The sequence below is a fragment of the Streptomyces sp. SID13031 genome (assembly GCF_010548305.1).
GTDB lineage: Bacteria > Actinomycetota > Actinomycetes > Propionibacteriales > Kribbellaceae > Kribbella.
The window spans coordinates 52,912-108,153 of the sequence record NZ_JAAGLV010000020.1 but is presented as its reverse complement, the minus strand read 5'-3'; the positions used below and the strand labels follow the sequence as shown (position 1 = coordinate 108,153).

Here is a 55,242-nt window from a genome sequence, read left to right as displayed (position 1 = left end):
CGAAGGTCGCGCCGAGCAGGGCGACGATCACCAGCGACAGCAGCACCCCGCCCCACGGTGCGCGCAGGCCCAGTGGCAGCGCGGCGAGCAGCAAGAGCACTGTCTGCACGACGAGCACCACGACGTCTCGCAGGACCCGGCCGGCCATCAGCGCGATCCGGGAGGCCGGGGTGACCCGGTCGGCCTCGATCACGCCGGCCCGGTACTCCGCGATCAGGCCGAAGCCGACGAACATCGCCCCGAACATGCCGAGCTGGACGATCAGGCCGGGGATGAACACCTGGTAGGCGTTCGTGGTCGCGCCCTGGCTGATCTGCGCGGTGATCGGCTTGAGCAGCGGGCCGAACAGGAACAGGTACATCAGCGGCTGGCTGAGCATCAGGATGGACCACATCGGGTTGCGCAGCGACAGCCGCATCGCCCGGTTGAAGACGATCCAGGTCTCGGTCAGGACTCTCATACGACGGCCTCCTTCTCTTCGGTCACGGGGGCGTCCTCGTCGCGCAGCGAGCGCCCGGTCATCGTCAGGAAGACATCGTCCAGCGTCGGCCGGTGCACCTCGACGCCGTTCAGCTCGATGCCCTGGGCATCGATCGATCGGAGCAGCGACGGTAGTACCGAACCGCCCTTGGGGATCCGGAAGGCGACCACGTCGCCGTCGGTCTCGATGGCGTCCGCGCCCGGCAGCTCCGCGACCACCTTGCTCACCGCGGGCGCCTGCGAGCCGTCGGCCAGACTCAGCCGAACGGCGTCGCCGGAGACCTGCTGCTTGAGCTCGTCGGGCTTGCCGGCGCCGACGATCTTGCCGTGGTCGATGACCAGGATCCGGTCGCAGAGCGCGTCCGCCTCGTCCAGGTAGTGGGTGGTGAGGAAGATCGTCGCGCCCCTGTCGCGCAGGCCGCGGATGTGCTCCCACAGGTTCGCCCGCGCCTGCGGGTCGAGGCCGGTGGTCGGTTCGTCCAGGAAGATCAGCTTGGGGTCGTGGATCAGCCCCATCACGATGTCGAGCCGGCGCCGCTGGCCGCCCGACAGGGTCTTGCACTGCCGCCGCCACAGGCCGGGCAGGTCCAGCTGGTCGAAGAGGGCCTGGCCGTCGGCGGCCGCCTTCTTCTTGCTCACGCCGTACAGCCGCGCGTGGTCGACGACCTCGTCGCCGGCGATCGCCTCAGGCAGCGTGGAGCCGCTCTGCGGGACGTACCCGATCCGTCGGCGGACGCCGACGGGATCCTTGGCCAGGTCGCAACCGGCGACCGTCGCGGTGCCGCTGGTCGGCGTGATCAGTGTCGCCAGCATTCGCATGGTGGTGGTCTTGCCGGCCCCGTTCGGGCCGAGGAAGCCGACGATCTCCCCGTCGGCGACATCCAGGTCTACCCCCTGCACGGCCTGAACCGGCCCGCGCTTGGTCTTGAAGGTGCGGACGAGTCCGCGAGCTTCGATCATCATCCGGACAGTCTCGACTAATCAACATTGAATAGTCAATGTTGATTAAATCTGGACCTGCTGCGCGGAGGTGTCAGCCGGGCGGCTCCGGGATGACGCCCCAGTGCGTTGTCGTCCCCGGTTTCGGCTGCCAGCTCGGCGCTTCACCGGCGAAGGAGTAGTCCCCGTCGGTAACCCGCTGCCGGAACGCCTTGGTCCACTCCAGCTCGCCGCGGTCGCGCGCACTGGAGATCCGGAACATCTCCACCACATGATCCGGTGTGGCGGGGTCTTCCTGGATCTGCCGCTCGGCGAAAGGCTCGAACTTGGCGAGCTGCTCCAGCTGGACGATCCGGGACTCCAGTGCCGCCAGCACCTCGTCGCGGCGCAGCGACCACAGGAAGCTCAGCGCGGCCTGCATCCGGTCCGGCTGGAAGCCGTCGACGCTCCACAGGGCCGCCCGCAGTAGCGAGAAGTACTCCATCTCGCCGTCCGACGTCAGCTTGTACGACGTCCGGCCGGGCTTGTTGCCGGCGCCTTCCTCCAGCTCCAGCAGGTAACCGTGCTTGGCCAGGGTGCGCAGACCGGTGTAGATCGAGCCAGGGTTGATGTTCGCCCAGTGCTCCACCTTCCAGGTCATCAGCTCGCGCCGCAGCTGGTAGCCGTACGCGGGCTGGAAGATCCGGACGACCCCGAGCAGGAGCAATCGCGTGGTGGACATGCTCGCAGTGTAAATTCACCTGCCTCGATCGCGATGCTGCCCGTAGGGTGACTCGCCATGAGCGTGCGAGTCACCAGTGACCCAAAGGACTTCCAGGCGACCACCTTCTCGTTCCTGGAGGCGGACCCGGTCCTGCACACGGTCATCCTGGGCAACGTCGCCGAGCGCGCCGCTGGAGGGCGCTCGGCCGAGTCCGAGCCCTCGTACTTCGTCTCGGTGCACGACGACGCCGGTGCGGTGATCGGCGCTGCGATGAGGACTCCTGGCCGGCCCGTCCATCTCGGCGCGCTGCGTGCGGACCTGGCCGGCGAGATCGCCGAGGCGTTCGCCGAGCTGGTGCCTGAGGTCGGTGGTGTGGCGGGCGACCGGGCCGCGGTCCGAGCCTTCGGTGAACGGTGGGCCGAACTGCGCGAGGTCACCGGGGTGGAGTCCAGGGGGAGTCGCCTGCACAAACTGGAGGCGCTCGTTGCGCTGACGGCGCCCGGGAATCCGCGGCCGATGCGCGAGGACGACGTACAGCTGGCTGCCGAGTGGGTGTCCGACGGCTTCCGGGGAGAGTTCGCCACGATCGATCTGGCGTGGGCGGAGCACCACCTGGAGCGAGGCACGCTGTGGATCTGGGAGGACGGCGGCGAGCCGGTGAGCATGGCCGGCTCCCACCTCCCGCTCTTCGGCGTCAGCCGGGTCGGGCCGGTCTACACCCCACCGGAGCACCGCCGGCACGGATACGCGGGCGCCCTCACCGGCGAGGTCACCGCGAAAATCCTTGCCAAGGGCAACCAGGCTTGTCTCTACACCGACCTGGCCAATCGGACCTCGAACAAGATCTACGCACAGCTCGGCTACGTCCCGGTCGCGGACTTCGTCGACCTGATCTTCGTGCCGTGAAGGTCCGGGCGACAAGTGACCCCGCAGAGTTCAAGGCGATCGCCTTCCCTTTTCTGCAAAGGGATCCGGTGCTGCACTCGGTCCTGCTGAGTAACACCGAGGACCGCATCAACGGCATCATCCACGACCCCACGCCGCCGCTGTTCCTGTCGATCCACGACGAAGCGGGCGACGTCAACGGAGCCGTCCTGTGCAGCGCCCACCGCGGCATCAACCTCGGTGCCTTACCTGACGCCCTGGTCCCGGCGATCGCCGACGTCTGCGCCGACCAGGCCCCGAACCCCGACTCCATCGCCGGTACCGCGAGCGCCGCGCGGCTGCTGGCCGAGTTGCTTGCCGCGCGCAACGGCAAGACCTTCCGGCAGACCGTCGGCCTGCGGCTCCACAAACTCGCCGACTTCACCGACCAGCACGCAGCCGGCGCCGCGCGCCAGGCCCTCCCCGCCGCCAGCGGCCGCCGCTCTGAGCCCGAAAAGTGGCTGCTTAGCGGTTTGGGGAGAGTTCTGTCCGCATCCGGGGAGGGGTGGGTGGCTGTGGCGTCTGGGTGGAAAGAAGTTTGCAGATAGCGACGAGAAGTTTCCCGCTTAGCCGTAACGCCGGGGCCGGGTCTGCGGTGCGGATCCGGGCGGCCCCCATGCGTCAACGCCGGATCGCAGGCTAGATCCAGCCGTGCATGCGGGCGACCTGGACTGATTCGTAGCGGTTCGCTGTGTTGAGTTTGGTGGCGGCTGAGGAGAGGTAGTTGCGGACTGTGCCGGGGGCGAGGGAGGCGCGGCGGGCGATCTGTTCGATCGGGGCGCCGTCGGCGGCGTGTTCCAGAACCTCGGCCTCACGTGGGGTCAGCGGGTTGTCGCCGGCGCTGATGGCTTCGGCGGCCAGTTCGGGGTCGACGTACCGGCCGCCGGTGTGGATCGTGCGGATGACGTCGGCGAGGACGTGGGCCGAGACGGTCTTCGGGAGGAATCCGCGGACGCCGGCGGCCAGGGCCTGCTTCAGGTGGCCGGGGCGGCCGTGGCCGGTGACGATCAGGCAGCTGCAGGTGGGGAGTTCGGCGCGGAGGGTCTCGACGACGCCGATGCCGCCGATCGCCGAGGAGCCGGTGGCGCCGGGCATCTGCAGATCCAGTACTGCGACGTCAGGCCGGTGCCGGCGGGCCATTGCGAGCGCCTCGTCCGCGGAGGCGGCCTGGCCGACCACCTCGAGGTCTTCTTCCAGGGACAGCAGCGCGGCGAGGGCGGTCCGGATCAGGTTCTCGTCGTCGGCGAGCAGGAGCCGGATCATCGCGGCACCGGGAGTTGGACGACCAGGATGAAGCCGCCGGGCGGGGCGGCGACGGTCAGCGTTCCGCCGAGAGAGCCGAGGCGTTCGCGCAGCCCGGCGATCCCGGTCCCGCCCTCGGAGGTCTTCGGCTGGTCCGAGGTTGCCGAAACGCCGTCGTTCTCCATCCGCAGGAAGATGACGTCACCCATGCTGAGGTCGAGCTCGATCTTGCACACGGTCGCGTTGCTGTGCTGGATGACGTTCGTGGTGCCCTCCCGCACGACCCAGCCGAGCGCCGCCTGGGTCGCGGGCGGCAGCGCGGTGCCGTCGCCGATGACGCGACAGTTGACGCCTGCGGACCGGAGTACCGATTGGGCGCCGGCCAGCTCGGAGGCGAGGTCGGTGGCGCGGTAGCCGCTGACGACGGCCCGCATCTCGCGGAGCGAGTCGTGGGCGATCTGCCGGACGTCGAGCATCTGGTCGGCAGCTGACGCGTCGCCCCGCGTCGCGAGTGCTGCAGCCAGCTCACTCCGTACTGCGACCAGCGACAGGTTGTGCCCGAGAGTGTCGTGCAGATCACGAGCGAACCGCAGCCGCTCCTCGGCGATCGCGAGCTGAGCGCTGACCGCGCGGGACCGGTCGATCTCCCAGCCGAGGCTGAGCGTCCACACCGAGACTCGGCAGGTGAAGACGATGAGAACAGCCCAGGAGACATAGGCGATCGCCGGACCCAGCTGGAGCGACCACGCGCCAGTCACAGCCGCTCCGGCGAGGATCACGCCCAGCAGCGGCGCCCACCGCAGCATCGGCGTCAGAGCGAAGGTCAAGGCGCCGATCAGCATAACGCTCACGGGGATGTGGAGTTCTGCCTCGCCGCTACCCCAGCCGAACTTGGGGAAGGCCAGGTCCGCAGCAAGGAAGCCAGCAAGAGTCAAGGCAGTGGGAACTGCAATCAGACGGCTGGGGACCGGGGCTCCGGTCAGATACCTGCTGATGGCCGCGCGGAGCAGGAGCAGGTTGGCCGTGGTGTGCGCGGCGACGACGACAAGGAACAGCACGGCACCCGCGATGTGAAGATCCCGCTGCCCGACGGTGATCAGTGCGGCGAGGAGCAACTCCCCGCAGGACAGGGAGTACAGCGGCCAGCGCAGGGTGATGTCGAAGCGCTCGGCTCTGCTGCGCTCGAGCCACCAGCGCGGGACGGGAACCATGGTGCTCAGCCTGTCACGTCGCTCAACGCCGGGGCTCCCAGCGGAACCAGCGGCGCGTTGCCAGCCCGCCGACGACCACCCAGGCCAGCAGGACGAGCACCGGCTGTACTGCGGGTGCGAACGACCCCGCCAAGCTCACTGTGCTCCCGTCCGGCGTGGTGCCCGACAGGCCGAGTCGCAGCAACTCCACCACCGGCGTGAGCGGCAGCAGCCGCGCCAACTGGTCCAGGCCCTCCGGTAGCTCGGAGAGCGGGAAGTAGAGGCCACTGAAGTTCAGCGGAATGAGCAGGAAGGGCAACGTCGTCAGCTGTGCCATCTCCACGCTGCGGGTCAGCGCGGTGGTAGCAGCCGCAAGCAGGGCGAATACAGCCGCGCCGAGCAACAAGGCGAGCACCACCAGCAGGAGGTTCACCGGTAGGGGCAACCCGACCAGCAGCGCGCTGGCGATAGCGGCGAGCGCCGCCTGACCCCAGGCGATGACCACTGCGGGGATCGCGGCACCAGCCAGGATCTGCAGGTCAGTGGCTTCGCCGGTGCGCAGTCGTTTGAGGACGAGTTCCTCGCGGCGGGCGACCAGCGAGCTGACGAGGTTGTAGTAGACGAAGAGGTTCAGCGACACGGCCGCGATCATGGTGAGGATCGCCGAGCCTGGGTCCGGGCCGACGACGGCCATCAGTTCCGCCGACGACTGCAGTCCCAGCACGACGAAGATCGGCAGACCGATGGCGACCAGCACAGCCAGCGGATTGCGGCGGAGCAGCAGAGCCTCCGACCAGGCGAGTGAGGTCATGCGACTGCTCCTTCGGTGGAGTCGGAGATCGGGTCCGACTCGGCGATCGCGAGAAAGGCTTCCTCCAGCGATGCCGGGCGGGCGGTGAGGTCTGTCAGCTGGATCCCGGCCGGTGCCGCCCAGGCCAGCAGCGCAGTGAGGGTGACCTGGAGATCCTCGGTGTCGAGCACGACCTTGTCGCTGCCGTTGACGGTGGCAACAGCTTGGGGGAGGTCCGGGAGGGTGGCGCCGGCAGGCAGGTGGAAGGAGATCCGGGCCGGCTGGATGCCGGCGATCTCGGCCGGAGTGCCGAGTCCGACGATCCGGCCGCGGTGCATGATCGCCAACCGGTCGGCGAGCTCGGCGGCTTCGGCCAGGTAGTGGGTGGTCAGCAGGACCGTCGTACCCGACTCCAGCATCCTAGAGATCAGCCGCCAGGTGTTCTGCCGGTTCTCCGGGTCGAGGCCGGCCGTCGGCTCGTCCAGGAACAACAGGTCCGGCCGGCCCGCGATCGCCAGGCCGAGGCTCAGTCGTTGCCGCTCACCACCGGACAGTTGGCGGACCCGGACGTTGGCCCTGCTGGTCAGCTCGACGAGCTCGAGGACCTCGCCGACCGGGCGCGGTCTGCTGAGCGTGCCGGTCCACATCTTGGTGGTCTCGGCCACGGTCAGATCGGCGGCGAAACCCCTGTCCTGCAACATGATCCCGATCCGCGGCCGGACTGTCCGCCGGTCGTGGAACGGGTCCTTGCCGAGCACCCGGACGGTTCCCGACGTCGGCTGGGCGAGACCTTCGAGGATCTCCAGGGTGGAGGTCTTGCCGGCGCCGTTGGTGCCGAGCAGCGCGAAGAGCTCACCCCGCCGGACCGAGAAGTCGACACCGCGTACGGCGTCGTAGCCGGGCCTGCCGGCGTACCGGCGGGTGAGCCGCTCGACCTGGATGACCGCTGATTCGTCCATACGGATCAGCCTGGCGGCCGAGCGGCCCCGTACTGCGTGCAGCTGTCACCAGTAGTGGTGACAAATGTCAGTTGACCTCGACCGTGGTGCCCGGGGACAGCTGCTGGTACGGCCGGTCCTCGGAGTCGAGGAAGCGCTGCATCATGCCCTGGCCGATCGGGCTGAGCAGGGCGTCGTGGATGCCGATGGTCTGCACCGCGTCGACGGCGCGGGCGTAGTCGACGGCCGGCGGCAGCGCGAACCACGGGCCCGAGATCGGCACCAGGTTGGTGTGCACCTTGCGGTCGGGCTGGGTGAACGAGTCGCCCGGGTGGTAGACGGCATCCTCGATCAGGTAGCCGACGTTCTGGCACGGAACGCCCAGCTCCGGCAGGATGATCGCGTGATCCTTGCCATAGGCACGGACCGCGAAACCGGCCGCCTCGAAAACGTCGCCGTCGGCAACGATCTGGACCCGCTCGCCCAGCTCACCGAGCTGCCCGGCCACCCCGGCGTTGGTCCAGATCGGGGCGTCGATCCCCTTCACCCGGTCGACGTCGAGGTGGTCCTGGTGCTCGTGCGTGACCAGGATCGCGTCCACGCCCTCGAAGGCGGCGTCCTCGGTGAAGCTGCCCGGATCGACCAGCAGCACCTTGCCGTCCTTCTCCAACCGGACACAAGCATGCGTGTACTTCGTGAGCTTCATCAATCTCCCAGAGCGTCTCGCATCGGAACCAATTTTGCGTTCGTCTCGGCCAGCTCGGCCTCTGGGTCGGAGCCGGCGACGATGCCGGCGCCGGCGAACAGGCGCATCCTGGTCGGGTCGTGGGGGTCGGCCTGACCGCAGCGCAGTGCGATGCACCACTCGCCGTCGCCGGCCGCGTCCATCCAGCCGACCGGCCCGCTGAACCGGCCGCGCGGCATGCCCTCGATCTCGCCGATCACGTCGCGCGCGGCGTCGGTCGGCGTACCGCAGATCGCCGCGGACGGGTGCAGCGCGGCGGCCAGGCCGAGCGCGGAGGCTCCGTTGGCGGCGACCCCGGCGACGTCGGAGGCGAGATGCATCACGTTCGGCAGGTGCAGCACGAACGGCGTCTCGGGCACGTTCATCGACTTGCAGTGCGGCTTCAGCGCGTCCGCGACCGAGCGGACGGCGTACTCGTGCTCCTCGAGGTCCTTGCTCGAGCGCGCCAGCGAGGCGGCCAGCGCGAGATCGTGGGCGTCGTCGCCGGTACGCCGGATGGTGCCGGCCAGCACCCGCGAGGTGATCAGGCCCTTCTCGCGGCGGACCAGCAGCTCCGGGGTGGCGCCGATCAGGCCGTCGACGGAGAACGTCCAGCAGTTCGGGTACGCCGCGGCGAGCCGGCGCAGCGGCCAGCGCAAGTCGATCGGGTTGGGCGAGATCGCGATCAGGTCGCGGGCGAGCACCACCTTGTCGAGCTCGCCGCTGGTGATCCGCTTGACCGCGTCGGCCACGATGCCCGACCACTCGGTTCCGGACCGGGCGCCGTCGGCGAAGGCGACCGCGCCGACCGGCTCAGGCTCGTATGTCGTCAGCTCGGGTAGTGCGGCCAAGGAGCTCGCGCCGGAGATCGTCGTCACCCAGGTGATCCCGCCGCGGCGGCCGACGATCACCTCGGGCACCACCAGCTCACTGGCGTCGATGTCGGTGAAACCGAACGAACCGAAGCAGACCAGTCCCGATCCTGGTACGCCGACCTCGTCGCGGACGACGGCGCTCGCGGTGAGCTCCTGCCACCACTCCTGCGCCTCGGCGAACCGGTTGCTCCCGGCAACGTCCAGCCGGGCGGCGACGCCCCAGCCGACGTGCCCGTCGCCGCGGCGTACCCAGGCCAGACCGCCGGTCTCCGGCAGATGGTCCATCAGCGCGGCGGCGACACCGTCGACCCGCTGACTGCGGATCACCAGGTGCGGCGCCGGCTCGGCGCTGGCTGAAAGGCCGGGTCGGACCGGGTCAGACAAGGCCACGTTTGCACTCCTCGCTCGCTTCCCGGCCCCGGGTCTCGATGGCCGGCCGGCTCAATGGAGATTCGCTCACGAGAGGCAAGCGTAGGCCGCCCAGGTAACCGGCGAATTTCGGCGCCTGTCGCGACCGTGATCAACTAGACAGGTGACCAGGGCGGATCTCACCAAACAACCCGAGCAAGTGGCAGCCATGTTCGACAACGTCGCCGAGGGCTACGACCGGACCAACGCGGTCGCCACGATGGGGCTGGAGAAGGCCTACTGGCGGCCGCAGACGCTGGCGGAGATCGCGCCGCGGAAGGGGATGAAGATCCTCGACCTGGCGGCCGGCACCGGCGCGTCGAGCGTGAAGCTGCGCGAGGCGGGCGCCGAGGTGGTGTCCTGCGACTTCTCGGTCGGGATGCTCCGGGTCGGCAAACGCCGGTACCCCGAGCTGGACCTGATCGCCGGTGACGCGCTCCGGCTGCCGTTCGCCGACGAGACCTTCGACGTGGTCACCATCTCCTGGGCGCTGCGGAACGTGAACGACGTCACGGTGGCGCTCACCGAGATGCTCCGGGTGACCAAGCCGGGCGGCCGGCTGGTGGTGCTGGAGAACTCGCACCCGACCTGGAAACCGTTCCGGGTCGCCTACCTGGAGTACATGATGCGCGCGGTCCCGGTGGTCGCGAAGGCGGTCTCCACCAACCCCGACGCCTACGTCTACCTGGCCGAATCGGTCCGCGCCTGGCCTGGTCAGGCGCCTCTCGCCGACACCATCGCCGCCTCGGGCTGGACCCACGTCCAGTGGCGCAACCTGACAGGTGGTCTGGTCGCGATTCACCGGGCCGTCAAGCCGGTCTAATTACGCAACGAAACAGGCGCATAAATCGGTTGCAGGCAAGGGGTTCCGGGCCGGTTTCGTGTCCAAGTCAGGCAGTCCTAGACTGTCGGATGACCAGGCCTCGTGAATCCCTTCACGAGTGACACAGCCCTCCACCAGGCCGGGATGAGATGAGCCAGAGCGTGCCTAGCAGGCAGCAGGCCGAGACCGCTGATGTGATCGTCGTCGGCGCCGGGCCCGCAGGCTCGGCCGCCGCGTACCATCTGGCCAACGCGGGCCTCGACGTGCTGCTGCTGGAGAAGACCGCCTTCCCGCGCGAGAAGGTGTGCGGCGACGGCCTCACCCCGCGCGGGACCAAGCAGCTGATCAACATGGGCATCGACATCTCGCCCGAGGCCGGCTGGATCAAGAACTACGGCCTGCGGATCCAGGGCGCCGGGCACCAGTTGCAGCTCGACTGGCCAGACCTGGCCAGCCACCCGAACTACGGGCTGACCCGCAACCGGATGGACTTCGACGACATGCTGGCCCGCCAGGCCGTCAAGGCCGGCGCCCAGCTGCGCGAGCGGACCAACGTGACCGCGCCGATCCTGGACGACAAGGGCTTCATCGTCGGCGTCACCGCCAAGCCGGTCGACGACAACGGCCGCCGGGCCGGCGACGACCTCGAGTTCCGGGCGCCGCTGGTGATGGCGGCCGACGGCAACTCGTCGCGGCTGAGCGTCTCGATGGGTCTGCACAAGCGCGACGACCGCCCGATGGGGGTGGCCGTCCGGACGTACTTCACCAGCCCGCGCCACGACGACGACTACCTCGAGTCGTGGCTGGAGCTGTGGGCCGACGACCCGAAGAACCCGGGTCAGCGCAACCTGCTGCCGGGCTACGGCTGGATCTTCGGGATGGGCGACGGCACCGTCAACGTCGGTCTCGGCATCCTGAACACCTCCGATGCCTTCGGCAAGGTCGACTACGCCGACCTGCTCAAGCAGTGGCTGAAGAACACGCCGGAGGAGTGGCAGTTCCGCGACGAGTTCCAGACCATCCCGATCCGCGGGGCGGCGCTGCCGATGGGTTTCAACCGGCAGCCGCACTACACCCGCGGGCTGATGCTGCTGGGCGACGCGGGCGGGATGGTGAACCCGTTCAACGGCGAGGGCATCCCGTACGCGATGGAGTCCGGCGCCTTCGCCGCCGAGGTCGCCGCCCAGGCAATGCGCCGCCAGCCGAACCAGCGCGAGCGCGCCCTCTCGGCGTACCCGAAGGCGCTGAAGCAGGAGTACGGCGGCTACTACACGCTCGGCCGGGTGTTCGTGAAGCTGATCGGGAACCCGGAGGTGATGAAGCTGTGCACCAAGTACGGTCTGCCGCGCACCACCTTGATGAAATTCACCCTGAAACTGCTCGCCAACCTCACCGACCCGCGTGACGGCGACGTGATGGACAAGATCATCAACGGTCTCACCAAGGTCGTTCCCGCCGCCTGATCGGCGGGGCGCGTGACGTGAGACACAGCGGTACTGGTAACACAGTGCTGCACCGCAGTAGGCAGTGACCAGTACTACGCACACGACCGACCCACGTACCACCGGACGCAAGTAAGGAGGGAGCAGCCCAAGATGCACCCTTACGTACCGATCCTCATCCTCGGTGTGCTCGCGACGATCTTCGTGGCGGGCACCTTGGTGACGAGCGCGCTCGTCGGCCCGAAACGCTACAACCGGGCCAAGCTCGACTCGTACGAGTGCGGTATCGAGCCGACGCCGCAGCCGGTCGGTGGTGGGCGTTTCCCGGTGAAGTACTACATCACCGCGATGCTCTTCATCGTGTTCGACATCGAGATCATCTTCCTCTACCCCTGGGCCGTCGCCTTCGATCAGATGGCGCTGTTCGGGTTGGTCGAGATGGTCATCTTCATCGTTACCGTCTTCGTCGCGTACGCCTACGTCTGGCGCCGCGGCGGACTGGAGTGGGACTGACCTATGGGTGTTGAGGAACAACTTCCGGCCGGCGTACTGCTGACCACCGTCGAAGGCCTGTCGGGCTACATGCGCAAGGCCTCGTTGTGGCCGGCAACCTTCGGGCTGGCCTGCTGCGCGATCGAGATGATGACCACCGGCGCCCCGCGCTACGACGCGGCCCGGTTCGGCATGGAGGTCTTCCGGGCGTCGCCGCGCCAGGCCGACCTGATGATCGTGGCCGGCCGGGTGAGCCAGAAGATGGCCCCCGTCCTGCGCCAGATCTACGACCAGATGCCGAACCCGAAATGGGTCCTGGCGATGGGCGTCTGCGCGTCGTCCGGCGGCATGTTCAACAACTACGCCATCGTGCAGGGGGTCGACCACGTCGTCCCGGTCGACATGTACCTGCCCGGCTGCCCGCCGCGGCCGGAGATGCTGCTGGACGCGTTCCTCAAGCTGCACGAGGACATCCAGAACGGCAAGCTCGGCGCGAACAAGAAGGCGTTGCAGGCCGAGCAGGAGACCGCCGCCCTGTCCGCTTCCCCCACCCTTGAGCTGAAGGGTCTGCTCCGGTGAGTGACACCCAACCCGAAAACCTTCCGGCGACCGCGTCCGGTAGCGACGCGGCCACCCCGGGTCCGGCGGAGGTCGTCGACCACCGCGAGGGCATGTTCGGCGTCCGCGGTACCGGTGACACCTCGGGCTTCGGCGGTCTGCACCGCCAGGTCGCGCTGCCGGGCGGATCGGCCAAGCCGTACGGCGGCTGGTTCGACGGCGCCACCGAGAAGCTGGAGAGCCTGGTCGGCGACGCCGCGATCGAGAAGGTCGTGGTCGCCTACGGCGAGCTGACCCTGCACATCGCGCGCGAGCGGCTGCTCGAGGTCGCCCAGCACATCCGCGACGACGCGGACCTGCGGTTCGAGTTCTGCTCCGGCGTCTCCGGTGTGCACTACCCGCACGAGACCGGTCGGGAGCTGCACGCGGTCTACCACCTGCTCTCGATCACGCACAACCGCCGGATCCGGCTCGAGGTGTCCTGCCCCGACGCCGACCCGCACATCCCGTCCGTCGTCTCGGTCTACCCGGCCAACGACTGGCACGAGCGCGAGGCCTGGGACTTCTTCGGGATCATCTTCGACGGCCACCCGGCGCTGACCCGGATCCAGATGCCCGACGACTGGCCGGGCCACCCGCAACGCAAGGACTACCCGCTCGGCGGCATCGACGTCGAGTACAAGGGCGCCGTCATCCCGCCGCCCGACACGCGGAGGTCGTACAACTAATGACACAGAGTCAATCGACATCGGCAGACCCTTACGCCACCACTCGCGACACCACCGAGGGCAAGGTCTTCACCGTCACCGGTCAGGACTGGGACTCGGTCGTGTCCGGCCTCGGCGACGAGCCCGAAGAGCGCATCGTCGTCAACATGGGCCCGCAGCACCCGTCCACGCACGGGGTGCTCCGGCTCATCCTCGAGATCGAGGGCGAGAACGTGACCGAGGCCCGCTGCGGCATCGGCTACCTGCACACCGGTATCGAGAAGAACATGGAGTTCCGCTCCTGGACGCAGGGCGTCACGTTCTGCACCCGGATGGACTACCTGGCGCCGTTCTACAACGAGACGGCGTACTGCCTGGCGGTCGAGCGGCTGCTCGGCATCGAGGAGCAGATCCCGGAGAAGGCGAACGTGATGCGGGTGCTCCTGATGGAGCTGAACCGCATCAGCAGCCACCTGGTCTGCATCGCCACCGGTGGGATGGAGATCGGCGCGCTGACCGTGATGACGATCGGGTTCCGCGAGCGTGAGATGACGCTGGACCTGTTCGAGCTGATCACCGGCCTGCGGATGAACCACGCGTTCATCCGCCCGGGCGGCGTCTCGCAGGATCTGCCGGCCGGTGCGCTGGACAAGATCCGGGAGTACATCACCTGGATGAACAAGCACCTGCCCGAGTACGCCGAGCTGTGCAACGCGAACCCGATCTTCAAGGCCCGCCTGCAGGACGTCGGCTACCTGGACCTGACCGGGTGCATGGCGCTGGGCATCTCCGGCCCGCCGCTGCGCGCGACCGGGTACGGCCTGGACCTGCGCAAGACCCAGCCGTACTGCGGCTATGAGACCTACGACTTCGACGTACCGACCTGGGACACCGCCGACTCGTACGGCCGGTTCCGGGTGCGGCTGCAGGAGATGTGGGAATCGCTGAAGATCGTCGAGCAGTGCGCCGATCGCCTGGCCAAGATGGAGGGCGAGCCGGTGATGGTGGCCGACAAGAAGATCGGCTGGCCGAGCCAGCTGGCCGTCGGCAACGACGGGATGGGCAACTCGCTCGACCACATCAAGCACATCATGGGCGAGTCGATGGAAGCACTGATCCATCACTTCAAGCTGGTCACCGAGGGCTTCCGGGTACCGGCCGGGCAGGCGTACGTGGCGATCGAGTCGCCGCGCGGCGAGCTGGGCTGTCACCTGGTCTCCGACGGCGGCACCAAGCCGTACCGGGCGCACTTCCGCGACCCGTCGTTCGCAAACCTGCAGGCGATGCCGATCCTGTGCGAGGGCTCACAGGTCGCCGACGTGATCGTCGCCGTCGCCAGCCTTGACCCGGTGATGGGTGGAGTGGACCGATAGATGGCTGACACAACCGTTCCCTACAGCACGAACGACTCGAAGATCGTGGACGCCACGATCGCCGAGATGCGCGAGCTGGCCGCCCGGTACCCGCAGGGCCGGTCGGCCCTGCTGCCGATGCTGCACCTGGTCCAGTCGGTCGAGGGCCGGATCACCCCCGAGGGCATCGAGGCGTGCGCCGCGGTGCTCGGGCTGACCGGTGCCGAGGTCTCGGCGGTGGCGACCTTCTACACGATGTACAAGCGCCGCCCGGTCGGCGACTACCACGTCGGGGTCTGCACCAACACGCTCTGCGCGGTGATGGGCGGCGACCTGATCTTCGAGCGGCTCAAGTCGCACCTCGACGTCGGCAACGACGAGACCACCGAGGACGGCAAGATCACCCTCGAGCACCTCGAGTGCAACGCCGCCTGCGACTACGCGCCGGTGATGATGGTGAACTGGGAGTTCTTCGACGACATGACGCCGGAGTCGGCGGCCGAACTGGTCGACGACCTGCGTGACGACGCCAAAGAGGTCAAGTCCCCGCGTGGCGCGACGATCTGCACCTGGAAGGAAGCCGAGCGCGTACTGGCCGGCTTCCCAGACGGCCGCGCCGACGAAGGCCCGACCGGTGGCAAGGCCACGCTGGCCGGCCTCCGGCTGGCGCGCGAGCGCAACTGGACGGCGCCGGAAGGCACTCACTCGCGTAGCAGCAACGGGCACGCCGCCGAGCAGACGGTGTCCGCGGACGCCGCCGCCGGTCCGCGTCCGGAAGACCAGCCGGGCAAGGAATCAGGCACCGGATCCCCGGCGACTCCCGACAGCCGCAAGGAGGACTGACCATGCTCACTCCAGTGCTGTCCGACAACTGGGACCAGATCCGCGCCTGGCAGCTCGCGTCGTACCAGCGTTCCGGCGGGTATGACGCGTTGCGCACCGCGCTGCGGATGCAGCCGGCCGACGTGGTGACCGCGGTCAAGGACTCCGGCCTGCGTGGCCGTGGTGGCGCGGGCTTCCCGACCGGCTTGAAGTGGTCGTTCATCCCGCAGGACAACCCGAAGCCGAAGTACCTGGTGGTGAACGCCGACGAGTCCGAGCCGGGTACCTGCAAGGACATCCCGCTGATGCTCGCCTCGCCGCACACGCTGGTCGAGGGCGTCATCATCTCGGCGTACGCGATCAACGCGAACACCGCGTTCATCTACGTCCGCGGTGAGGTGCTGCACGTGGTCCGCCGGCTGCAGCAGGCGGTCGCCGAGGCGAAGGAAGCCGGTTTCATCGGCACCAACGTGCTCGGCACCGGCTACGACATCGACGTGATCGTGCACGCCGGCGCCGGCGCCTACATCTGTGGCGAGGAGACGGCGCTGCTCGACTCGCTGGAAGGTCGTCGTGGTCAACCCCGGCTGCGTCCTCCGTTCCCCGCGGTGGCCGGCCTGTACGGCTGCCCCACTGTCATCAACAACGTCGAGTCGATCGCGTCTGTTCCCTCGATCATCAACAACGGCGCCGACTGGTTCGCCTCGATGGGTACCGAGAAGTCCAAGGGCCCGACGATCTACTCGCTGTCCGGCCACGTCACCCGGCCCGGTCAGTACGAGGCGCCGATGGGGATCACGCTGCGGCAGCTGCTCGAGCTGGCCGGCGGGATCCGCGAGGGCCACGAGCTGAAGTTCTGGACCCCGGGCGGGTCCTCGACGCCGCTGCTGACCGCCGACCACCTCGACGTCCCGCTGGACTACGAGGGTGTCTCCGGGGCCGGCTCGCTGCTCGGCACCAAGGCCCTGCAGATCTTCGACGAGACCGTCTGCCCGGTCCGCGCGACGCTGCGCTGGACCGAGTTCTACAAGCACGAGTCCTGCGGCAAGTGCACCCCGTGCCGTGAGGGCACCTGGTGGCTGGTGCAGATCCTGGAGCGGCTGGAGGCCGGACAGGGTGGCGAGGAAGACCTCGAGACCCTGCTCGACCTGAGCGAGAACATCACCGGCCGGTCGTTCTGCGCACTGGCCGACGGTGCCACCGCGCCGATCACCAGCTCGATCCAGCACTTCAAGGACGACTACATCGCCCACTTCACCAACGGCGGCTGCCCGTTCGACCCGATGGCGTCCACCGTCTTCGCGACCGCTGGAGTTGTCACAGCATGACGATCGTCAACAACACAGCCAACCCGCCGGCCGGCTCCGCTGTGGAGAAGGTGGACCTGGTGACGGTCACCATCGACGACATCGAGGTGAAGGTCCCGAAGAACAGCCTGGCGATCCGGGCCGCGGAGCAGATCGGCGTCCAGATCCCGCGGTTCTGCGACCACCCGCTGCTCGACCCGGTCGCCGCCTGCCGTCAGTGCCTCGTCGAGGTCGTTGACGCAGGCAACGGTCGCGGGATGCCGAAGCCGCAGACCTCGTGCTCGCTGACCGTTGCCGACGGCATGGTCATCCGGACCCAGATCTCCTCGCCGGTGGCCGACAAGGCCCAGCAGGGGCAGATGGAGTTCCTGCTGATCAACCACCCGCTGGACTGCCCGGTCTGCGACAAGGGTGGCGAGTGCCCGCTGCAGAACCAGGCGATGACGAACGGCCGCGGCGAGAGCCGCTACGACGGGGTGAAGCGGACCTACCCCAAGCCGATCAACGTCTCCGCCCAGGTCCTGCTGGACCGCGAGCGCTGCGTTCTCTGCGCGCGCTGCACCCGGTTCTCCCAGCAGATCGCCGGCGATCCGTTCATCGAGCTGCTCGAGCGCGGCGCGCTGCAGCAGGTCGGCATCTACGAGAAGGAGCCCTTCGAGAGCTACTTCTCCGGCAACACGATCCAGATCTGCCCGGTCGGCGCGCTGACCAGCGCGGCGTACCGGTTCCGGTCCCGGCCGTTCGACCTCGTCTCGGTGCCGTCGGTGGCCGAGCACGACGCGTCCGGTTCGGCGATCCGGATCGACTACCGGCGCGGCAAGGTGATGCGCCGGCTGGCGGGCGACGACGCCGAGGTCAACGAGGAGTGGATCTCCGACCGGGACCGGTTCGCGTTCAACTACGCGAACACCGGCGACCGGCTGACCCACCCGCAGATCCGCGAGGACGGCGAGCTGCGGCCCGCTTCCTGGCCGGAGGCGCTGGACTTCGCGGCGAAGAAGCTCATCGCCGCGCGGGGCAACGCCGCCGTCCTGACCGGTGGCCGGCTCACGCTGGAGGACGCCTACGCGTACTCGAAGTTCGCGCGGGTCGCCCTCGGCACCAACGACATCGACTTCCGGGCCCGGCCGTACTCGCCGGAGGAGGCCGACTTCCTGGCCGCCGCGGTAGCCGGCACAGGACTCGGTACGACCTTCGCCGACCTGGAGAACGCCGGCTCGGTCCTGCTGGTGGGCTTCGAGCCCGAGGAGGAGTCGCCGGCGGTCTTCCTGCGGCTGCGCAAGGGCGTCCGCAAGAACGGCACCAAGGTCTTCACCGTCGCGCCGCTGGGATCGCGCGGGGTCGAGAAGCTGTCCGGTGTCGTCGTCCAGAGCACTCCGGGCACCGAGGCCGCAGTACTGAATGACCTGCGCGGCACCGGCGAGGCCGGGGCCGCGGCGCTGGACGCGCTCGGCGCCAACTCGATCATCATCGTGGGCGAGCGCCTCGCGTCCGTCCAAGGTGCGTACTCCGCCGCGCTGCGGCTCGCGCTGGACACCGGGGCCCAGCTGGTCTGGATCCCGCGTCGTGCGGGTGACCGTGGTGCGCTCGAGGCCGGCTGCCTGCCGGGTCTGCTGCCGGGCGGTCGCCTGGTGTCGGACGCGGCCGCACGGGTCGACCTGCAAGCTGCTTGGGGCGTCGAGGGCCTGCCCAGCACGGTCGGCAAGGACATCGGCGAGATCCTCGCCTCGGCAGGATCGCTGCAGGCGCTGGTTGTCGCGGGTGTCGAGATCGACGACCTGCCGGATCCGGCGGCGGCTCTGGCCGCGCTGGCTGCCGCGCCGTTCGTGGTCAGCTTCGAGGTTCGTACCTCGCAGGTGACCGAGCACGCCGACGTGGTCTTCCCGGTGGTACCGCCGGTCGAGAAGGACGGCACCTTCGTGAACTGGGAGGGTCGCGAGCGGCCGTTCCCGGTCGTCATCAAGGCGCCGACCGCGATGCCCGATGTCCGCGCGCTGGCCGCGCTGGCGCAGGAGATGGACTCGTCGCTCGGCTTCAGCACCCCCGCCGGGGCGAAGAAGGAGTTCGACGAGCTCGGCCGCTGGGACGGCGACCGGGCCGGCGAACCGACGTACCAGGCCGGTCCGCCGCTCGGCGCTTTCGACTCGACCCGGCTCGGGACCTGGCGGATGCTGATCGACGACAGCCGCGGTAACGACGGTGAGCCGCACCTGGTCGCGACTGCCCGCCGCCCGGTGGCGCGGATCTCGCAGACCACGGCGCACCGGGCCGGGGTGAACGACGGCGACGAGCTCGTGGTCAGCACCGACGCCGGCTCGATCCGGTTGCCGGTGGCGATCACCGCGATGACCGACAACGTCGTCTGGCTGCCGACCAACTCGGCCGACTCGCACATCAGACGCTCGCTGCACGCAGATCACGGTTCGATCGTGACCATCGCCGGAGGGAACGCATGAGTCTTCTCGCCCTGCCCCTGGCCGCCCCGCCGGACGCCGGCGTCGGTAACGACCCCTGGTGGGTGATCGGCCTCAAGGTGCTGCTGATCTTCGTCTTCCTGATCGTGCTGACGCTCTTCAACATCTGGCTGGAGCGCCGGGTCGTGGCCTACATGCAGAACCGGATCGGCCCGAACGTGCACGGCCCGTTCGGTCTGCTCCAGTCGCTGGCCGACGGTATGAAGCTGATGTTCAAGGAAGACCTGATGCCGAAGGGCGTGGACAAATTCGTCTACGTCGCGGCGCCGGTGATCGTGTCGATCCCGGCCTTCCTGACCTTCGCCGTGATTCCGTTCGGGCCGACGGTGAAGATCCCGTTCACCGACACCTACACCCGGCTGCAACTCACCGACCTGCCCGTCTCGGTGCTGTACGTGATGGCGATCGCGTCGATCGGCATCTACGGCATCGTGCTCGGCGGCTGGTCGTCCAACTCGACCTACTCGCTGCTCGGCGGGCTGCGCTCCAGCGCCCAGATGATCTCCTACGAGGTCGCGATGGGCCTGGCGCTGGTGACGGTCTTCCTGTTCGCCGGCTCGATGTCCACCTCGGACATCGTCGCCGCGCAGGGCTCGCACCAGACGCTGCACCTGTTCGGTGCCGACATCCCGATCCCGGGCTGGTACGCCGTCTTGTTGTTCCCGTCGTTCGTGATCTACGTGATCTCGATGATCGGCGAGACGAACCGGGCGCCGTTCGACCTGCCGGAGGCCGAGGGCGAACTGGTGGCCGGCTTCCTGACCGAGTACTCCTCGATGAAGTACGCGATGTTCTTCCTGGCCGAGTACATCAACATGGCGACCGTGTCCGCGCTGGCCACCACGCTGTTCCTGGGCGGCTGGCGGGCGCCCTGGCCGATCTCGATCTGGGACGGCGCGAACTCCGGCTTCTGGCCGGTGCTGTGGTTCGTCGGCAAGATGATGTGCTTCATCTTCTTCTACATCTGGCTGCGCGGAACGCTGCCGCGACTGCGCTACGACCAGTTCATGAAGCTGGGCTGGAAGATCCTGATCCCGGTCTCCCTGGGCTGGATCCTGCTCGTCGCCACCGTCCGGGCGCTCGGCCGCGAGGTCGACACCGGCAACCAGCGCAACTACCTGCTGGTGGCCGCGGCCATCGTCGCGCTGATCGCGGTGATCTCGATGTTCCTGCCGCAGAAGAAGACCGATCAGGAAGAGCCGGTGGCGAGCGAGGAATTCGACGCCTTCGCCGGGGGCTTCCCGGTGCCACCACCCATCGTCGATTCCACCAGCCGAAGCGAGACTGACGTTCGTAGCAAGGAAGGCAGCCGTGGCTAGCGTCAAAGAGTCCCTCTGGGATCCGGTCGCCGGGTTCGGGGTCACCTTCCGGACGATGTTCCGGAAGACGTTCACCGAGCAGTACCCGTTCGACAAGAAGCCGACCGCGCCGCGGTTCCACGGCAGGCACCAGCTGAACCGCTGGCCCGACGGCCTGGAGAAGTGCATCGGCTGCGAGCTGTGTGCGTGGGCCTGTCCCGCGGACGCGATCTACGTCGAAGGCGCTGACAACACCGAGGGCGGCCGGATGTCGCCAGGTGAGCGCTACGGCCGTGTGTACCAGATCAACTACCTGCGCTGCATCCTGTGCGGACTCTGCATCGAGGCGTGCCCGACCCGGGCGCTCACGATGACCAACGAGTACGAGCTGGCCGACCGCAGCCGCGAGTCCCTCATCTACGAGAAGAAGGACCTGCTCGCACCGCTGCTGCCGGGGATGTCCGAGCCGCCGCACGACATGCAGCTCGGCGCCACCGACAAGGACTACTACCGCGGCCTGATCGGCGCGGCAGTACCCACTGAGGGTGGTGGCGACAAGTGATCGGTCTCGTCACCGGCGGCCAGGTCGCGTTCTGGATGCTGGCGCCGATCATGGTGCTGGCCGCGATCGCGATGATCCTGGTCCGCAAGGCCGTGCACTCGGCGTTGCTGCTGGCAACGGTGATGATCTGCCTGGCCATCCAGTACGCGGCACAGGATGCGCCGTTCCTGTTCGCAGTACAGATCATCGTCTACACCGGCGCGATCCTGATGCTGTTCCTGTTCGTACTGATGCTGGTCGGCGTCGACGCGTCCGACTCGCTGGTCGAGACGATCCGCGGTCAGCGGCTGCTGGCCGGGCTGGCCTTCCTGGGGATCGGCATCCTGCTGGTCTTCGCGGTCGGCAACGCCAAGTACGGCGACCCGGTGGGTCTCGGTCAGGCGCAGCCGGACGGTAACGTCAAGGGCCTTGCGCAGCTGCTGTTCGGCAAGTACGTGTTCGCCTTCGAGGTCACCTCGGCGCTGCTGATCACCGCGGCGATGGGCGCGATGATGCTGGCGCACCGCGAGCGGCTGACCAAGAAGCTGACCCAGCGCGACCACGCCGAGGAGCGGATCCGCAAGTACGCCGAGCTCGGCGTACACCCCGGCCCGCTGCCGACGCCGGGTGTGCTGGCCCGGCACAACGCCGTCGACACGCCGGCGCTGCTGCCCGACGGGTCGATCGCACCGACCTCGGTTTCGCGAGTGCTGCAGGCACGTGGCACGGTGTTCCCCGAGACCGAGGAGCGCGAGGACGTCCAGCTGGTCCGTGAGATCAGCGAGGGCGACGAATCCGGTGATGGAGACAAGACGTGAGCGAGCGAAGCGAGAGAACCATTGAACACAGCACGCTTTCGTCATGCCCGCCCGGAGCGAAGCGAGGACGGGCATGACGACTGAGCCCTACATCGTCTTGTCGGCGATGTTGTTCAGCATCGGGGCGCTCGGCGTACTCGTGCGCCGGAACGCGATCGTCGTCTTCATGTGTGTGGAGCTGATGCTGAACGCAACGAACCTCGCGTTCGTCAGCTTCGCCCGTCAGCACGGCAACCTCGACGGCCAGATCGCCGCCTTCTTCGTGATGGTGGTGGCCGCGGCCGAGGTCGTGATCGGCCTGGCGATCATCATGGCCATCTTCCGCACCCGTCGCTCGGCCTCGGTCGACGACGCCAACCTGCTCAAGTACTGAGGTCTGAAACCGATGAGTCATGAGCTGACGTGGCTGCTGGTCGCGATCCCGGCGGTGTCCGCGGCGATCCTGCTGCTTGGTGGCAAGGCCACCGACAAGTGGGGTCACCTGCTGGGCACCGCGGCGTCGCTGGCCTCGTTCGTCTGCGGGGTCCTGCTGTTCTTCCAGATGCAGGGCAAGTCCGGCGAAGAGCGGTCCGAGACGGTCAAGCTGTTCGAGTGGTTCTCGGTCGGCAGCGTGCACGTGGATGTGACCCTGCTGGTCGACCAGCTGTCCATCCTCTTCGTGCTGCTGATCACGGGTGTCGGGTCGCTGATCCACATCTACTCGATCGGCTACATGGAGCACGACCCGCGCAGGCGCCGCTTCTTCGGGTACCTGAACCTGTTCATCGCGTCGATGCTGCTGCTGGTGCTCGCCGCCGACTACCTGCTGGTCTTCGTCGGCTGGGAGGGCGTCGGTCTGGCGTCGTACCTGCTGATCGGGTTCTGGCAGCACAAGCACTCGGCCGCGACCGCCGCGAAGAAGGCGTTCGTGGTGAACCGGGTCGGAGACATCGGCCTGTCGCTCGCGGTGATGAGCATGTGGGCGCTGTTCGGTTCGTCGGCGTTCGGCACCGTGAACGCGGGCGCCGAAGGGATGTCGAGCACCTGGGCGACGCTGGTCGGCCTGATGCTGCTGCTGGCCGCCTGCGGAAAGTCCGCGCAGGTGCCGCTGCAGTCCTGGCTGCTGGACGCGATGGAGGGCCCGACCCCGGTCTCGGCCCTGATCCACGCGGCGACGATGGTCACCGCGGGCGTCTACCTGGTGGTCCGCTCGCACGCGATCTTCGAGCAGACCGACGCCGCCTCGACCGCGGTGGTGATCGTCGGCACGGTGACCGCGCTGGCCGGTGCGATCATCGGTTGCGCCAAGGACGACATCAAGAAGGCGCTGGCCGGTTCGACGATGAGCCAGATCGGCTACATGATGCTGGCCGCCGGCCTCGGCCCGGTCGGCTACGTGTTCGCGATCTTCCACCTGATCACGCACGGCTTCTTCAAGGCCAACATGTTCCTCGGCGCCGGCTCGGTGATGCACGGCATGAACGACGACGTGAACATGCGCCACTACGGTGGCCTGCGCAAGTACATGAAGGTCACCTTCGTGACGTTCGGGTTCGGCTACCTGGCGATCCTCGGCATCCCGCCGTTCGCCGGCTTCTTCAGCAAGGACAAGATCATCGAGGCCGCGTTCGCGGACAACATCGTGATCGGTCTGTGCGCGCTGCTCGGCGCCGGTATCACCGCGTTCTACATGACCCGGCTGATGCTGATGACGTTCTTCGGCGAGAAGCGCTGGGAGAAGGACGTGAAGCCGCACGAGTCGCCCGCGGTGATGACCGGTCCGCTGGTCATCCTGGCGGCACTCTCCCTCGGTGGCGGCGCGCTCTACTTCTCCGGCCACTGGATCGTGAACTGGCTCGAGCCGGTCGTCGGTCACGAGGAGGAGCACGGTCCGGTCAGCGCCACCGTGATGACGCTGATCACCCTCGCGGTCGTTGCCGTCGGCATCGCCATCGCGGTGGCCCTGTACCGCCGCGACATCCCGCGTGAGGCGCCCGTCCGGGTCTCGCCGGTCACCACCTTCGCTCGCCGTGACCTCTTCGGCGACGCGCTCAACGAGGCCGTCCTGATGCGCCCGGGGCAGTACCTCACCCGGACGCTGGTCTGGCTCGACAACCGCGGAGTGGACGGTCTGGTCAACGGGCTGGCCGCACTCTTCGGCGGGCTGTCCGGCCGGCTGCGCCGGTTCCAGACGGGCTTCGTCCGTTCCTACGCACTCAGCATGGTCTTCGGCGCCGCATTCGTGGTCGTCGCCCTCCTCGCGGTGAGGTTGTCGTGAAAATCGGTTGGCTGACCCTGACGCTGCTCCTGCCGTTGGTAGGCGCCCTGGTGACGATGGTGGTGCCGAAAGCCAAGGCGCTGCTGTCCAAGCAGGTGGCACTGGCCTTCTCCCTCGTCACGCTGGCGCTGACCATCGTGATCGCCGTCGGCTACCACCAGAACGGTGCTGCCGACTACGAGGAGAACCACACCTGGATCAAGGCCTTCGGCGCGCACTACGCGCTCGGGCTGGACGGCGTCGGGATCGTCCTGGTGGTGCTCACCGCGCTGCTGACCCCGATCGTGCTGATCGCCTCCTGGAACGACGCGAAGACCGGTCGCTGGAGCGAGAAGTCGTTCTTCGCCTGGATCCTCGGCCTGGAGGCGCTGTCGATCGGCGTCTTCTCCGCCACCGACGTGTTCCTCTTCTACGTGCTGTTCGAGGCCACGCTGATCCCGATGTACTTCCTGATCGGCGGGTTCGGCGGCGCGCAGCGGTCGTACGCGGCGGTGAAGTTCCTGCTCTACTCGCTGCTCGGCGGGCTGCTGATGCTGGCCTCGGTGGTCGGCCTGTACGTGGTGTCGGCCAAGAACGGCGGCGACCCGTCGTACCTGCTGTCCGACCTGGTCAAGGTCGACATGAGCCAGAACACCGAGCGCTGGCTGTTCCTCGGCTTCTTCTTCGCCTTCGCGGTGAAGGCGCCGATGGTGCCGTTCCACACCTGGCTGCCGGACGCCGCGGCCGAGGCGACCCCGGGTACGTCGGTACTGCTGGTCGGCATCCTGGACAAGATCGGCACCTTCGGGATGATCCGGTTCTGCCTCGGCCTCTTCCCGGAGGCCTCGAAGTGGGCCACCCCGGTCGTCCTGGTGCTCGCCCTGATCAGCGTCCTGTACGGCGCGCTGGTGGCGATCGGCCAGACCGATATCAAGCGGCTGATCGCGTACACGTCAATCTCGCACTTCGGGTTCATCGTGATGGGCATCTTCGCGCTCACCTCGCAGGGCCTGACCGGGTCGACGCTGTACATGTTCAACCACGGACTCTCCACCGCGGCGCTGTTCCTGGTGGCCGGCTACCTGATCTCGCGGCGCGGTTCGGCCCGGATCGCGGACTACGGCGGCGTCGAGAAGGTGGCACCGGTACTGGCCGGCACCTTCTTGTTCGCCGGTCTGTCCAGCCTGGCGCTGCCCGGCCTGTCGCCGTTCATCTCCGAGTTCATGGTGCTGGCCGGGACGTTCAGCAAGCACAAGGTGATCGCGGTGATCGCCGTGCTCGGGATCGTGCTGGCCGCGCTCTACATCCTGATCATGTACCAGCGCCTGATGACCGGTCCGGTGCGTGACGGGATCGAGAAGCTGAAGGACCTGAACTTCCGCGAGGTGTTCGCGATCACGCCGCTGGTCGTGCTGATCATCGGCTTCGGGATCTATCCCAAGCCGATCGTCGACATCATCAAGCCGGCGGTCGAGTCGACGATGCAGCGCGTGGGCGTCACCGACCCGGCCCCGCAGGTTCCCGTGACGGAGGGACAGAAGTGAGTGCAGTACTGATGCCGCTGGCAGCGCAAGCCCTGCCGCTGGCGGACTTCGTCAAGCCGAAGATCGAGTACAACGAGCTGGCCCCGCTGCTCGTGGTCTTCGGTGCGGCCTGCGTCGGCGTCCTCGCCGAGGCGTTCGTGCCGCGCGCGTTCCGGCACCTGATCCAGCTGGCGATCGCGCTGATCGGCGTCCTCGCCGCCGGCGTCTGGACCGTCATGCTGATGAACGACAAGAAGGAACTGCTCGCGGCGCAGGGCGCGATCTCGGTGGACGGCCCGGCGCTGTTCACCTGGGTCACGCTGCTCGCGCTGACGCTGGTCAGCATCCTGCTGTTCGCCGAGCGCTCGGTCGACGGCGGGCTGTCCGCCTTCGCCGGCCAGGCCGCCGCGGTACCGGGCAGCGAGGCCGAGCGAGAGGGCACCGCGCTCAAGATCGAGCACACCGAGATCTTCCCGCTGACGCTGTTCGCGGTCGGCGGCATGATGCTGTTCGCCTCGGCCAACGACCTGCTGGTGATGTTCGTCGCGCTCGAGGTCTTCTCGCTGCCGCTGTACCTGCTCTGTGGGCTGGCGCGCCGTCGCCGGCTGATCTCGCAGGAAGCCGCGATGAAGTACTTCCTGCTCGGCGCCTTCGCCTCGGCCTTCCTGCTCTACGGCATCGCGCTGCTCTACGGGTACGCCGGGACGATGTCGCTCGGCGGCATCTCCGACGCGCTGGCCACCAAGACCGATGGCGACGCGATGCTGCTGGCCGGTACCGGTCTGGTCGCGGTCGGCCTGCTGTTCAAGGTCGGCGCGGTCCCGTTCCACTCGTGGACGCCGGACGTGTACCAGGGTGCGCCGACGCCGGTCACCGGGTTCATGGCGGCCTGTACCAAGATCGCCGCGTTCATCGGCCTGATGCGCGTCTTCTACGTCGCCCTGGGTGGTACGCGCTGGGACTGGGCGCCGATGATGTGGATCGTCGCGATCCTCACCATGGTGATCGGCTCGATCGTGGCGCTGACCCAGACCGACGTGAAGCGGATGCTCGCCTACTCGTCGATCGCGCACGCCGGCTTCCTGCTGACCGCGTTCGTCGGGCTCTCGCAGGCCGGCAGCGGGGTCACCCACGGCATCACCTCGACCCAGGCCGTGCTGTTCTACCTGGTCTGCTACGGCTTCCCCACCATCGGCGCCTTCGCCCTGGTGACCCTGGTCCGCGACGCGGGCGGCGAGGCGACCCACCTGTCGCGCTGGGCCGGACTGGGCAAGAAGTCGCCGCTGCTGGCGGGCATCTTCGCCTTCTTCCTGCTCGGCTTCGCGGGCATCCCGCTGACCGCGGGATTCACCGGCAAGTGGGCCGTGTTCACGGCGGCCTGGACCGGTGGCGCTTGGCCGCTGGTCGTCGTCGCCGTGCTCTGCAGCCTGGTCGCCGCGTTCTTCTACGTTCGCGTGATCGTGCTGATGTTCTTCTCCGACCTGCCGGCCGACGCGCCGGACGTGGCCCTGCCGGGATGGCAGACCACCACCGCCGTCGCGCTGGGTCTGGCCGCCACGGTGGTCCTCGGTCTGGTTCCCGGACCGGTGCTCGACCTGGCTGCCCGGGCGGGTGAGTTCATCCGGTGAGCCCGACCCCGCTGCCGGCCGAGAGCCTGGGATTCGCGTTCGCCGACGAGGCGCTCGAATCCCGGGTTCGCGCTGGGCTGCTCTCGGTCGAGCAGGCGCTCCGCGACTCCGCGCAGTCCGAGGCCCCGTTCGTCACCGAAGCCGCTCAGCACGTGATGGTTGCCGGTGGCAAGAGGTTCCGGCCGTTGCTGGTACTGCTCGCTGCCGAGCTCGGCCCGAACACGGGAGCGTCCGAGGTGGTCGACTCGGCCGTGGTGGTCGAGCTGACCCACCTGGCCACGCTGTACCACGACGACGTGATGGACGAGGCGGCGTTGCGTCGCGGCGCCGACAGCGCGAACGCGCGCTGGGACAACTCGGTCGCCATCCTGACCGGCGACTGGCTGTTCGCCCGCGCGTCCGACCTGGTCGCCTCGCTCGGACCGGAAGCGGTCCGGATCCAGTCGCGCACCTTCGGCCGGCTGGTCGAGGGGCAGATCCGGGAGACCCTCGGTGTCTCCGAAGGTCAGGACCCGCTCGCGCACTACCTGTCGGTGGTCGCGGACAAGACCGGCTCGCTGATCGCCACCTCGGCGCTCTTCGGCGCCAAGTTCGCGGGCGCGACACCCGAAGTACAGGAGACCGTCCGCGCCTTCGGCGAGGAGATCGGCCAGGCGTTCCAGCTGGCCGACGACATCCTCGACATCATGTCCGAGGAGTCCGGCAAGACGCCCGGTACGGACCTGCGCGAAGGCGTCCCGACGCTGCCGGTACTGATCTTCCGTGCCCAGGCCGACCCCTCCTCGCCGACTGACGCGCGGCTGCTCGAGCTGCTCGACTCCGACCTGACCGACGACGCTCGCTTGGCCGAGGCGCTCGGTCTGCTGCGTGCCCACCCGTCGCTGCAGCAAGCCGAGGACGACGTACGCCGCCGCGCCGACGACGCCCGCAAACTACTCGAAGACCTCCCGGAAGGCTCAGGCCGCTCCGCGCTGGAGTCCCTCTGCGACCTGGTCGTCACCCGCTCGGTCTGATCCACAAGTTGCCCAAGGCAACGGTAGCGGGTTTTAGTACCGCTGGCAGGATGCAGCACGCCAGTGGTACTAAAACCCGCTATTGGTGCGGCTAAGGTTGGGGTTGCGGGTGTTGGCTGAAGACGATCCGGGCCAGCTGGTCCGCTTCGGCCCGGCTCAGGATCACTGCTGAGGTTGCGTTCGGGACCACTCGGCCGGGGTCGGTGACCGCCAGCTCTCGCAGTACCGGCCAGCGGCGGCTGTGGGTCTCCATGCTGGCTTCCCGCACCACCCGATCCCTTGCCTGCTGGCCGAGCCGGGCCACGTGGGCCGGTACGTCGAGCATGATGAGGTGCACCGGGCGGCCCGCCAGCTTGGCCGCCAGCCCGATCAGCTGCCTGGCCAGGGGTTTCGTGGCACAGTCGTGGATCACCAGCGGGCCGTCGGTGCGGATGGCTCGCAGTACCTGTGCGTAGTAGGTCACGTGCAGCAGCGGGCGCCAGACGGCGTACGGGATGGCGCGGAGTACCGGCTGCCAGCGGTGGCGGAGGTGTTCGGAGTCGAGGACACGGACGGCGCCCGGCTCGGCGAACAGCCGCCGGAGCAGCGTGCTCTTCCCGGCGCCGGGAATCCCGGCCAGGACGACGATCGCGTTCGCGGGGTAGCGCAACGCGGCGATACCCAGGTCTTCGCGGACACTCGGTGAGATCAGCAGAGCGGTCACGGGGAGCCTCCTTCGGCGTTCCCCCGATCATCTCCGGCGCCTCTGAGAGACCGATGAGAATCCGCTGAAAACGGCTAGCGCCCGGTCCAGGTAGGGCTGTCGACGTAGTGGTTGTCGTAGAGGTCGCGCTGGTTTTTGGTCTGAAAGCTGTGTCAGGACTTGAGGTTGGCGAACCAGTTGCGGGTGCTGCTTGCCGTCTCGGGGTAGCTGCCCTCGACCTGGGTGACGATGTCGGCGATCGTCTTGGCCGCCAGCTCGCGCCGGTAGGTGAGCTCGGCCTTGCGCATGGACATCGAGACCACGCAGGTCTTCCGGTAGTCGGTCTTGGCATTGGCATCCGGCCCGGCCTTCAGGATCTGCGTGCACCTAAACGCTTCCTCGCCGCCGTCGATCGCAACCACCACATCGAGCAAGGTGATCTTCTCGGGCGCCTTGGCCAACTGGAACCCACCCTTGGGCCCCGACGTCGACGAAAGAATGCCGGCCCGGGTCAGCGCTTGGAGCTGCTTGTTCAGGTACGCCGTCGGAAGCTCATAGAAGGCAGCGAGCCGCTTGGCGGTGACTGCCTCGCCCGGGATGAAGCACAAGTTCACACAACTGTGCACCGCCCACTCGACCCCCTCGTTCATCTTCATAACCTAGATGCTAAATATCCAGAATAATCTTGTCAACAAGTGGCAACCCCGGCCGGGAAGCGGTGACCTAGGACAGGAAACGGCGGCCTAGGACAAGGCATGCCTTGTCCTAGGCCACCGCTTGGTGTTCAAGGTCGCCGGAAGTGGCCGGCTGTCAGCTGCCTACGCGGCCGCCGTCTTTGCGCCAGATGCAGGAGATGGCGGGGCGGGGGAACGGGTGGGTGTGGGGCCAGGTGGAGGCGGGCTTTTCGAAGGTTGCTGTGTCGGTCTCGCCTGGGTGCTGGACGGCGACGAAGGCGGTCAGGTCGTCGTCGGAGACGAGCGGGCCGCAGGCTTCGGAGGCGAAGGGGACGGAGAGGAACTGCTTGACGTGGCCGCGTTCGGGGCCGGCCACCGGGACGGTGAAGATGCCGTCGTTGGAGCCCAGGACGTTGCCATCGGTGGAGATCCACAGGTTGCCGGAGCCGTCGAAGCTGACATTGTCGGGACAGGAGATCGGGCTGACCTTCGACTTGTCGTAGCCGCCGAAGTACGTCTCCTGCGCGGCCGGGTCGCCGCAGACCAGGAAGAGGGTCCAGAAGAAGCCGGTTTTGGCCGCGTCGTCGCCCTCCTCGGTGATCTCCAGGATGTAGCCGTTGCGGTTGCCGGCCTTCTCGACCAGCGGGCCGTCGAGGGTGGCGCGGGTGTGCGAGACGGTGATCGGGTTCGCCTCGTCGGCAGGGAACTTCGGGCCGCGGTTGTCGTTGTTCGTCAGCGCCGCGTAGATCCGGCCGTTGACCGGGTTGCGCTCGACGTCCTCAGGCCGGTCCATCCGGGTCGGGCTGAGCTTGTCGGCCGCGAGCCGGGTGTTGATCAGCACCTCCTCGACGGAGAAGCCGGGAACGAACGACTCCTTGTCCGTGGTGAGCTTCAGCCATTGGCCGACCCCGTCGTACAGGCCGTCCTCGTTGCCGTCGCCGGTGAACTTGGCGACGTACAGGGTGCCCTCGTCGAGCAGGCCGAAGTTGCGCTTGCGGTTGTCGGGGTCGTACTTGCCCGTCGAGACGAACTTGTAGATGTACTCACCCTTCTCGTCATCGCCGAGGTAGACCGCGATCCGGCCGTCTGCGGTGATCGTCGTGGTGGCGCCCTCGTGCTTGAGCCGGCCCAGCATGGTGCGCTTCTTCGGTGTCGCCTTGGCGTCGTACGGGTCGATCTCGACCACCCAGCCGGCCCGGAACACCTCGGTCGGCGTCTTGGTCAGATCCCAGCGCGGGTCCACAGTGCTCCACTGTCGCGCCGACTTGGTCACCGTCGTCGGTACGCCGTAGCGCTTGTAGCTGTCGACGTACTCCGCCGGGATCGCGCCGGTGACGTCGTAGTACCCGTTGAAGTTCTCCTCGCCGGACAGGATCGTGCCCCACGGCGTGACGCCGCCGGCGCAGTTCCCGAAGGTGCCATAGGCAACGGTTCCGACGCGGCTGTCCTTGGCGGCCGGGCCGGTCACCTCGAACTTGGTGGTGGCGGTGACGCGGCGGTTGTAGCGGCTGCCCTCGCGGTCGCGCCGCCACTTGCCGACGTGCCCGTCGCGCTTGATCTGGACCACCGACATGCCGTGCGCGGCCAGCCCGATCTCGGCCTGCGTCTTGGCGTCGTACTTGCCGGTCGGGAACATCAGGTACTCGTCGGTGTACTCGTGATTGCAGACCAGCAGCGCGGTCCGGTCGTCCTTCAACGGCACGATCATCGTGTAGTCGTTGTTGTAGCCGAACTGCTTGGCCTGCGCCGCCCCGGACTGCTTGTGCGCGTCGAACTTCGGCGCGCCGGACTCGACCGGGTCGCCCCAGGCGATGATGACGGCCTGGTCGTAGCCCTTCGGGATGACGATGTCGTCCTGCCGGTTCGGCGGTACGACGGTGTGCGTCAGCGCGCGGTCGTGCCCACCGAAACCGGGGAACGCGCCGTTGCCCTGGTCGCCGTTGCTCGCCGCGAAATCAGCAGCAGCCGGCAGGTTCGTGGCCAGTACGCCGACTCCGGCGGCCGCGACTCCGGCGGCGCCGACCTTCAGGATGCGGCGGCGCGAGAACGCCGACTGCATGACGGTCTGGATGTGCTCGTTGCCGGAGGGGTTCGGCTCGGCATGGTCGCACTGGTTGGCGCACTTCAGTTCGCAGGTGCGAAAGGTGCGGGATCCGTGACGGGTACCGATCTGGCTGATCAGCGGCAGCAACTTGGGGCTCACTCGCAGTACTCCGGCTTCTAGCGTGAGATGCAGCGGTCGCCGTGAGGCTAGGGAGCCGAAGCGGGGCTTGGGTGAAGGTCAGATGAACGTACGACGGCTTAGGTTGCCCTAAGTAACCAAGCGCAGTTGAACCGTTACCCGCTCACGGTGACGGGCTCGAGTCGTGAGGTGCGGCGAAGCCGGGCAAAACCGTCGGCGGTGAAGATCGCCAGCGCGAGCCAGACCAGCCCGAAACCGGCCCAGCGCATCGGTGACATCTTTTCGTGGAAGACGGCGACGCCGAGCAGGAACTGCATCACCGGGGTGAGGTAGTTCAGCAGTCCGAGCGTCGTCATCGAGATCCGGGTCGCGGCGGCGCCGAACAGCAGCAACGGGATCGCGGTGAGCGGTCCCGTTCCCAGTACCAGGAGCAGATAGCCGAGGCCGTGGTGGGTCACGGTCGACTCGCCCTGGAAGCCGAGGACCAGGACGGCGACCAGCGCGAGTGGCGCGACCACCGCCGACTCGATCGCCATCCCCTCGATCGCCCCGGCGTCGGCCTGTTTCTTCGCCAGCCCGTAGAAGCCGAACGAGAAGGTCAGGATGAGCGCGACCCACGGTGGCCGGCCGTTCTCGATCGTCATCCCGGCCACGGCCAGGAACGCGATCGCGACGGCGACCCACTGGACGGCCCGGAGACGCTCCTTCAGGAAGATCACGCCGAGCAGGACGGTGAACAGGGGAGTGATGAAGTAGCCGAGCGAGGCCTCGATGATGCGATCGTTGTTGACGCTCCAGATGTAGCCGCCCCAGTTGACGGTGATCAGCACCGCGCCCGCGATCAGCGGCCATCTGCGACGCGGGTCGGCCAGCAGTGCGCGGACCTGACCGGAGCGACGGCGTACCAGGACCAGCGCCACGATCGTGACGAGGGACCAGAGGATGCGGTGGGCCAGGAGTTCCACTGCGCCGGAGGTGCTGATCAGCTTCCAGTAGAGCGGGACGAGCCCCCAGAACAGGTAGGCGACGAGGCCGAGGATGAACCCTCTTCGCTGCTCTGGCATGGTGGCGAGTCTAGGTCTTGCGACAGTGGTGTCAATGTCCTTTGCTCATGACGTGAGACGGGCTTTGCGGATGAGGTTGGATAGAGGTGGACAGAGGAGGTACGGCGTGGGTGTGAGGACCGGTCTGGTCTCGGTGACGTTCCGGAAGTTGGCGGTCGAAGAGGTCGTCGAGGTGGCCAAGCGGGCGGGGCTGGCGGCGATCGAGTGGGGTGGTGACATCCACGTCCCGCTCGGCGATCTGCCCGCCGCGCGCAAGGCCCGCGAGCTGTGCGAGGCGAACGGCCTGGCCATCGCGGCCTACGGGTCGTATCTGCGCGCCGGCAGCGTCGACCGCGAAGAGATCCGTACTGCGGTGAACACCGCCGCCGAGCTCGGAGCGCCCAGGATCAGGGTGTGGGCGGGAACAGTCGGTACTGCGGAAGCGGGCGTGGGCGACCGGATGGCGGTGACCCGGGGCCTGGCCGAGCTGGCCGACGTCGCGGCCGGAGCGGGGATCGAGATCGCGATGGAGTTCCACCGCGGCACCCTCACGGATGAGGTCGACTCCACGATCACCTTGCTGCTCGATGTGGGTGCGCCGAACCTCACGACGTACTGGCAACCCCCGGTCGACCTCAACGACGCCCAATGCCTGGAGCAACTCGAGTCGCTGATGCCGTGGCTGAGCACCGTCCACGTCTTCTCCTGGTGGCCCTCGAACAACCGCCTCCCGTTGGCCGGCCGAGAGTCCCTGTGGCGCCCGGTGCTGGACCGCCTCGCCAAAGAGCCCCGCGAGATCAACGCTCTGCTGGAGTTCGTGGCCGACGACTCGGTGGACCAGTTCTCCACCGACGCCGCCCAACTCCACAGCTGGGTCTAGTGGCCACAGGCCACTAGGGCAGATAGAGCGCGATCACGAGCTTGCCCTTCGTCGGCTTCCCAGCGGTCACCTTCAAGGTGGCGCGGCCTGCGCTGGGATAGGCGGGCCGGCCGGTGACGGTCATGCCGAAGGCGTCGTCCATCGGCGCGTTCGTCATCATCATGGTTTCCGTCCCGCGGTCGTCGAGTACGCCCGCGGCTGTCGGGGAACCCAGGGAGGTGCTGCCGGCGACCAGAAGGTACGGCTTGCCTGCAGGTGTCGCGATCGACATCTGACGCACGCTCGCCGCATCGACTGTCCTCACCTCGGCGAGTTTGTAGTCGTAGCCACCCATTTCGATCGCCTCTTCCAGGCTCTTCGTTGCGCCGTTGCCGTCCTTGATGACCCGAAGCGGCTGCTGGAAGTACGCGCCGACGCCGAGGCGTACGTCTGGCATGGTCGTCGGGGTCCCGTCCGTCTTCACCAGTGCAACGGTGATCTCCATCGCCTGACCTGCGGGGAACCGTCCGGGAAGCGGGTGGTTGCCCTCGATCGTGGCATCGGTCGACGCGTTGAAGCAGATCTCGTCGCGGGCCGCGCCGCCATTGACCCGGATGGCCAGCCGGTACTGCGGATCGTCGGAGCCGCCTTTGTTCGCGGTGCAGAACAGTCGCAGGGCGATTGGCTCGCCGGTCGCGGTGAAGCGCAGGGTCAGGTTCTCCTGTCCGGGATCGCCGACGATGGCCCCGGCCAGGGTGTCAGCGCCGCTCGTCGCCCGATAGCGGACGAGGTCCTTCACGTAGTCACCCGGCTGGGTCGGTGGTACTCGCTCTGGTACGCCGTTGGGCTCGGGTGCCTTGGGCGGCGAGCTGTAGATGCCGAGCGCCACCTGGGCGGTGGGGTCGCCGACCAGCTTGCTGGTCCTGTCGACCACGAAAACCCTGACCGTGGCGAACTTGTCGCGCGGCGTATCGATCCACAGCACGCTGTTCGGGCCGATGGTCTCGGTCTTGGTGGGCGAACTGCCGGTGTCGTCACAGGCCTTCTCGACCAGCAGATGGCCGTTGACGGTGACCCGGACGTCCTTCGCGCGCGCGGCCGACGTCCGGCAGAACGGACGGAACGTCACGTCCTGCTGTGACTTGGGCATCCAGTCGAACTCGCCCGGTACTTCGCCCGGCGCCCCGATCCAGGGCCGCTGCAACCAGTCGGCGCCGACGGTACCGGGCAGCGTGATGCCGTTTCTGGTGTAGTCCTTCGGCGGGGCCGCGGGGTCGGGGGCCGAGTTGTGGATGACGGACGGCAGGAAGCCGATCGCGAGCGCGACCGTCGCCGCGACGCCACCGGCGAGAGCCGCGATCCGGCGGCGCTTGAGCGAGGTGGAACGGCGGCGGATCTCCGGCAGCGGAGCCGCGACGAGCGGGTCGACCTCATCGGCTTGCTGGCGCAACTGGGAGCGCAGATCGTCGAGGTTCATGTCTGCTCCTCCCTCGGGAGGTCGGATTCTCGCCAGTCGAGCAGGTGCGGGTCGATGCGGAGCTTGGCGAGGGCTCTGCTGGTCTGGCTTTTCACAGTACCCACCGAGCACCCGAGCACTCGGGCGGTCTCGGTCTCGGTGAGGTCTTCGTAGAAGCGCAGGACGATCACCGCGCGCATGCGTTTGGGGAGGCGGCGGAGGGCCTCGTCCAGGTCGGTGCGGGTATCGACGGCGTGATGGCCGCCGGGGTCTTCTACGTGGGGGAGTTCGTCGGTGGGGTACTCCGCGTTCCAGCGGCGTCGCCACCAGGAGGTGTAGGTGTTGAGCATGGTGCGGCGGACGTAGGGCATGGGATTGTCGTTCGAGACGCGTTTCCAGGACAGCCAGCATTTGGCGAGGGTGGCTTGGACGAGGTCCTCGGCGGTTGCCCGGTTCTGGGTGAGCAGGTACGCAGTACGCAGCAAGGCCGCGTACTGCGTACTGGCGAACTCCTCGAAGTCCGTCGGACGGTTCATCCCGCCCCTGATCGTGTGCACACCCGACACGACTGGGTGGATGGTCCGGATGGTTGCATGCGGGTCAGTTGTCGGGCAGGTAGATGGCCAGGATCAGCTGGCCCGGGCTGGTCTTGGTGGCGCCGGTGGCCTTGACGATCGCCTGACTGACCGGGCCGGCCGGCTGGCCGATGGTGCCGATGCCGCCACCGGAGCTGGTCGTGCCCTCGGAGAGGCCGCTGAGCCGGACAGTGATCTGCTCGCTGGCATCGCCGCTGCTGCCGAAGGCGACCAGGTATGGAGTGTTGGGTGGCGTCCTGATCTGCATCTCGTGGACGCTGGCCAGCGGGGTGGTGCTCACGTCCCTGAGACGGTAGTTGCGGCCGCCGTACTCGACGAGTTCGTTCAGGTACGTGTCGCCGATGGGCCGCTGCTTGCCCTTGGCATAGATGCCCAGGCCGATCCAATCGTGGGGCTTGGTGACCAGACCGCCGCCGGAGGTGCTCTCGAGTTGCACGGTGACGTTGACCCGCTGTCCGGCCGGCGGTGCCTTGTCCGGGATCCAGGCGCTTCCGACGCCGGCGTCGATCGAGTCGCCGGCGCAACCGCTTGCGCCGGCCTCCACACCGTTGAACTTGATGTGGAGGGCGAGCCCGCCGCTCTCGTCGCCGTTCACTGCGGTACAGAACACGCTGAGGCTGATCGGCCCGCCGGGTGCGGTGAAGGTGAAATCGAAGGAGTTCTTGCCTCGGTCGGCGATCTTCGCGCCGAGCAAGGTGTCACCGCCGATCTTCGCGCGGTAGCGGACGCCGTCCTTGACGTAGTCGTCGGGAGAGGTCGGTGGGGTCTGGGCGGGTGGGCCTTCCGCCGGTACGGCCGCGGTGCGGTAGATGCCCAAGGCAACTACGGTGTCGCCACCGCGGACCTGGCGCCCGTTCGCGTCGGTGAGCCGGACGACGACGCGGGCCGGCTTCCCGGCAGGAGCGGCGAGCCACAGTGTGCGGTCCGCGGAGACGCTGATCCCGGTGTGGAGTGAGCCGGGGTCCGTGGTGCAGTCGCCGGTGCCGACGATGTAGTCGTTGACCGAGACGGTGAACTTGTAGACGCCGGTGTTGCAGTAGCCGGCGAACCGGGTGTCCTGCACTTGTGGTGTCCAGCTGAAGTCCAGGGTGCTGTCGCCGGCATCGCCGATCCAGCCCTTTTCCAGCCGGTCGGCGCCTTCGAGACCGGGCAGGGTCATGCCGTTTCTGACGTAATCGCGGGGTACCTCGTCGGCCGGTTGTGGGGTCGAGGTGGTCAGGCTGGGGATGAGGAAGGCGAAGGCTGCGATGACGGCCAGGCCGCCTACGGTGCCGAGTGCTGCGGCTTTGCGGCGGCACTTGGTCTGGGTGATCTTGCGGTGGACGCCGGGGAGCAGGTCGGGGGTCTGGTCGGTCGACTCCGCGCGGGCGTTCAGTTCGTTCTGCAGGTCTGTGAGCTTCATCGGGTCGCCTCCCGGTCAGCGGTGACGCCGGTGGCATCGGTGGTCAGCAGGGCTGGGTCCAGGCGCAGCTTGGCGAACGCCTTGCTGGTCTGGCTCTTCACCGTGCCAGGGCTGCACCCGAGAGCGCGGGCGGTCTCTGCCTCGGACAGATCTTCGTAGTACCGCAGTACGACGACAGCGCGTTGCCGGCGCGGCAGTCGTTGCAGTGCTCGCCACACGTCGGTGCGCTCCTCGGCACTGGCCGGTACTGCGGACTCGGGCAGCTCCTCGGTCGGTTGCTCGCCGTTCCAGCGCCGGCGCCACCAGGTGGCGTACGTGTTGACCATCACCTTGCGGACGTACGGTTCGGGGTCGCCGCCCTCGATCCGGGACCAGGCGAACCAGGCCTTGGCCAGTGCGGTCTGCACCAGGTCCTCGGCGAGCGCGTGGTCTTGGGTGAGCAGGTAGGCGGTCCGCAGCAGTCTGCGGGACCGCGCGAGCACGAACGCGTCGAACCCCTCAGCAGCCGTCACCGGTCGCCCCGTTCCCCGTGCACGCAAGGTGAGCGTGCTGTCGTCAATGGTCACATCATGGAGGACCAGTGAGGTCGGCGGATTGGTTGCCCAGACCTTCCGGGGAAACACACTGTTCGTCGAAAAGTTTCACGTGAGACCTGGCCAAGCGGTGGATAGTGACGGGAAGCTGGCCGGTGACAGGCGCGTTTCGCCCCAAATGCGTTCCGGAGGTAGTGCAATGACGAATCACTTCAGTACTCGAGCGATCAGAATTCTGTCCATCCTCGGCCTCTTCGCCGCGATGCTGGCCGCCACCGTCGCGACCCAGGTGGTGACCGCGACCAAGGCTCATGCCGACGGTTGCTACACCTGGAGCCGCACGCTCAACCAGGGCACCAGCGGTGAGGATGTGCGGCAGTTGCAGATCCGGGTCGCCGGCTATCCGGCGTACGGCGAGCACATCGCCACCGACGGGATCTTCGGGCCGGCCACGAAGGCGGCGGTCCAGCGCTTCCAGACGGCGTACGGGCTGACGGCCGACGGGATCGCCACCGCGGCGACGTACAGCAAGATCTACGCGCTGCAGGATGACGACTGCACGCCGATCCATTTCACCTACGCCGAGCTGGATGACGGCTGTGGCGGATCCGGGTACGACGGCGGGCCGCTGTCGGAGGCGGCGACCAAGGCCAACGCGTTGCAGACCATGTGGCAGCTCGAAGCCCTGCGGCACGCGCTGGGCGACCAGGCGCTCAACATCAGCAGTGGCTTCCGCAGTGTCCCGTGCAACAACTCGGTCGGCGGTGCGAGCAACAGCCAGCACCTGTACGGCCGGTCCGCCGACCTGACCGGCGTGCACTCGTTCTGCACGATGGCCAAGCGGGCCCGGTACCACGGGTTCGGCGGCATCTTCGGTCCTGGCTACCCGGGCCACGACGACCACACCCACATCGACATCCGGACGAGCAACTCCTGGTCGGCGCCCAACTGCGGGATCTGACCCGCCGGCGAGTTGGTCCGGGCAGGTCAGACTGCCCGGACCAACTGAGCGAGCGTGACGCCGGCCGCGCGGTCCAGGTGCTCGGCGGTGAGGCCGGCCGCGCGGGCGCCGAGGACGTCCTTGTCGAGGTTGTCGCCGATCATCAGCGTCTCGGCCGGGCTGACCCCGAGTGCTTGGCAGGTCAGCAGGTAGGACTGCGGTGCGGGCTTGCTGAATCCGAGCCCTTCCGAGGTCGAGACGACGTCGATGTGGTCGGCCAGGCCGATCGCGGCCAGTTTCGCGTTCTGCTGCTGGGTGATGCCGTTGGTCAGTACGCCGATCCGCCAGCCATTGCTTTTGGCAACTTCCAGTGCCGGCAGTGCATCAGGGAACGCTGCCCAGTTCTGCGAATAGCGGTCGAGGAACCCGGTGAAGAGCTCGTCCAGCCCGGCATCGGTGGCCGGGACCGGGTAGCCGATCAGCGGCAGGAAGTCGCGGAGCCGGCCGCGGCGCTGGTCCTGGTGGCTCAGCTTGCCTGCCAGCCAGAGCTCGAAGTTGCGGTGCTCGACCACGAACCACTGCGCGACGAGCTCATCGGTGAGGGGACCACCACCAAATGACGGGACCCAGGCGCGCAGGGTCGCGGCGACGGACGAGGAGTGGTCGAAGAGCGTGTCGTCGAGGTCGAAGACGACTGCCTTCATGCGGGCACCACCGACGTCCGGTTGAGCTCACGGTGGTTCGCATAGCCCGAGAGGGCCAGGGTCAGATCGAGCTCGGCCAGCAGGCAGCGCAGTACATGCTCGACTCCGGCCTGGCCGGCCAACGCCAGGCCGTAGAGGAGAGGTCGCCCGAGGAGGATGGCCTTGGCGCCGAGGGCGAGCGCCTTGGCCGCGTCGGAACCCGTCCTGACGCCCGAGTCGAAGAGCACCGTCACCTGCTCGCCGACCGCATCCGCGATCGCCGGCAGGGCGTCCAGTGACGCGATCGCGCCGTCGACCTGGCGGCCGCCGTGGTTCGACACGACCAGGCCGTCCACGCCGTGCTCGGCCGCGAGCTTGGCGTCGTCGACCGAGGTGATGCCCTTCAGCACGATCGGTCCGGCCCAGTTGTCGCGCAGGAAGGACAGCTCGTCCCAGCCGAGTCCGACGTTCGGGAACATCTGCGCCCAGTGCGTCACCGCCGCGGTCGGGTCCTCCGCGATCGGCTTGGCGAGTTTGGCCTGGAACGCCGGGTCGGTGAAGTAGTTGGCCAGGCCCTCGCCCTTGAGGAACGGCAGGAAACCGCGGTCGAGATCGGCCGGGCGCCAGCCGATCGTGCCGGTGTCCAGGGTCACCACCAGGACGGAGTACCCGTTGTCCTTGGCGCGCTGGAGGAAGCTGAGGCAGACGTCCTTGTCGGTCGGCCAGTACAGCTGGTACCACTTGGAGTCCGCCTCGATCTGCTCGAACGAGTGACTGGCCTGGGTGGAGTGCGTGTAGGTCAGCCCGAGCGCACTCGCCGCCCGCGCGGTCGCCAGCTCGCCCTCGGGATGCGCCAGCGTCTGTACGCCGATCGGCGCGATCACCACCGGCGCGGGCATCTTGGTGCCGAGGATCGTGCAGGACAGATCCCGCTCGGTACTGCCGCGCAGCATCCTCGGGACGAGCCGCCACCGGTCGAACGCGGCCAGGTTGGCGCGGGCGGTCGAACCGCTGCCGGCACTCGGGACGATGTAGCCCATCGCCTCCGCGGACAGATTCGCCGCGGCCTGCGATTCCAGCCGGGACAGGTCGGTGGTGATCTCCGGCCGGGTGTCCTGAAACATCCCCTGCACGTAAATGCTCAGCTGGTGATCGCCGTAGTTCGCCATGCTGGATGCTTTCACGTCCGCTCGCCCGGCCTCAATGACTCGAGCCACACCAGTACCAGCAGGTGGAACGAGGTACTGAGCAGCCGGTGTCACCGGTCACACCGACGGCTGAGACGTCGGTCTCGCGCGCTGAGGCGGATGCGATAATCAGGCGTGACAAGTTCAGTGACTCCTGACAATTCGTTGACCTCGCGGCACGTCGGTCTGGCGCTGCTGGCGCTGGCGACCGGTGGGTTCGCGATCGGGACCACCGAGTTCGTCACGATGGGGCTGCTGCCGCAGATCGCCGACGGGGTGCACATCTCGATCCCGACGGCGGGGCACATCGTGTCGGCGTACGCGCTCGGGGTGGTCGTCGGCGCGCCGGTGATCGCGGCGCTCGGGGCGCGGACCGGGCGCAAACGGCTGCTCCTCGGGCTGATGGCGGTCTTTGTCCTCGGCAACGTTCTGTCGGCCGTTGCCAACAGCTACGAACTGCTGATGGCGGCGCGGTTCCTGACCGGCCTGCCGCACGGCGCGTTCTTCGGGATCGGCGCCGTGGTCGGCGCCTCGATGGTGCCGGTCAACAAGCGGGCCTGGGCGGTCTCGATGATGATGGTCGGGTTGCCGGTGGCGAACATCATCGGCGTACCGGTGACCACGCTGCTCGGGCAGCGGTACGGCTGGCAGTTGCCGTTCGTTGCCGTCGGCATCCTTGGGTTGCTGACCCTGATCGCGGTCTGGTTCTGGATCGGGCCGCAGCCGGTGGGCAACGACGTCAACGTCCGCAGCGAGTTGAGCGCGCTGGCCAAGCCGCAGGTGTGGATGGCGCTGCTGGTCGGCATGGTGGGCTTCGGCGGGATGTTCGCGACGTACTCGTACATCACCCCGACGATGACCGAGCTGGCCGGCTTCAGCGCGGCGGCGGTGACGATCGTGCTCGCCGCGTACGGCATCGGTATGACCGGCGGCACCCTGGTCGGCGGCCGGCTCGCGGATCGCGCTTTGATGCCGAGCATGTACGGCGGGCTGGTGGCCGTGACGGTGGTGCTGTCGACCTTCGGCTGGCTGGCCCACAGCAAGGCGGGCGCCCTGGTCGCCGTCTTCGCGCTGGGCTTCAGCTCGAGCATCCTCATCCCGGCGCTGCAAACCCGGCTGATGGACGTGGCCCATGAGGGCCAGTCGCTCGCGGCCTCCCTCAACCACTCGACCCTCAACGTCGCCAACGCGCTCGGCGCCTGGCTGGGCAGCGTTGTCCTGTCCGCCGGCTACAGCTATGAGTGGCCGAGTCGAGTCGGCGCGGTGCTGGCCGTCGCCGGTCTGGCACTCGCCCTGATCTCCGGGCGGATGGACCGTACGAAAGTGCTCACTCCTGCCTGACCGGCCGGCGTAGTACGGGTGAATCCAGGGCGTGTCCAGGGCGTCGCCTGAGGCGGGTTGTTTCCCGGGTTGGTTGGATGGGGGTATGGCGACCTTGACGTTGAGCGGCCCGGACCTGGTACGCCGGCGTGGGCTGCGCCAGATGCGGGCGGTAGCGCTGTCGCTGCTCGTGGTGGCGGCAGTGATCTACGTGCTGACCCTGCACGACGGCGGCGCGTGGGGCTATGTGAATGCCGCCTCCGAGGCGGCCATGGTCGGTGCGCTGGCGGACTGGTTCGCAGTGACCGCGCTGTTCCGGCATCCGCTCGGGTTGCCGATCCCGCACACCGCGATCGTGCCGACCCGCAAGGACAGCCTGGCCGAGAGCCTGGAGCAGTTCGTCACCGAGAACTTCCTGTCCGAGGAGGTGATCGCGGAGAAGATGCGGACGGCCGAGGTGAGCCGGCGGGCCGGCGAGTGGCTTGCCTCCGGCAACCATGCCGAGCGGATCGTCGAGGAGGGTGTCCGGACGGTCGGTGCCGCGCTACCGAAGCTCGGCGACGACGACGTCACCGCCTTCGTCCGCGGGTCGCTGCTGCCGCGGTTCGCCGAGGAGCCGCTCAGCCCGATCGCCGGTCACTTCCTGGAGTCGGTGGTCGACGACGGGGCGCATCACGCGCTCTTCGACCTGCTGATGGTCGAGGCGTACGACTGGCTGTCCGAGAACCGGGAGTTGCTGGCCGAGGTGGTCGGGCCGCGCGCGCCACGGTGGTCCCCGCGCTGGGTCGACTCGATCGTGATCGACCGGGTCCACCGCGAGGCGCTGGTCTGGCTGGCCGCAGTACGGGATGACGAGCACCACCCGGCCCGCAAAGCGGTCGACCGGCTGCTGATCCAGCTCGCCGAGGACCTGCAGAACGACCCCGAGATGATGGACCGTTTCGAGGCGTTCAAGCGCCGGATGCTGACCCACCCCGACATGAGCACCAGCCTCACCGCGGTCTGGGACGCCGTCCGTACCGCCCTGATCGACGCCATCGCCGACCCCGAAGGCCCCCTCCGCCTCCGCGGCACCCAGACGATCAAGGACCTCGGCCAACGCCTGCAGACCGACGAAACCCTGATGGCCAAGGTCGACACCCGCGCCGCCGAAGCCGTCGGCTACGTCGTCCGCACCTACGGCACCGAGATCGTCTCCGTCATCTCCGACACCATCGAACGCTGGGACGGCCACGAAGCCGCCGCCCGAATCGAACTCCACGTAGGCCGAGACCTCCAATTCATCCGCATCAACGGCACCGTCGTAGGAGCCTTGGTAGGCCTGGTCATCCACACGGTCAGCCAACTGCTCTAGATGCGGAGTGTTGTCCGCGGCTTCTGTTGCATATAAGCTACAGATGTGAATGCGGCGGCTCTGGTTCGGGAGGCTCGTGAATACGCGGGGCTCTCTCGCAGCGCGCTGGCGGTGAAGGCCGGGGTTCCGACCTCGACCGTCTCCCGGATCGAGGACGGGTCGAGTGACCCGACTCTGACCATGCTCGCCAGGCTCGTCGCTGCAGCGGGCAAGCACCTCTCGGTCAGTGTGAGCGCACGACAACCAACGAAGCCGGCGATCGAGTTACTGGTCGGGGCACACCAGCCGGACGCCACGAACCGGAAGGTCGACTGGACCCAGCTCCGGGGGTTCCTCGACCAGCTCGCAGCACATCCGGAACTCGCGGCGGACGCCATCGAGGCTCCTCCATCGCGCACCGGCAATGCGGCGTTCGACGCGCTGCTGGCCGGTATCGCCGAGAAGGTCGCCGACGACGCCGGGATCCCTCGTCCGCGCTGGACGAGATCTGTCCCGCCGGCCCCGGCGCCATGGACACCGCCCGGGACTCCAGCCAGAGTCAGGCAAGCCCGCGCCGCGGCGCCAGCTCAACTGGCAGCGCGCAACATCTGGCTGGCCGCAAAAGACCTGTGGCGTAACGCCGCATGACCGATCCGGGGCAGCCGCAGTATCCGGTACCGGGCACCCTCGGCAAGATCGAGATCCTCGACTATCTGAGCGAGGTAGCAGACGAACTCGGCCACCGAGGCTTGTCCGCACGCCTGGTCGTAGTAGGCGGCGGCTCCTACCTGCAACAGATCGCTGACTTGGCGAGCGGGAGCTGACGTCTGGCCAGGGGTACTCTTTGGCGGCTGGGCCTGGGTGGGCTTGGCCGGGGGGAATGGACGGGGTTTCTGCGATGGATGACGAGCAGACGGCGGGTACGCCGGTCAAGCGTGGGCGGGGACGGGCGGTGTGGATCGCCGGTGCTGCCGCGCTCGCGGTTGTCGCCGGTGGGGTGACGTATGGCGTGGCTGGGCGGGATGAGACGCCCAAGGTGACGGCGGGGCTCTCGGAGACTCCGTCGGTGACCGAGTCGGTGTCGGCCGAATTGCTTGCCGAGCAGAAGATGCTGGCGGGGATCGACGCGACGCTCAAGGGGCGGGCGGCCGCGTTGGTGGCGGGGAAGTTGTCGCAGTTCCTGGCCTTCTCCGACGTGAAGAACGCCAAGCTGGTGCAGCGGGACACGCAACTGTTCGAGAACCTGCGGAAGCTTGGTGTCCGGCAGGTCGGGTATGTCCGGGTACCGACCTTCTCGCCGGAGCAGCGGCCGAAGCTCGGGCCGACCGCGCGGGCGCTGCGGATCAGGATGCTGGTGCAGATCACCGGGATCGACTCAGCGCCACGGGTCACCCAGCTCGGCCATACCTTCGCCCTGCGTGGTGATCGCTGGGTGGTGGTGGACAACGACGACGTCGAGTCAGCGGACCGTAGCGACAGCCGTGAGCCCTGGGAGCTCGGTCCGATCGAGGTCGCGCGCGGGCGCGGCGTACTGGTCGTCTCCTCGCCCGGCGAAGCCGAGAACGGCCGGCGTCTGGTCAAGGAGGCCGAGGCCGCCGTGCCTGCTGTCCGGGCTGCTACCAAGCGTGCGCAGGCCGGCATTCTCGTCGTCGCGATGGCCGACCGTAAGTCATGGGATGCGTCGCAGATCACCGGCGGGCACCCGGCCGGCGCGGTGGCCATCCCGAACTTCACGCCGACGAACGCCGATGCCAGCGAGTTCAAGGTCACCGGCAGCCGGGTGGTGATCAACCCGACCTACCGCAAGACGGCGGACCGGTTCCTGCTCGCGCACGAGTTCACCCATGCAGCGATGTCACCGCTCGGCGAGGGTGCGCCCATCTGGCTGGTGGAGGGGTACGCCGAGTACGTCGAGCGGCACCTGATGGAGCGGAACAACTACAGCCAATGGGTCGCCGGCGAGCGACGCGACCTGCGCAAGAAGGCGATCAAGTCACTCGTCGTCCTGCCGATCGACGGCGTCTTCCACGGCGACTTCGACGAGGACAGCTACGGCGTCGCCTGGCTCATCGTGGAGTACCTCGTCGACAAGTACGGCCTGGCCACGCTCAACGCCCTGTACGTCGACATGGCCAAGCAACTCGACGACCCTGCCCTGCGCGACAAGACCCTGACCAAACACCTCAAGGTCACCGAGCCGGCCCTGGTAGCAGCCTTGAAGAAGTACACAGGCCCGTCCTGAGTTGCACGCCGCGATGATAGACTGAATCACTACGAGGGGAAGTGATTCAGTTTGATCCAGGCAAGCACCTCTTCAGGTCGAATCGTCGCTGCTCGTGAGGCGGCAGAGCTGACCCAGCGGCAACTCGCGGCTAGTTCTGGGATCGCTCAGGCGACCCTCTCGCGCATCGAGCAAGGCACGCGGCCTGCCAAGATGAACGAGATCCTTGCGCTGGCCTGGGCGCTCGGTTGCCCGGCTTCGGAGTTGACGGGGCATTCGCGGGTGCAGGACCGGCTCGAATGCGTCGCTCGTGCGACGGATCACTCGAGCATGGAGACCATGCGTCGCGAGTTGAGCCACTATCTGGAACTGGACGCTTATCTCGAGGATCAAGGGATCCTGCCGCAGCTATGAGCGCAGAGGATCAGGGACGGACTCGAGCTGAAGAGTTCCGGGCCGAACATCGGCTCGGGCACGTCCCGTTGCCGGACCTGGTCAGTCTGATCGAGCTGACCCAGGACATCGATGTCGCCGTGCTCGACGCTGATCCGGACGAGCACGGCCTGACCATGCGCGATCCGGTGCGCGACGTCGTGGTCGTGGCCGTCGCACGGACACGGAGCCCGATGCGCCAGCGCAGTACGCTCGCGCACGAACTCGGGCACGTCCTGTTCGGTGACTTCGGCCTCTCGAAAGCCGGGGAGTGGGACAAGCGAAGTCCTCAAGAGATTCGTGCGGATGCCTTCGCCCGGCACCTGCTCGTCCCGCTCGAAGGCCTGGGGCCAGTCCTCGCGGACCGCAGCCCCGGGGAATCGGGTGCTGCGGGAGCGGACGCCGTCGTCAGGTCTCCTACGGGCGAACTGATGCAGATCGAGGTGAAGCGGCACCGAGGTCGGGAGCGAGTGTCGCTATCGGAGTTGTCCGCACTCGTGCAGCGGTTCAAGGCTTCTCCGAGCCTGGTGGCCATTCAGTTGAACAAGGTGGGCCTGATCAGCCCTGCCCGGAAAAGCGAGTGGATGGCTCTGTCAACCAGGAACCTTGCGTCGCGATTCGGCTGGTCCGACCTGTACGAGGGGTGGCAGCAGGAGTCGGCATCGCGGCGGGCGCCGCAGCGACTGTTGTCCAGAGCGATCCAGGGCTATGTGGCGAACGTGGTCTCGCTCCAAGCAGTGGCCCGGCTGCGGGGCCTACCCGTTGAGCAGATCGCTGCCGAGTTCGAGGACGCGGGCATCATCCCCGACGCGGTCGAACCAGTTCCTCCGCCGGCAGCAGCAGACAACCGGCCGGACACCGATTTCAGCGACCTCGACGCACTGGATGACCTAGTCAGCAACCCGGGGAGCATTGATGCTCCGACTCCCGGGCCGGGGGCGCACGGCGAATGATCGACCCCGCCATCGTCGACGCCGGACCCGCGCTGAACTTCTTCTCGATCAACAAGGAACGACTTCTGTTCGACGCCATCGGCGGCAAGATCGCCATCCCTGAAACTGTCGCCGGCGAGATCGCCGACAAGGCGCGCAGGGATGACCGCTTCCAAGCTGCGGCCGACGTTCTGGCGAAGCTGTCGAAAACTGATTGGCTGAGAGTGCTGTCAGATGAGGTGACGCCTGGGCTGGCGGCCGCCGTCCTGCGCATCACCGCCGTGCCCATGGCGGCACGGATGACTCACCGCAAGGATCTCGGCGAGATCATGGTGCTCGCGCACGCCGCAATTCAGGCAGACGCCGGGCGAGATGTCGTCGTCCTGATCGACGACCAGGCCGGTGCCCGCCTCGCCGCGACTGAAGCTGCCCGTCTCTTGCGGTTGCGGGGCCAAGGGCGCAGCGTCGGTGCCCTCAGTTTGATGAGCACGCTGGATGTGCTGGAGCGCGGCGCTGGTCGTAGGTACCTCCCCGACCGCGTTGCCATGCGGCGGATCTACGCCCAGCTACGTCAACGCGACGACGGCCTGGTTGACATCAAGTAGACAGAACTGCTGTCCAAGCGCGTCTGGTTCGCAGGGTGACGCGCAGTACTCAGTCGACCGTCCAGGTGTCTGAGCCGGTGATCAGGGATTGCAGGGAGCCGCCGGACTGGGATTCCTTGGAGGTTTGTACCTGTTGGCGGACCTGGTCGTCGTAGGACGGGCGGTCTACTGCCCGGAAGACGCCGATCGGGGCCTGGTGCAGGATGCCGGCGTCGGTGAGGCGGGACAGGGCGAAGGCGTAGGCCGGGTCCTCGGTGTGGGCGTCGTGGACGACCAGGTCGGCCTCGCCGCCCGGTAGGTCGGCCACCTCGCGAACGGCCAGGGAGGCGAAGCCGTCGCGGACGACGCCCAGGTGGCCGTCGATGCCGAAACGGATCGGTTCCCCGTGTACCAGCGGGATGATCGCGTCGTCGCGCGTCTCCGGGTTCTTGATCGCGTCGAAGGCGTTGTCGTTGAAGATCGGGCAGTTCTGGTAGATCTCCACGAACGCCGTACCACGGTGCTCGGCCGCTGCCCGGAGTACCGAGGTCAGGTGTTTGCGGTCCGAGTCGACGGTCCGCGCGACGAAGGTCGCCTCCGCGCCGAGCGCCAGCGAGACCGGGTTGAACGGGTTGTCCACCGAGCCCATCGGCGTCGACTTGGTGACCTTGCCCGGCTCGGAGGTCGGCGAGTACTGGCCCTTGGTCAGGCCGTAGATCCGGTTGTTGAAGAGCAGGATCTTCAGGTTCACGTTGCGCCGGAGCGTGTGGATCAGGTGGTTGCCACCGATCGACAGCGCGTCGCCGTCACCGGTCACCACCCAGACGCTCAGGTCGGGCCGCGCCACCGCGAGCCCGGTCGCGATCGCCGGCGCGCGGCCGTGGATCGAGTGCATGCCGTACGTCGACAGGTAGTACGGGAAGCGGGACGAGCACCCGATCCCGGACACCATCGCGACGTTCTCGCGCTTGATCCCGAGCTCCGGCAGGAACCCTTGGAAAGCAGCCAGTACTGCGTAGTCGCCACAACCCGGGCACCACCGGACCTCCTGGTCCGACACGTACTCCTTGCGGCTCTGCGGCTCGGTGGCAGCCGGTACGCCGGCCAGTCCGCCCGGCAGGCTCGGCAGACCGAGATCGACGGTGCTCATCGTGCTCCCTCCGGGTGGTGGATGCCGTTCGGCTGGACGCCCAGCGCCTCGCCGTGGGTCACGCTGGCGGCGGCCTCACCGAGGTACCGCACGTCGTCCTCGATGCCTTCGGTCTCCTCAACCAGGTTGCCGATCACCTCGGCGAGCTCGGCGGCGCCCAGCGGCATGCCGCGCACCTGCGCGTAGGAGACGACATCGACCAGGTACTTCGACCGCAGCAGCATTGCGAGCTGGCCGAGGTTCATCTCCGGCACGAGCACCTTGTCGTACTTCGCGAGAACCTCGCCCAGGTTGGCCGGGAACGGGTTCAGGTGCCGCAGATGCGTCTGCGCGATCTGGCCGCCGACCTTGCGGACACGGCGGCAAGCGGCGCCGATCGGGCCGTACGTGCTGCCCCAGCCGAGTACGAGCACTTTCGCCGTACCGTCCGGGTCATCCACTTCGAGCGGCGGGACGGTGATGCCGTCCACCTTGGCCTGGCGGGTACGGATCATCAGATCGTGGTTCGCCGGGTCGTACGAGATGTTGCCCGTCTTGTCTTCCTTCTCGAGCCCGCCGACGCGGTGGTCGAGGCCCGGCGTACCGGGGATGGCCCAGGCGCGAGCGAGGGTCTCCGGATCGCGGACATAGGGGAGGTAGACGGGTTCGCCCTTGTCGTTGGTCGCGTTGGGCTCGGTGGTGAAGTTGGGGTCCGTCGTCGGCAGGTCGTCGATCTGCGGTACCTGCCAGGGCTCGGAGCCGTTGGCCAGGTAGCCGTCGGACAGCACCATCACCGGGGTGCGGTAGGTGACCGCGATCCGGGCGGCCTCGACGGCGATCGAGAAGCAGTCCGCGGGGGACTGGGCGGCGATCACCGGCAGCGGGGACTCGCCGTTGCGGCCGAACATCACCTGCAGGAGGTCGGCCTGCTCGGTCTTGGTCGGCATGCCCGTCGACGGGCCGGCCCGCTGGATGTCGCAGACGATGAGCGGCAGTTCGAGCATGAGCGCGAGACCGATCGTCTCGGACTTCAGGCTGATCCCCGGGCCGGACGACACGGTCACGCCCAGCGCGCCACCGAACGACGCGCCCAGAGCGGCGCCGACCGCGGCGATCTCGTCCTCGGCCTGGATCGTGGTCACGTCGAACCGCTTCAGCTTGGACAGCTCGTGCAGCACGTCGGAGGCCGGGGTGATCGGGTAGGCGCCGAGCACGAGCTTCAGCCCGGTCCGCTCGGCGCCAGCCACCAGGCCGTACGCCAGCGCGAGGTTGCCGGAGATGTTGCGGTAGGTGCCGGTCGCCATCCGGGCCGGCTTCACCTCGTACCGGACCGAGAACTCCTCGGCGGTCTCGCCGAAGTTGTAGCCGGCCCGGAACGCCGCGATGTTCGCGTCGCGGATGGCGGGTTTGCCGGCGAACTTGGTCTGCAGGAACTCGATCGTCGACTCGACCGGCCGCTGGAACAGCCAGGAGACGAGGCCGAGGGAGTACATGTTCTTGGCCCGGGAGGCGTCCTTGCGGGACAGCCCGAACTCCTTGACCGACTCCACCGTCATCCCGGTCAGGTTCAGGCCGATCACGTGGTACGCCTCGAGCTCACCCGATTCGAGCGGGTTCGCCTCGTACCCGATCCGCTTCAGGTTGCGGGGGGTGAAGTCGGCGGTGTCGATGATCAGGGTGGCGCCGCGTGGTACCTCCGGCAGGTTCGCCTTGAGTGCCGCGGGGTTCATCGCGATCAGCACATCGGGCGCATCGCCGGGCGTCAGGATGTCGTGGTCGGCGAAGTGCAACTGGAACGACGACACCCCCGGCAGGGTCCCGGCGGGCGCCCGGATCTCGGCCGGGAAGTTGGGCAGCGTCGACAGGTCGTTGCCGAACGACGCCGTCTCGGCGGTGAATCGGTCCCCCGTGAGCTGCATTCCGTCACCGGAGTCACCGGCGAAGCGGATCACCACGCGATCGAGCTGCTTGACCTCGATGGTCACTTGTCTGTCATCTCCAAGTCGAAGCTTGGGCCGGACTTTCCTCTTGTGAAGGAAGAGGCCGATCCCCCCAGTGGGCGATACCTCAATGTTAGTTCGCCCCTGGTACGGAATCATGTGTAAGACCCGATGGTCCACAGCCTGGGATCAGGTGATGCCGACTTGACTCACGGTTGTCTCGCAAACCCTCCAGTGTGACTTAGAGCAGTCGTTCGCTTGCCAACTGCAGTCGGGTCCGGGAGAGTGTCTTCACCAAGCTGTGATCTACCCCGGGACCCACCCGGGCTCGAGGGAGTTCCACCATGGGCGTTCGCCCTTTGATCAGCCTGCTGGCTGCTGTTGTCCTACCGCTGAGTGGCTGTGCCGCCACGGTGGCGCCCGCCGAGAGCGCGATGGCTATCCCGGACGCGCACGCGGTGCCGGCCGCCGTCGCGACCACGCCGGTACGGACCGTGAAGATCACCAGTATCAAGACCACCGACGCGACGAAGGGCGTGTTGACCGTCGTCGGGCAGATCACGCCGGCGCCCGCGGCCAAGACGCGGGTCTCGCTGCAGCGCTGGTCGTCGAGCGGGCGCAAGTGGGAGGAGATCGGCCACGGCGTCACGGCGGGGACGAGCATCATGATCCCGCCGACGCTTCCCGGGTCGGTGAAGACGTACCGGCTGACGATCGGCTCGCAGGCGCCGTACGCCGCTGCCGTCTCGCCGATGGTCAGCTTCTCGCACTACGTCTTTCGCGGGATCTTCAAGAAGCCACTGCTCGCGGCCGGCGGCAAGGGGCATCCGCAGTTCAACGTCGTACCGCCGAGTGAGGGGCCGCGTCGCGCTGAGGCCGAGGTGCTGGCGGACAAGGCCGGCGCGGTCTGGGGTGACGTCGACAGCACCGGTTGCCGCGGGGCGCGCATGTGGCTGGGCAACATCACCGACGGCACGATCCGGGCCTCGTTGCTGAACGGCGCCAAGGTGGTCGGCACGGTCGACATGAAACAAGAGTCCGAGACCTGGCTGACCCGCGACATCCGCGGCGTCACCAGACTCCGCGTCCAGGTCGCCGACGTGAAATCCGGTTACGGCCCGATCGTCGCCATCGACGCGTTACTGCTCTGCACCAACTGAGCGCCCGCACTAAGGTGTAGCCCGTGCAGAGCTATGGCGTGGTCGCCGCGATCGTCGTCCTCGGCCTGCTCGGGTTGCTGGGTGCGTTCGCGCTGAACAAGGCGCTGACGATCACCTACTCGACCCCGGACAAGCTGAAGACGTACGAGTCAGGTGTCGACCCCGTCGGCGAGGGCTGGGCCCAGGTCCACATCCGCTACTACCTCTTCGCCTACCTCTACGTGATCTTCGCCGTCGACGCCGTCTACCTGTTCCCCTGGGCGACCGTCTTCGCCGCCGTCGGAGTCGCCAGCCTGATCGAGATGTTCGTGTTTCTCGCCTTCGTCACGGTCGGCCTCCTCTACGCCTACCGCAAGGGCGTCCTCAACTGGACCTGATCACCGCTCGGCCAGCGCCTTGGCGATTGCCCAGTCCTGGCAGCCGACGCCTACTGACTTGAAGACTGTGCGGCCGGTGGGGCTCAGCTTCGTGGTGAGGGCTGTGCCCAGTTCGATCAGGGCGGTCTGGGCGAGGGCGCCTGAGGTGATGGCGTCGATGATCTCGCCGGATTCCTCCAACGCGGCCTCCACCTGGTCGACCATCACCAGGTCGGCGGTGGCGAGGAGGTCGCGGGGGAGTTCTCGCATGGTGGGGCGGAAGGCGCCGATGGCGTTGACGTGGACGCGTTCGGGCAGGGCGTCGGCGTCGAAGAGTGGGGTCGAGGATGAGGTCGCGCAGCAGATGATGTCGGCGGTGGCGATCGCGTCGTCGATCGACGTACCGGGGGTGAAACTCACCTCTGGGAACTCCGCCGTCAGGGCTGCCGCTAAGGCGGTGGCTCGGTCGGGGTTGCGGCCTATGACGGTGACCGTGGCGATTCGGCGTACGGCGAGGACGGCGCGGGCCTGGTCGGCTGCTTGGGCGCCGGTGCCCAGGAGGGACAGGCGGGTCGCGTCCGGTGCGGCGAGGAGATCGGTGGCCACGCCGACCACGGCGCCGGTGCGCAGGGTGGTGATCGAGGTGCCGTCGGCGACCAGTTGCTCGCCGTGGCCGGTCCAGATCACGGTCGCGCGGATCGCCGGCACCTGGTCGAGCGCGATACCGATCTTCTTCACCACGGCGGTACCGGTCGGGGAGTGGTACGCCGACATCACCAGGACAGCGCCGTCGCCGAAGATCTGCCGCGGGGGCAGCACGAAGTTGCCGGCTGCGAGCTCCAGGAACGCGTTCCGGACGGCGTCGATCGCGGCCGGCATCGAGACGGTACGGCGTACGTCGGCCGCGCTCAGCACCCTCATCGGTTCGGCATCCCCATAGCCGGCGACGTTATAGCGTTGCGGCAGAGCCAACAGCTGAGGGGCACCCGATGACGGACCTGCACGGCGACGCACTGGTGGCGGACGCGCACAACGACTTGCTGATGCTGGTCGCGCGCCGGCCCAAGGAGATCTGGGTCGAGTACTTCCGCGACCGGTGGATCCCGCAGTTGCGGGCGGGCGGCATCGACGTACAGGTGCTGCCGGTGTTCTCTCCAATTTCCTGACCCCCACCCCACCACCCCGGTCAGGGAACAGCGAGTTCCTGCCCGAAGGGGCGTTGCGCGAGACGCTCAGGATGATCGAGGCCGCACACCGGATCGCCGAGGGCAACGCCGACCAGGTGACGCTGTGCCGCACCGGCGCCGAGATCGACGAGACCGTCGCGGCCGGGCGGATCGCGCTGATTCTCGCACTCGAGGGCTGCCCGCAGATCGACAAGGACGTCGAGATCTTCCAGACGCTGGAGCGGCTCGGCGTACGGATGGCCTCGTTCACGCACTTCGGGCGCAGCGCGCTCGGCGACGGCTCGGGCGAGGACGCGACCGGGAGCCGGCTGACGAGGGCCGGGGTCGAGGCGGTCGGGTTGCTGGAGGAACTGGACGTACTGATCGACGTCTCGCACGTCGGGCGCCGTGGGGTCGAGCACATCCTCGAGCTGGCGACGAAGCCGGTCGTCGCGTCGCATTCGAGCGCGTTCGCCGTCCGCGAGCACCACCGCAACCTCACCGACGAGCAGCTGCGCGGGATCGCCGCCACCGGTGGGGTCGTCTGCGTCAACTTCTTCGCCGGCTTCCTGACCGGCGACCCGCGGCCGACCGTCGAGCACCTCGCGGACCACATCGAGTACGTCGTGAGCGTGGCCGGCGAGGACCACGTCGGGCTGGGCAGCGATTTCGTCGACGAGGTGTTCGGCGAGAAGATCCCCGCCTGCGACCTGCCGCTGATCATCGAAGGCCTGGACACCGCGATCCTGGTGCCAGGCCTCGAAGGGCCGGCCGGGATGCCGCTGGTCACCGAGGCGCTGCAGAAGCGCGGGCTGCCGGAGCCGGTGATCCGCAAGATCCTCGGCGCCAACCTGGTCCGCCTCCTGCGCTGATCACCGAGCGTGATCCGCGAGATCTGCCGGAGATCGTTGCCCTCTCACCCTGTAGTCATTGCATTGGACAACTTGTTGTGTTCGGAAGCCTCGCTACGTAACGCATTGCGATGGAGCCATCGCTAATTGCGGAGATCGGGGTTACAGTAATTACTGGGGGAAACGGGACGACCACGGGGTGGTGGGGTATGTCTTGGCAACTGTGGGTGTTGATTGCGGCGGCAGGCGCTGGAGTCGCGGCGGTCCTGCTGGCGAAGTTCAGCCAGGCGCAGGAAGTCTTCGAACGCATCGTCGAGACCAGCCCGCGCTCGCGTCCTGAGCGTCCCGAAATGACAGTCGACGACCTGATCAGGTACCGCCGCCGGCAGGAGCCGCGCGCCACCTGGTTCTTCCAGACCGCCCATCCCCAGCACCGCTCGCGCGGCCACCACTGACCCTGGTACGCGCCTAGCGGTGACCCGTGGGCGCCCACCTGCACCACTTCGGCTCCACTGGGCCACCAACCCCCCGGCCCTGGACCCACTGGCGCACCTGGGCGCCCACCCTGCGCGCGCACTGCGTCTCCGACCGCCGGTACCGTGCCTACGCCGCCGCGACGAGCAGCGTCTGGGACACCTACACGCCGGTCATCAGCCGCTAGCCCCACCGAGCACCAGCTCATGCTGGCAGCGACGACTTTGTGCACCGGCTGAGCATTCTACTGGTGAGTAGATGGCTAGCGGGTGCACAAAGTGGGGTCAGGAGGGCGGGTGGGGCAACGCTTAGCCCGGAAACGCGGGGGCGGTGGGGTCAGGCGGCTGGGTGCCACTCAAGTGAGTGGCACCCGGGAGGGGGTTAGGCCCAGGGGTCGAAGGGGATGCCGGTGGGCTTGGAGGCGTTGAGGAGGTTGCGGAAGCGGTCGTCCTTGTCGGTGATCTTGATGGTGGCTGAGCCGAAGTTGGCGTTCATCAAGATGTCGCGCAAGCCCGTGCTCGGGTAACCGTTCCAGTCGACCAGCGGGGGGTAGCGCCAGTTGTGGTAGTGGTTCTCCGGCGGCTCGTCATTGGTGTTGGCGAGGCGGAAGAAGTGCGTGCTGGCGCCGTCCTTGTGGTAGACGACCTTGGGGTGCGTACCGTCGAAGCGGACCTGTGAGCGCGCGTACGTGACCTGGCTGGCGTGCTGCGTCGTGGTCACGTACTGGACCTCGTTGGCCGACTGGTTGACCCACGAGATGACGTGCTCGAAGTCGTGGCGGTGGCCACCGAGACCACTGCCGGCCACGGCCTGGTCCTTCTCGAAGTAGCTGGCGTAGATGATCGCGCACCAGCCGTTGT

Annotated in this window: 58 protein-coding genes (2 of these 58 cut by a window edge); 35 read left to right on the top strand and 23 right to left on the bottom strand. The window is 67.8% G+C overall.

Annotation, left to right across the window (positions count from 1 at the left end; translation table 11 throughout):
- From G3I17_RS32330 to G3I17_RS32320, 3 genes are all read right to left on the bottom strand, one after another.
- On the bottom strand, positions 1 to 460 hold the 5' portion of the coding sequence (locus G3I17_RS32330) for an ABC transporter permease (RefSeq protein WP_164601721.1). Its footprint begins 305 nt before the window's first position; 460 of the gene's 765 nt are visible here — the first part of the coding sequence; its start codon is at positions 458 to 460; the stop codon falls past the left edge of the window.
- Positions 457 to 1,443, bottom strand: a complete 987-nt coding sequence (locus G3I17_RS32325) for an ATP-binding cassette domain-containing protein (RefSeq protein WP_239063125.1) — start codon at positions 1,441 to 1,443, stop codon at positions 457 to 459. Before G3I17_RS32325 ends, G3I17_RS32330 begins: the two co-directional genes overlap by 4 nt.
- Before the next feature lie 70 nt (positions 1,444 to 1,513).
- Positions 1,514 to 2,140 carry a PadR family transcriptional regulator gene (locus tag G3I17_RS32320; protein WP_164601719.1) on the bottom strand — a complete coding sequence of 209 codons (627 nt, stop codon included), beginning with the start codon at positions 2,138 to 2,140 and terminating at the stop codon, positions 1,514 to 1,516.
- 57 nt (positions 2,141 to 2,197) lie between these two features.
- On the opposite strand from G3I17_RS32320, the gene G3I17_RS32315 reads away from it, so the two are divergent.
- A complete protein-coding gene (locus G3I17_RS32315; protein ID WP_164601716.1) occupies positions 2,198 to 3,028 on the top strand; it encodes a GNAT family N-acetyltransferase in 831 nt (276 codons plus the stop codon).
- On the top strand, positions 3,025 to 3,594 hold the full coding sequence (locus G3I17_RS32310; RefSeq protein WP_164601714.1) for a hypothetical protein: 570 nt from the start codon (positions 3,025 to 3,027) through the stop codon (positions 3,592 to 3,594). The genes G3I17_RS32315 and G3I17_RS32310 overlap by 4 nt, the downstream gene beginning before the upstream one ends.
- Before the next feature lie 91 nt (positions 3,595 to 3,685).
- Here the strand turns inward: G3I17_RS32310 and G3I17_RS32305 are convergent, their stop codons facing one another.
- The 6 genes from G3I17_RS32305 to G3I17_RS32280 form a co-directional block, all read right to left on the bottom strand.
- Entirely contained in the window at positions 3,686 to 4,309 is a 624-nt protein-coding gene (locus G3I17_RS32305) for a response regulator transcription factor (RefSeq protein WP_164601712.1), read from the bottom strand.
- Positions 4,306 to 5,499, bottom strand: coding sequence for a histidine kinase (locus G3I17_RS32300; protein ID WP_164601710.1), 1,194 nt, complete (start codon positions 5,497 to 5,499; stop codon positions 4,306 to 4,308). Before G3I17_RS32300 ends, G3I17_RS32305 begins: the two co-directional genes overlap by 4 nt.
- Before the next feature lie 22 nt (positions 5,500 to 5,521).
- On the bottom strand, positions 5,522 to 6,289 hold the full coding sequence (locus G3I17_RS32295; protein WP_164601707.1) for an ABC transporter permease: 768 nt from the start codon (positions 6,287 to 6,289) through the stop codon (positions 5,522 to 5,524).
- Positions 6,286 to 7,227, bottom strand: coding sequence for an ABC transporter ATP-binding protein (locus G3I17_RS32290; protein ID WP_203591057.1), 942 nt, complete (start codon positions 7,225 to 7,227; stop codon positions 6,286 to 6,288). Before G3I17_RS32290 ends, G3I17_RS32295 begins: the two co-directional genes overlap by 4 nt.
- A gap of 67 nt (positions 7,228 to 7,294) precedes the next feature.
- Positions 7,295 to 7,912, bottom strand: coding sequence for an MBL fold metallo-hydrolase (locus tag G3I17_RS32285; protein ID WP_164601705.1), 618 nt, complete (start codon positions 7,910 to 7,912; stop codon positions 7,295 to 7,297).
- Positions 7,912 to 9,195, bottom strand: a complete 1,284-nt coding sequence (locus G3I17_RS32280) for an isochorismate synthase (protein ID WP_164601702.1) — start codon at positions 9,193 to 9,195, stop codon at positions 7,912 to 7,914. The genes G3I17_RS32285 and G3I17_RS32280 overlap by 1 nt, the downstream gene beginning before the upstream one ends.
- A 142-nt stretch (positions 9,196 to 9,337) precedes the next feature.
- Here G3I17_RS32280 and G3I17_RS32275 point away from each other — a divergent pair, with 142 nt between their 5' ends.
- The 17 genes from G3I17_RS32275 (at position 9,338) to G3I17_RS32195 (ending at position 28,247) form a co-directional block, all read left to right on the top strand.
- Complete coding sequence (locus G3I17_RS32275) at positions 9,338 to 10,036, top strand: demethylmenaquinone methyltransferase (RefSeq protein WP_164601700.1); 699 nt, start codon at positions 9,338 to 9,340, stop codon at positions 10,034 to 10,036.
- A 149-nt stretch (positions 10,037 to 10,185) separates the two neighbouring features.
- Entirely contained in the window at positions 10,186 to 11,499 is a 1,314-nt protein-coding gene (locus G3I17_RS32270) for a geranylgeranyl reductase family protein (RefSeq protein WP_164601698.1), read from the top strand.
- 132 nt (positions 11,500 to 11,631) lie between these two features.
- A complete protein-coding gene (locus tag G3I17_RS32265) occupies positions 11,632 to 11,991 on the top strand; it encodes an NADH-quinone oxidoreductase subunit A (RefSeq protein ID WP_164601696.1) in 360 nt (119 codons plus the stop codon).
- Positions 11,992 to 11,994: 3 nt separating this feature from the next.
- Positions 11,995 to 12,549: an NADH-quinone oxidoreductase subunit B gene (locus G3I17_RS32260; protein ID WP_164601694.1), complete on the top strand. Its 555-nt coding sequence runs from the start codon at positions 11,995 to 11,997 to the stop codon at positions 12,547 to 12,549.
- The gene (locus tag G3I17_RS32255) at positions 12,546 to 13,256 is read left to right on the top strand and encodes an NADH-quinone oxidoreductase subunit C (protein WP_164601692.1); all 711 of its coding nucleotides are present in this window, start codon (positions 12,546 to 12,548) and stop codon (positions 13,254 to 13,256) included. The genes G3I17_RS32260 and G3I17_RS32255 overlap by 4 nt, the downstream gene beginning before the upstream one ends.
- A complete protein-coding gene (locus G3I17_RS32250) occupies positions 13,256 to 14,608 on the top strand; it encodes an NADH-quinone oxidoreductase subunit D (RefSeq protein WP_164601690.1) in 1,353 nt (450 codons plus the stop codon). The genes G3I17_RS32255 and G3I17_RS32250 overlap by 1 nt, the downstream gene beginning before the upstream one ends.
- Entirely contained in the window at positions 14,609 to 15,430 is an 822-nt protein-coding gene (gene nuoE, locus G3I17_RS32245; RefSeq protein ID WP_164601688.1) for an NADH-quinone oxidoreductase subunit NuoE, read from the top strand. It abuts the gene before it with no gap.
- A gap of 2 nt (positions 15,431 to 15,432) precedes the next feature.
- Positions 15,433 to 16,737: an NADH-quinone oxidoreductase subunit NuoF gene (nuoF, locus tag G3I17_RS32240; RefSeq protein ID WP_203591056.1), complete on the top strand. Its 1,305-nt coding sequence runs from the start codon at positions 15,433 to 15,435 to the stop codon at positions 16,735 to 16,737.
- Entirely contained in the window at positions 16,734 to 19,172 is a 2,439-nt protein-coding gene (locus tag G3I17_RS32235) for an NADH-quinone oxidoreductase subunit G (RefSeq protein WP_164601686.1), read from the top strand. Before nuoF ends, G3I17_RS32235 begins: the two co-directional genes overlap by 4 nt.
- Complete coding sequence (gene nuoH / locus G3I17_RS32230) at positions 19,169 to 20,509, top strand: NADH-quinone oxidoreductase subunit NuoH (RefSeq protein ID WP_164601684.1); 1,341 nt, start codon at positions 19,169 to 19,171, stop codon at positions 20,507 to 20,509. Before G3I17_RS32235 ends, nuoH begins: the two co-directional genes overlap by 4 nt.
- Positions 20,502 to 21,050 (top strand): NADH-quinone oxidoreductase subunit NuoI, encoded by a 549-nt coding sequence (nuoI, locus tag G3I17_RS32225; RefSeq protein ID WP_164601682.1) that lies wholly within the window; start codon positions 20,502 to 20,504, stop codon positions 21,048 to 21,050. The genes nuoH and nuoI overlap by 8 nt, the downstream gene beginning before the upstream one ends.
- On the top strand, positions 21,047 to 21,847 hold the full coding sequence (locus G3I17_RS32220; RefSeq protein ID WP_164601679.1) for an NADH-quinone oxidoreductase subunit J: 801 nt from the start codon (positions 21,047 to 21,049) through the stop codon (positions 21,845 to 21,847). The genes nuoI and G3I17_RS32220 overlap by 4 nt, the downstream gene beginning before the upstream one ends.
- Positions 21,848 to 21,920: 73 nt before the next feature.
- The gene (gene nuoK / locus G3I17_RS32215; protein ID WP_020391937.1) at positions 21,921 to 22,220 is read left to right on the top strand and encodes an NADH-quinone oxidoreductase subunit NuoK; all 300 of its coding nucleotides are present in this window, start codon (positions 21,921 to 21,923) and stop codon (positions 22,218 to 22,220) included.
- 12 nt (positions 22,221 to 22,232) lie between these two features.
- A complete protein-coding gene (nuoL, locus tag G3I17_RS32210; RefSeq protein WP_164601677.1) occupies positions 22,233 to 24,104 on the top strand; it encodes an NADH-quinone oxidoreductase subunit L in 1,872 nt (623 codons plus the stop codon).
- The gene (locus G3I17_RS32205) at positions 24,101 to 25,627 is read left to right on the top strand and encodes an NADH-quinone oxidoreductase subunit M (RefSeq protein WP_164601675.1); all 1,527 of its coding nucleotides are present in this window, start codon (positions 24,101 to 24,103) and stop codon (positions 25,625 to 25,627) included. The genes nuoL and G3I17_RS32205 overlap by 4 nt, the downstream gene beginning before the upstream one ends.
- 11 nt (positions 25,628 to 25,638) lie before the next feature.
- Complete coding sequence (gene nuoN, locus G3I17_RS32200) at positions 25,639 to 27,234, top strand: NADH-quinone oxidoreductase subunit NuoN (protein WP_164601799.1); 1,596 nt, start codon at positions 25,639 to 25,641, stop codon at positions 27,232 to 27,234.
- A complete protein-coding gene (locus tag G3I17_RS32195) occupies positions 27,231 to 28,247 on the top strand; it encodes a polyprenyl synthetase family protein (RefSeq protein WP_164601673.1) in 1,017 nt (338 codons plus the stop codon). Before nuoN ends, G3I17_RS32195 begins: the two co-directional genes overlap by 4 nt.
- 91 nt (positions 28,248 to 28,338) lie before the next feature.
- Here the strand turns inward: G3I17_RS32195 and G3I17_RS32190 are convergent, their stop codons facing one another.
- The 4 genes from G3I17_RS32190 to rarD all read right to left on the bottom strand — a co-directional run bounded on the left by G3I17_RS32190 (position 28,339) and on the right by rarD (position 32,849).
- The gene (locus G3I17_RS32190) at positions 28,339 to 28,950 is read right to left on the bottom strand and encodes an AAA family ATPase (protein ID WP_164601671.1); all 612 of its coding nucleotides are present in this window, start codon (positions 28,948 to 28,950) and stop codon (positions 28,339 to 28,341) included.
- Between the two features lie 152 nt (positions 28,951 to 29,102).
- On the bottom strand, positions 29,103 to 29,585 hold the full coding sequence (locus tag G3I17_RS32185; protein ID WP_164601669.1) for an Rrf2 family transcriptional regulator: 483 nt from the start codon (positions 29,583 to 29,585) through the stop codon (positions 29,103 to 29,105).
- A gap of 154 nt (positions 29,586 to 29,739) precedes the next feature.
- Positions 29,740 to 31,806 (bottom strand): PhoX family phosphatase, encoded by a 2,067-nt coding sequence (locus tag G3I17_RS32180; RefSeq protein ID WP_164601668.1) that lies wholly within the window; start codon positions 31,804 to 31,806, stop codon positions 29,740 to 29,742.
- A 134-nt stretch (positions 31,807 to 31,940) separates the two neighbouring features.
- A complete protein-coding gene (gene rarD, locus G3I17_RS32175) occupies positions 31,941 to 32,849 on the bottom strand; it encodes an EamA family transporter RarD (protein WP_164601666.1) in 909 nt (302 codons plus the stop codon).
- 106 nt (positions 32,850 to 32,955) lie between these two features.
- Here rarD and G3I17_RS32170 point away from each other — a divergent pair, with 106 nt between their 5' ends.
- A complete protein-coding gene (locus G3I17_RS32170; RefSeq protein ID WP_164601664.1) occupies positions 32,956 to 33,708 on the top strand; it encodes a TIM barrel protein in 753 nt (250 codons plus the stop codon).
- 13 nt (positions 33,709 to 33,721) lie between these two features.
- On the opposite strand, the gene G3I17_RS32165 is transcribed toward G3I17_RS32170, so the two are convergent.
- From G3I17_RS32165 to G3I17_RS32150, 4 genes are all read right to left on the bottom strand, one after another.
- The gene (locus G3I17_RS32165) at positions 33,722 to 35,164 is read right to left on the bottom strand and encodes a hypothetical protein (protein ID WP_164601662.1); all 1,443 of its coding nucleotides are present in this window, start codon (positions 35,162 to 35,164) and stop codon (positions 33,722 to 33,724) included.
- On the bottom strand, positions 35,161 to 35,679 hold the full coding sequence (locus tag G3I17_RS32160) for a SigE family RNA polymerase sigma factor (protein WP_164601660.1): 519 nt from the start codon (positions 35,677 to 35,679) through the stop codon (positions 35,161 to 35,163). Before G3I17_RS32160 ends, G3I17_RS32165 begins: the two co-directional genes overlap by 4 nt.
- Before the next feature lie 64 nt (positions 35,680 to 35,743).
- Complete coding sequence (locus G3I17_RS32155) at positions 35,744 to 37,141, bottom strand: hypothetical protein (RefSeq protein WP_164601658.1); 1,398 nt, start codon at positions 37,139 to 37,141, stop codon at positions 35,744 to 35,746.
- The gene (locus G3I17_RS32150; RefSeq protein WP_343238490.1) at positions 37,138 to 37,653 is read right to left on the bottom strand and encodes a SigE family RNA polymerase sigma factor; all 516 of its coding nucleotides are present in this window, start codon (positions 37,651 to 37,653) and stop codon (positions 37,138 to 37,140) included. Before G3I17_RS32150 ends, G3I17_RS32155 begins: the two co-directional genes overlap by 4 nt.
- A 283-nt stretch (positions 37,654 to 37,936) precedes the next feature.
- Between G3I17_RS32150 and G3I17_RS32145 the strand changes: the two genes are divergently transcribed.
- Positions 37,937 to 38,635, top strand: coding sequence for a M15 family metallopeptidase (locus G3I17_RS32145; protein ID WP_164601797.1), 699 nt, complete (start codon positions 37,937 to 37,939; stop codon positions 38,633 to 38,635).
- A 26-nt stretch (positions 38,636 to 38,661) separates the two neighbouring features.
- On the opposite strand, the gene G3I17_RS32140 is transcribed toward G3I17_RS32145, so the two are convergent.
- Both G3I17_RS32140 and G3I17_RS32135 read right to left on the bottom strand, forming a co-directional pair.
- Positions 38,662 to 39,318, bottom strand: coding sequence for an HAD family hydrolase (locus G3I17_RS32140; RefSeq protein ID WP_164601654.1), 657 nt, complete (start codon positions 39,316 to 39,318; stop codon positions 38,662 to 38,664).
- On the bottom strand, positions 39,315 to 40,466 hold the full coding sequence (locus G3I17_RS32135; RefSeq protein WP_164601652.1) for an alpha-hydroxy-acid oxidizing protein: 1,152 nt from the start codon (positions 40,464 to 40,466) through the stop codon (positions 39,315 to 39,317). The genes G3I17_RS32140 and G3I17_RS32135 overlap by 4 nt, the downstream gene beginning before the upstream one ends.
- A 153-nt stretch (positions 40,467 to 40,619) precedes the next feature.
- Between G3I17_RS32135 and G3I17_RS32130 the strand changes: the two genes are divergently transcribed.
- The 8 genes from G3I17_RS32130 to G3I17_RS32095 all read left to right on the top strand — a co-directional run bounded on the left by G3I17_RS32130 (position 40,620) and on the right by G3I17_RS32095 (position 47,327).
- Positions 40,620 to 41,825 (top strand): MFS transporter, encoded by a 1,206-nt coding sequence (locus tag G3I17_RS32130; RefSeq protein ID WP_343238489.1) that lies wholly within the window; start codon positions 40,620 to 40,622, stop codon positions 41,823 to 41,825.
- Positions 41,826 to 41,910: 85 nt separating this feature from the next.
- Positions 41,911 to 43,158 carry a DUF445 domain-containing protein gene (locus G3I17_RS32125; protein WP_164601648.1) on the top strand — a complete coding sequence of 416 codons (1,248 nt, stop codon included), beginning with the start codon at positions 41,911 to 41,913 and terminating at the stop codon, positions 43,156 to 43,158.
- A gap of 45 nt (positions 43,159 to 43,203) precedes the next feature.
- Entirely contained in the window at positions 43,204 to 43,785 is a 582-nt protein-coding gene (locus G3I17_RS32120) for a helix-turn-helix domain-containing protein (RefSeq protein ID WP_164601646.1), read from the top strand.
- Complete coding sequence (locus G3I17_RS32115) at positions 43,782 to 43,961, top strand: hypothetical protein (protein WP_164601644.1); 180 nt, start codon at positions 43,782 to 43,784, stop codon at positions 43,959 to 43,961. Before G3I17_RS32120 ends, G3I17_RS32115 begins: the two co-directional genes overlap by 4 nt.
- 74 nt (positions 43,962 to 44,035) lie before the next feature.
- Positions 44,036 to 45,379 (top strand): hypothetical protein, encoded by a 1,344-nt coding sequence (locus G3I17_RS32110; protein WP_203591055.1) that lies wholly within the window; start codon positions 44,036 to 44,038, stop codon positions 45,377 to 45,379.
- Positions 45,380 to 45,430: 51 nt separating this feature from the next.
- A complete protein-coding gene (locus G3I17_RS41830) occupies positions 45,431 to 45,772 on the top strand; it encodes a helix-turn-helix transcriptional regulator (protein WP_203591054.1) in 342 nt (113 codons plus the stop codon).
- On the top strand, positions 45,769 to 46,743 hold the full coding sequence (locus tag G3I17_RS32100) for an ImmA/IrrE family metallo-endopeptidase (RefSeq protein WP_164601642.1): 975 nt from the start codon (positions 45,769 to 45,771) through the stop codon (positions 46,741 to 46,743). The genes G3I17_RS41830 and G3I17_RS32100 overlap by 4 nt, the downstream gene beginning before the upstream one ends.
- Positions 46,740 to 47,327: a hypothetical protein gene (locus G3I17_RS32095; protein WP_164601640.1), complete on the top strand. Its 588-nt coding sequence runs from the start codon at positions 46,740 to 46,742 to the stop codon at positions 47,325 to 47,327. The genes G3I17_RS32100 and G3I17_RS32095 overlap by 4 nt, the downstream gene beginning before the upstream one ends.
- A gap of 49 nt (positions 47,328 to 47,376) precedes the next feature.
- Here G3I17_RS32095 and G3I17_RS32090 read toward each other — a convergent pair whose 3' ends face one another.
- Both G3I17_RS32090 and G3I17_RS32085 read right to left on the bottom strand, forming a co-directional pair.
- Positions 47,377 to 48,456 (bottom strand): 2-oxoacid:ferredoxin oxidoreductase subunit beta, encoded by a 1,080-nt coding sequence (locus tag G3I17_RS32090; protein WP_164601638.1) that lies wholly within the window; start codon positions 48,454 to 48,456, stop codon positions 47,377 to 47,379.
- Positions 48,453 to 50,420, bottom strand: a complete 1,968-nt coding sequence (locus G3I17_RS32085; protein ID WP_164601636.1) for a 2-oxoacid:acceptor oxidoreductase subunit alpha — start codon at positions 50,418 to 50,420, stop codon at positions 48,453 to 48,455. The genes G3I17_RS32090 and G3I17_RS32085 overlap by 4 nt, the downstream gene beginning before the upstream one ends.
- A gap of 299 nt (positions 50,421 to 50,719) precedes the next feature.
- Here G3I17_RS32085 and G3I17_RS32080 point away from each other — a divergent pair, with 299 nt between their 5' ends.
- On the top strand, positions 50,720 to 51,535 hold the full coding sequence (locus G3I17_RS32080; protein WP_164601634.1) for a hypothetical protein: 816 nt from the start codon (positions 50,720 to 50,722) through the stop codon (positions 51,533 to 51,535).
- 23 nt (positions 51,536 to 51,558) lie between these two features.
- Positions 51,559 to 51,912: an NADH-quinone oxidoreductase subunit A gene (locus G3I17_RS32075; RefSeq protein WP_164601632.1), complete on the top strand. Its 354-nt coding sequence runs from the start codon at positions 51,559 to 51,561 to the stop codon at positions 51,910 to 51,912.
- On the opposite strand, the gene G3I17_RS32070 is transcribed toward G3I17_RS32075, so the two are convergent.
- Positions 51,913 to 52,812 (bottom strand): ornithine cyclodeaminase family protein, encoded by a 900-nt coding sequence (locus G3I17_RS32070; RefSeq protein WP_164601630.1) that lies wholly within the window; start codon positions 52,810 to 52,812, stop codon positions 51,913 to 51,915.
- 68 nt (positions 52,813 to 52,880) lie between these two features.
- On the opposite strand from G3I17_RS32070, the gene G3I17_RS42330 reads away from it, so the two are divergent.
- From G3I17_RS42330 to G3I17_RS32055, 4 genes are all read left to right on the top strand, one after another.
- The gene (locus tag G3I17_RS42330) at positions 52,881 to 53,057 is read left to right on the top strand and encodes a hypothetical protein (protein WP_343238488.1); all 177 of its coding nucleotides are present in this window, start codon (positions 52,881 to 52,883) and stop codon (positions 53,055 to 53,057) included.
- 71 nt (positions 53,058 to 53,128) lie between these two features.
- A complete protein-coding gene (locus tag G3I17_RS32065; protein ID WP_343238487.1) occupies positions 53,129 to 53,929 on the top strand; it encodes a membrane dipeptidase in 801 nt (266 codons plus the stop codon).
- A gap of 188 nt (positions 53,930 to 54,117) precedes the next feature.
- The gene (locus G3I17_RS32060; protein WP_164601628.1) at positions 54,118 to 54,363 is read left to right on the top strand and encodes a hypothetical protein; all 246 of its coding nucleotides are present in this window, start codon (positions 54,118 to 54,120) and stop codon (positions 54,361 to 54,363) included.
- 26 nt (positions 54,364 to 54,389) lie between these two features.
- A complete protein-coding gene (locus tag G3I17_RS32055; RefSeq protein ID WP_164601626.1) occupies positions 54,390 to 54,569 on the top strand; it encodes a hypothetical protein in 180 nt (59 codons plus the stop codon).
- Between the two features lie 194 nt (positions 54,570 to 54,763).
- Here the strand turns inward: G3I17_RS32055 and G3I17_RS32050 are convergent, their stop codons facing one another.
- On the bottom strand, positions 54,764 to 55,242 hold the 3' portion of the coding sequence (locus G3I17_RS32050) for an NPP1 family protein (RefSeq protein WP_239063133.1). 244 nt of this gene lie beyond the right edge of the window; the window shows 479 of its 723 coding nt (coding positions 245–723); its start codon lies beyond the right edge, outside the window; it ends in the stop codon at positions 54,764 to 54,766.

Excerpts from the sequence above, each read along its gene's own strand:
- G3I17_RS32125 (WP_164601648.1), top strand. The coding sequence starts at position 41,911 with ATGGCGACCTTGACGTTGAGCGGCCCGGACCTGGTACGCCGGCGTGGG.
- G3I17_RS32315 (WP_164601716.1), top strand. The coding sequence starts at position 2,198 with ATGAGCGTGCGAGTCACCAGTGACCCAAAGGACTTCCAGGCGACCACC.
- G3I17_RS32090 (WP_164601638.1), bottom strand. The coding sequence starts at position 48,456 with ATGAGCACCGTCGATCTCGGTCTGCCGAGCCTGCCGGGCGGACTGGCC.
- G3I17_RS32155 (WP_164601658.1), bottom strand. The coding sequence starts at position 37,141 with ATGAAGCTCACAGACCTGCAGAACGAACTGAACGCCCGCGCGGAGTCG.
- G3I17_RS32100 (WP_164601642.1), top strand. The coding sequence starts at position 45,769 with ATGAGCGCAGAGGATCAGGGACGGACTCGAGCTGAAGAGTTCCGGGCC.
- G3I17_RS32165 (WP_164601662.1), bottom strand. The coding sequence starts at position 35,164 with ATGAACCTCGACGATCTGCGCTCCCAGTTGCGCCAGCAAGCCGATGAG.
- nuoH (WP_164601684.1), top strand. The coding sequence starts at position 19,169 with ATGAGTCTTCTCGCCCTGCCCCTGGCCGCCCCGCCGGACGCCGGCGTC.
- G3I17_RS32250 (WP_164601690.1), top strand. The coding sequence starts at position 13,256 with ATGACACAGAGTCAATCGACATCGGCAGACCCTTACGCCACCACTCGC.
- G3I17_RS32300 (WP_164601710.1), bottom strand. The coding sequence starts at position 5,499 with ATGGTTCCCGTCCCGCGCTGGTGGCTCGAGCGCAGCAGAGCCGAGCGC.
- nuoL (WP_164601677.1), top strand. The coding sequence starts at position 22,233 with ATGAGTCATGAGCTGACGTGGCTGCTGGTCGCGATCCCGGCGGTGTCC.
- nuoN (WP_164601799.1), top strand. The coding sequence starts at position 25,639 with ATGCCGCTGGCAGCGCAAGCCCTGCCGCTGGCGGACTTCGTCAAGCCG.
- G3I17_RS32135 (WP_164601652.1), bottom strand. The coding sequence starts at position 40,466 with ATGGCGAACTACGGCGATCACCAGCTGAGCATTTACGTGCAGGGGATG.
- rarD (WP_164601666.1), bottom strand. The coding sequence starts at position 32,849 with ATGCCAGAGCAGCGAAGAGGGTTCATCCTCGGCCTCGTCGCCTACCTG.
- G3I17_RS32185 (WP_164601669.1), bottom strand. The coding sequence starts at position 29,585 with ATGAAGATGAACGAGGGGGTCGAGTGGGCGGTGCACAGTTGTGTGAAC.
- G3I17_RS32305 (WP_164601712.1), bottom strand. The coding sequence starts at position 4,309 with ATGATCCGGCTCCTGCTCGCCGACGACGAGAACCTGATCCGGACCGCC.
- nuoK (WP_020391937.1), top strand. The coding sequence starts at position 21,921 with ATGACGACTGAGCCCTACATCGTCTTGTCGGCGATGTTGTTCAGCATC.
- G3I17_RS32160 (WP_164601660.1), bottom strand. The coding sequence starts at position 35,679 with ATGAACCGTCCGACGGACTTCGAGGAGTTCGCCAGTACGCAGTACGCG.
- G3I17_RS32110 (WP_203591055.1), top strand. The coding sequence starts at position 44,036 with ATGGATGACGAGCAGACGGCGGGTACGCCGGTCAAGCGTGGGCGGGGA.
- G3I17_RS32070 (WP_164601630.1), bottom strand. The coding sequence starts at position 52,812 with ATGAGGGTGCTGAGCGCGGCCGACGTACGCCGTACCGTCTCGATGCCG.
- G3I17_RS32285 (WP_164601705.1), bottom strand. The coding sequence starts at position 7,912 with ATGAAGCTCACGAAGTACACGCATGCTTGTGTCCGGTTGGAGAAGGAC.
- G3I17_RS32235 (WP_164601686.1), top strand. The coding sequence starts at position 16,734 with ATGACGATCGTCAACAACACAGCCAACCCGCCGGCCGGCTCCGCTGTG.
- G3I17_RS32270 (WP_164601698.1), top strand. The coding sequence starts at position 10,186 with ATGAGCCAGAGCGTGCCTAGCAGGCAGCAGGCCGAGACCGCTGATGTG.
- G3I17_RS32265 (WP_164601696.1), top strand. The coding sequence starts at position 11,632 with ATGCACCCTTACGTACCGATCCTCATCCTCGGTGTGCTCGCGACGATC.
- G3I17_RS32080 (WP_164601634.1), top strand. The coding sequence starts at position 50,720 with ATGGGCGTTCGCCCTTTGATCAGCCTGCTGGCTGCTGTTGTCCTACCG.
- G3I17_RS42330 (WP_343238488.1), top strand. The coding sequence starts at position 52,881 with ATGACGGACCTGCACGGCGACGCACTGGTGGCGGACGCGCACAACGAC.
- G3I17_RS32145 (WP_164601797.1), top strand. The coding sequence starts at position 37,937 with ATGCTGGCCGCCACCGTCGCGACCCAGGTGGTGACCGCGACCAAGGCT.
- G3I17_RS32065 (WP_343238487.1), top strand. The coding sequence starts at position 53,129 with ATGATCGAGGCCGCACACCGGATCGCCGAGGGCAACGCCGACCAGGTG.
- G3I17_RS32290 (WP_203591057.1), bottom strand. The coding sequence starts at position 7,227 with ATGGACGAATCAGCGGTCATCCAGGTCGAGCGGCTCACCCGCCGGTAC.
- G3I17_RS32060 (WP_164601628.1), top strand. The coding sequence starts at position 54,118 with ATGTCTTGGCAACTGTGGGTGTTGATTGCGGCGGCAGGCGCTGGAGTC.
- G3I17_RS32140 (WP_164601654.1), bottom strand. The coding sequence starts at position 39,318 with ATGAAGGCAGTCGTCTTCGACCTCGACGACACGCTCTTCGACCACTCC.
- nuoF (WP_203591056.1), top strand. The coding sequence starts at position 15,433 with ATGCTCACTCCAGTGCTGTCCGACAACTGGGACCAGATCCGCGCCTGG.
- nuoE (WP_164601688.1), top strand. The coding sequence starts at position 14,609 with ATGGCTGACACAACCGTTCCCTACAGCACGAACGACTCGAAGATCGTG.
- G3I17_RS32115 (WP_164601644.1), top strand. The coding sequence starts at position 43,782 with ATGACCGATCCGGGGCAGCCGCAGTATCCGGTACCGGGCACCCTCGGC.
- G3I17_RS32260 (WP_164601694.1), top strand. The coding sequence starts at position 11,995 with ATGGGTGTTGAGGAACAACTTCCGGCCGGCGTACTGCTGACCACCGTC.
- G3I17_RS32320 (WP_164601719.1), bottom strand. The coding sequence starts at position 2,140 with ATGTCCACCACGCGATTGCTCCTGCTCGGGGTCGTCCGGATCTTCCAG.
- G3I17_RS32325 (WP_239063125.1), bottom strand. The coding sequence starts at position 1,443 with ATGATGATCGAAGCTCGCGGACTCGTCCGCACCTTCAAGACCAAGCGC.
- G3I17_RS32295 (WP_164601707.1), bottom strand. The coding sequence starts at position 6,289 with ATGACCTCACTCGCCTGGTCGGAGGCTCTGCTGCTCCGCCGCAATCCG.
- G3I17_RS32095 (WP_164601640.1), top strand. The coding sequence starts at position 46,740 with ATGATCGACCCCGCCATCGTCGACGCCGGACCCGCGCTGAACTTCTTC.